This is a genomic window from Brevundimonas sp. GW821-FHT10E09, assembly GCF_058809375.1.
In genome coordinates, this window is the sequence record NZ_JBXASO010000002.1 from 220,022 (window position 1) to 277,692 (window position 57,671).

A 57,671-nucleotide genomic window follows, 5' to 3' on the forward strand; every position below is an offset into this window, starting at 1 on the left:
TCCGCCGCCAGAACCTGCAGGACATCGACCTGGCTGCGGAGGCCGCCTGGGTCGAGCGCGGCGAGATCGAGGATGTGGACGGGGTCGTCCCCATTCCCGGCGCCCTTGATTTCCTCAAACGCCTGCCGCCCGACCGCTGGGCCGTGGTCACCTCGGCCAGCGTGCCGCTGGCCCGCGCTCGCATGGGCGCCGCCGGGGTGGAGCCGCCCGCCGTCATGATCACCGCCGAACGGGTGGAGCGCGGCAAGCCGGACCCCTCGGGTTATCTGCTGGCGGCCCAAACCCTGGGCGTCGATATCAAGGACTGTCTGGTGTTCGAAGACGCCGAGGCCGGGATCAAGGCCGGCGAAGCCGCCGGCGCCGACGTCGTGGTCATCACCGCCGCCTGGACCCATCCGCTGGAGACGTCGCTGCCGACACTGGCGGACTACGCCCAGGCGCGGCTGGAGGTGGAGGCCGACGGGGCGCTTGGGTTCTCGATCGAGACCTGAGCATTCCGGGTCAGGTTCGGCCGCCCCTCTTTCCGTATCTCCAGCCGTGCCAGGGAGGTGCGGATGAGCCGAAGCGTCATCGACAACTATCATGCGCGGATGCGCCGGGTTCTGGTCTTCATCGACCAAAACCTGGAGGCGGATCTGAACGTGGAGCTGCTGAGCGACGCGTCCGCCTTTTCCAGACACCATTTCCAGCGGCAGTTCTCTTCGCTGTTCGGGATCAGCGTCGGTCGGTACGTCCAACTGAAGCGGATGAAGCGCGCCTCCTACCGGCTGGCCTTTCGTGACGGGGCCAGCGTGCTGGAGATCGCGCTCGACAGCGGGTTCGAGGGGCCGGAGGCGTTCAGCCGCGCCTTCCGACGTCATTTCGACCAGAGCCCGACCGAGTTCCGAAGAGCGCCCCGCTGGACGCCCTGGCTTGCGGCCCAGACGCCGCTCACCCAAGCCCGGAGCCAGACCATGACACCCACCACACCCACCGAAGCCGAGGTTCGCATTCTCGACTTCCCGGAAACCGCCGTCGGCCTGCTGACGCACAGCGGCGATCCCGCCCACATCGGCGACACGATCCGTCGTTTCATCGCCTGGCGGAAAGCGGCGGGCCTGCCGCCGAAGATCAGCGCCACCTTCAACATCTTCCATACGGAGCCCGAGGATGACGCCGCCGCGCCCCATCGCATCGATCTGTGCGCCGCCACCCCGCGCGCGATCCTGCCGAACGCGGCGGGCGTGGTCGCCGGCGTCATCCCCGCCGGACGCTGTGCGGTGCTGCGACAGGTCGGCGGCGGCGACGATCTGAGCGCCTCGGCCGCCTGGCTTTATGGGCAGTGGCTGCCGCGCAGCGGACACGAGCTTCGCGACTTCCCCCTGTTCGCCCAACGCGTCAGCTTCTTCCCCGACGTACCGGAGCATGAGGCCGTCACGGACATCTTCCTGCCGATCCAGTCGTAGGCCGCCGTTCTCCCTCTCCCCTGCAGGGGAGAGGGAGGTTTCGCGGGCGCGGTTGTCGTCCTATGTTCGCACCATGATCGACGATCTCTACAGCGCGCGCATCCTGATGCTGGCGGCGAACCTGCCCTATGCGGGGCGGCTGGCGGCGCCGGGCGGGACCGGTGAGCGGGTGGCCAAACTGTGCGGGTCGCGGGCGACGGTGGATGTGACGCTGGACGACCAGGGCCGGGTCGTCGACTTCGCCCAGGACGTCAAGGCCTGCGCCCTGGGCCAGGCGGCCGCCGGGGTGCTGGGCCAGGCCGTGATCGGGGCTGCGGCCGCAGAGATCGCCGAGGCGCGCGACGCCTTGTCGGCCATGCTGAAATCCGGCGGCGAAGGCCCCATCGGCCGGTTCGAGGATCTGCGGGTGCTGAGGCCCGTCGCCGACTATCCGGCGCGTCACGCCTCCACCCTGGTGGCGGTCGAGGCGACGCTGGAGGCCGTGAACCAGGCCCTGGCGGAACGAACTCGTCTCGCCGGCGCGGCCTGACGGGCTCTCAGCGGTTGATCCCCCTGCGATGACAGGGGATAAGCGCGGCGAACCCATCCAGCCCCCGGCGAAGGGACATATGTCTCTCTATGAACGCGGCGTCCGCGCGGCCCATCGGGGCTACAAGCTGACGCTGTCCCCCCTGATCGGCCAACAGTGCCGGTTTCTGCCGACCTGTTCGGACTATGGGCGCGACGCCCTGATCCAGCACGGACCGCTCAAGGGGGGATGGCTCACCGTGCGCCGCCTCTGTAAATGCCATCCCTTCGGCGGCTCGGGCTATGACCCGGTTCCGCCTGCAAAGACTGACGAAAAAGAACAACAGTCATGATCGATCTGAAATTCCCCGACGGCGCCGTGCGCCAATATCCGGCCGGTTCGACGGCGCGCGACGTGGCGACCTCGATCTCGCCGTCCCTGGCCAAGAAGGCGGTGCTGGCCGAGCTGAACGGCGAGCAGCGCGACATGGGTCGGGTGCTGGAGACGGGCGGCGACTTCCGCCTGATCATGCGCGACGATCCCGCCGCCCTCTATACGATCCGCCATGACACGGCCCACGTCCTGGCCGAAGCCGTCCAGACCCTGTTCCCCGGCACCCAGGTCACGATCGGCCCGGCCATCGAGGACGGCTTCTATTATGACTTCTTCCGCGACGAGCCCTTCTCGACCGACGACTTCGCCGCCATCGAAAAGGAGATGGGCCGGATCGTCGACCGCGACGCCAAGTTCGAGCGCGAGGTCTGGGACCGCGACGAGGCCATCGTCTTCTTCGAGGCGCGCGGCGAGAAGTTCAAGGCCGAGCTGATCAAGGACCTGCCCGAGAACGAGACCATCACCCTGTACAAGCAGGGCGACTGGATCGACCTGTGCCGGGGGCCGCACTTCCCCTCGACGCGCCATGTCGGCAAGGCGTTCAAACTGACCAAGCTGGCCGGGGCCTACTGGCGCGGCGATTCCAAGCGCGAACAGCTGCAGCGCATCTACGGCACCGCCTGGGCGACCAAAGAAGACCTGGACGCCTATCTGCAGCGGCTGGAAGAGGCCGAGAAGCGCGACCACCGCAAGGTCGGCAAGGCGATGGAGCTCTTCCACATGCAGGAAGAGGGCCGGGGCATGGTCTTCTGGCACCCCAAGGGCTGGATCCTGTGGCGCGTGCTGGAGGCCTATATGCGCCGCCGCCTGGACGCCGCCGGCTATGTCGAGGTCAAGACGCCCCAGGTGCTGGACCGCAAATTCTGGGAACAGAGCGGCCACTGGGACAAGTATCGCCCCAACATGTTCGTCTGCGAGACGGTCGAGGGCGAGACCCTGTCGCTCAAGCCGATGAACTGCCCCGGCCACGTGCAGATCTTCGACCAGGGCCAGCGCTCCTATCGCGAACTGCCGCTGCGCATGGCCGAGTTCGGCGCCTGCCACCGCTATGAGCCGTCGGGTTCGCTGCACGGTCTGATGAGGGTGCGGGGCTTCACCCAGGACGACGCCCACATCTTCTGCCGCGAGGACCAGATCGTCGAGGAGACGGCCGAGTTCATCAAACTGGCCCGCAGCGTCCACGCCGACCTGGGCATGGAGACCGCCTATATCAGCCTGGGCACCCGCCCGGAGAACCGCGCCGGTTCCGACGAGTTCTGGGACAAGGCCGAGGCCCTGATGGCCGAGGCCGCCCGCGCCGCCGGGACCGAGCCGGTCGTGACCGAGGGCGACGGCGCCTTCTACGCGCCCAAGCTGGACTTCATCGTCAAGGACGCCATCGGCCGGGAATGGACCTGCGGCACGATCCAGCTGGACTATGTCCTGCCCGAGCGGCTGGATGCGACCTACATCGCCGAGGACGGCCAGAAGCACCGGCCGGTCATGCTGCACCGCGCGATCCTGGGATCGTTCGAGCGGTTCATCGGCATCATGATCGAGAACTACGCCGGCGCCTTCCCCCTGTGGCTGGCGCCGGTCCAGGCGGTGGTGGCCACCATCACCTCGGACGCCGATGACTACGCCCGCGACGTCATGGCCCGGTTCAAGGCGGCGGGCCTGCGCACCGAGATCGACCTGCGCAACGAGAAGGTCGGCTACAAGGTCCGCGAACACTCGGTCGGCAAGCTGCCCGTCATCGCCGTGGTCGGCCGCCAGGAAGCCGAGCAGGGCCTGGTCGCCATCCGCCGCCTGGGCTCCCAGGCCCAGACGGTTGTGACGGTGGAGGAGGCGATCCGCCTCCTGACCGACGAAGCGACCCCGCCGGATCTGAAGCGCGTGGAATAGAAAAGATGAATATGGGGGGGGCAGAAGGCTCAGAAGCCGATCAAGTCAGCGCGGTTTTTCTTCACATTCCCAAAACCGCAGGCACCAGCTTTCGTGACGCCCTGTCCAGGGGTTTCGGAGACGGCGCCGTGAGTCCCGGCTTCCCCGCCTCACTTATGCCGCCGAGCGAAGTCCAGGCGCTTCGTCACCACAGGATCGTAGCCGGACATATAAGCATAACGGATGCTCGCCGGCATTTTCCGGGCGCGTCACTCTTCACGATCGTTCGTGACCCGATACAACGCTGTCTGTCCTGGTACTATTTCGCGCGGCGTATAACAGAAAACAACAGTCCGGACGTCGTCGCCGCCCGTGATCATGACGTAGAAGCCTTCTTTGCGTTGGATGACGCGATCCTCTTCCGCAATATATTCAACCGTCAAGTCCGACAGCTTGGCGACCACGTCTTCAACAAAGAGGTCGATCTCGACGCGTCTTTGATTCGGGCTCGGCGGACTGTCGAAGACTGCGTTTGGGTCGGCCGACAGGAGCATCTTGTATCGGACATGGAACGCCTTGGCGACGTGTTTCCGGAAATGGACGGCACGCTACTACACCCTCTGAACGTCACGCCGAATCGGCCTGCCCTCCCGGATATATCGCCCTCAGTGGTGAAGCGGATTGTCGAAAGCAATCGGTACGATCTTGAACTATACGCTCATGTCGAGGCTACGCTCAGATCGCCGCAAGTCCGCCAAGCACCTTGAAGATTTCAAATTTGTGCGAGTAATCTGAGGTTTCAGTTCGATGGGCGGTATGATGGAAGACAGAGATTCGACGGATCTGGATTTGGCGAGGACGAGACCAAAAGAAATCCTCTCTTCGCCCAGCGCGTTTGCTGTCAACGCTCGACGCCAACTGACGCATCATGCTGGGCGTGGGCCTATATTCGTAAATTCCAGCTTCAGGACATCCAGCACCTGGTTTTGGCAGAAGCTGCGATCCACGCCACACGTCATGGCCTACTACGAGATATTCCACGAGGCGCTGGCCTCACTTGGCAAGCGTGACGCCAGCGCACTATCCGCTTCGTCATGGACGTCTAGCCATCCTCATTCAGCGCCCTATTTTTTGGAGTATCTCCCCTTGCTCAAGGAAGGTGGCGGGCTCTCGGCCTTCGACGCGTCGATGGCGTATGATAAATTTATCCCGGCAGGAGGTCTGGAGGGCCAGCTCAGCTTAGAAGAGACCCTGCACATAGACAGCCTGCTTCGAGCGGCCCAAAATAACGGAAAACTACCCGTTCTAACTTGCACCAGAACACTTGGTCGCGCTTCAGCAATAAGCAAGGCGTACGGCGGAACCTCTATCCTTCTTACCAGAAATCTATTTCATCAATGGGCGTCCTATAGTGGACAAGCAGCAACGGGGAATCCATACTTCCTGAACTCTATAGACAGAACGATTAAATCGTCGAAACATGACCCATTTATCCGAAGCATAGATGAATGGTTCGAACCTCGGCAAAACCTACCTCACGACAAGAATCTTTTTATTTTATTCCTTGTGTTTCATATCCATCTTTACTCTAAGGCGTACGAGTGCGCCGATTTAGTTGTGGATCCCACAAAGCTATCAAACAATAGCGAATATAGATCTCATATAGAAGGCAGAATATCAAGTATAATTGATTACGACATCGATCTTTCTGACGCAGAACAAGTGTTTGACGCATCATTTGTCGATGTCGGATCTCATAAAGAATTTATTGACACAATAGATCAATTTGTAAAAATAATCAAAGGAAACTGCCTCTCAGAGATGTCGGTCGATTTTATCGACACAATGAAAAATGATGCCATTCAAGAGTGGGATCGGCATGAATTTTATACTGGAAGAGCCCGAGCCGTCCATCGAGCAGAGGTCAGACACATCAGAGAAGAACAAACTGCGATCTCCGATCAGTTGTCCAGACAGTCAGACGCTTGGGATAGCCAGAGGGTCAGTCTGGAAGTTGCAAACGGGGAGATAGCAGCTGAGGTTGCGCGAATTACACTTGAGTGGGAAAATCTAAATAGAGAATTTGCCGCCACTGCCGCCGACCGCGACAATCTGCAAGCACAGTTGTCTGAATGTTCGAAGAATTTGGATTCTGCGCGGGGCTCTCTCGAGGAGAGCGCCACCTTGCAACAGAGTATCGCCTCGGCGCTAGCCGATCGAGACGGGCTCGCCGCTCAAATTTCCGATCAGACCGCGACATGGGCCGACCAGCGGTCGGCACTTGAATCCGCCCTTGAAGCGGCTCTGGCAGAGGGGGTGCGCCTCACGCAGGAAAAAGACAGTCTTTTGGGTCTGGTTGAGCAACTCAAGAGTGAACGGGACTCTATGACGGAACTGCAAGAGCGCGGACTGCTCCACTCTGTTTGGGCGAAACTGGATGAAGCACTAAGGCATGGCAAGACCTAGGTCAGGTCATCAAGCCCGGTTCCGAACAGTGGAACGGTTCTCCGCCTGATCGCTTGTGATGGGGTGCGCCCCCGCGCCCCATCACAATTTGCGAGAGACGATCATGGCCGAGAAAACCCTCGACACCCTGTTCCACGACACGCTCAAGGACATCTATTACGCCGAGCGCAAGATCCTGAAGTCCCTGCCCAAGATGGCCCGCGCCGCTCAGTCGCCCGAGTTGAAGGCGGCCTTCGAGAAGCACAAGGACCAGACCGAAGGTCAGATCGAACGCCTGCAACAGGTGTTCGAGATCATCGGCAAGGCCCCCCGCGGCAAGACCTGCGACGCCATTGAAGGCATCCTGGCCGAGGGCGAGGAGATCATGGAAGAATACAAGGATAACCCCGCCCTCGACGCCGGCCTGCTGGCCGCCGCACAGGCGGTGGAACACTATGAGATCACCCGCTACGGCACCCTGAAGCGCTGGGCCCTGGTGCTGGGCATGAAGGACGCCGCCGCCCTGCTGGACGAAACCCTGCAGGAAGAGTCCCAGACCGACGAAGACCTGACCGGCATCGCCGACGCCGCAGTCAACAAGGACGCGATGAAGTCCGCCGCCTGATCCTGTCGGCCGGATAAAGGACGGAGGCGGCCGCGCGGTCGCCTCCGTTTTCGTGTGCGATCAGTCGCGCAGCAGTTCGTTGACCCCGGTCTTGGCCCGGGTCTGGGCGTCCACTCGCTTGACGATGACGGCGCAATACAGCGACGGGCCGCCCTTGGGATCCGGCAAGGTGCCCGGCACCACGACCGAATAGGCCGGAACCTCGCCCCGGAAGACCTCGCCCGTGGCGCGGTCGACGATCTTGGTCGAGCCCGACAGATAGACGCCCATGGCCAGGACCGCGCCTTCGCGCACGATCACGCCCTCGGCGACCTCGGCGCGGGCGCCGATGAAACAGCCGTCCTCGATGATGGTGGGATTGGCCTGGAGCGGCTCCAGCACCCCGCCGATCCCGGCGCCGCCCGACAGGTGCACGTTCTTGCCGATCTGGGCGCAGGAACCGACCGTGGCCCAGGCGTCGACCATGGCCCCCTCATCGACATAGGCGCCGATGTTCACGAAGGACGGCATCAACACGACATTCCTGGCGATATAGGCGCCCTGGCGGACGATGGCGCCGGGCACCGAGCGGAAACCGGCGGCCTGATAGTCGCCGGCGGCCCAGTCGCCGAACTTGTTGGGCACCTTGTCCCAATAGGGGCCGACGCCCGGGGCGTGGCTGGTCGGGCCGCGGTCGCCGGCGCGCATGATCTGGTTGTCGTTCAGGCGGAAGGACAGCAGTACGGCCTTCTTCAGCCACTGATGCGTGGTCCAGACCCCGTCCTCGCCGCGCGAGGCGACGCGCGCCTGGCCGGAGTCCAGCAGGGCCAGGGCGGTCTCGACCGCGTCGCGGACATCGCCATGGGTGGCGGCCGAGACGTCGGCGCGGTCTTCCCACGCGGCCTCGATGACGGATTCGAGATGCGACAGGTCGGTCATGCGGCGTCCTTGAAGGTCAGGGCGTTGAGGAAGTCGAGAAGATCGGGGGCGATCCGGTCAATATGGTCCCCCAGGGGCTTGCCGTGGCCGTCGCCGATCAGGACGGTCGCCATACCCAGGGCCTTGGCCGGCTCCAGGTTCTTGGGCGTATCCTCGAAGAAGGCGGCGCAACGGGGTTCGAAATCGAACCGCTCGATCATGCGACGAAAGGCCGATGGGGCGGGCTTGGGCGTCAGATCCCCGTCCTCGATGGCGAAGACGCCCTCGAAACAGTCGGCGATGCCGATCCGCTCCAGCACCCGATGCGCATAGTCCCGCGCGCCGTTGGTGAAGACGAAACAGCGCCCCGGCAGGGTCTTCAGACGCTCGGCCAAGCGCGGATTGGGCTCCACCCCGTCCAGCGGCACGTCGTGGACCACGTTCAGGAAGTCCTCGGGATCGATGGTGTAGTTGGCCATCAGCCCGGCCAGGGTGGTGCCGTGTTCATCCAGAAACTGGCGCTGCAGGATACGCGCCTCCTGGGGCGCCAGGCCGACCGCCTCGACCACATAGGCGTTGATCCGCGCCTGGACGAGGGACATCAGACCCTGCTCGCGCGGATACAGGGTGTCGTCCATGTCGAACACCCAGGCGTTGACGTGCGACAGGTCGATCAAGACGCCTTCACCAGGGTGCCGGCGCCGAATTCGGTGAACAGTTCCACCAGCATGGCGTGGGGCCGACGGCCGTCCAGAATGACAACGGCCTCGACCCCGGCGCGCACGGCCGCCATGGCGGTCTCCAGCTTGGGAATCATGCCGCCGTGGGCGACGCCGGTGTCGATCAGGCCTTGCGCCTCCTCCAGCGTCATCTGGCGAATGATCTCGCCGTCCGCGCCCTTGACCCCCGGCACGTCGGTCAGCAGCAGCATCCGCTTGGCGCCCAGCGACCCGGCCACGGCGCCCGCCACCGTATCGGCGTTGACGTTATAGGTCTGGCCGTCCTCGGCCACCCCGATCGGGGCGATGACCGGCACCCAGTCCTCGGTCTCCGACGCGATCAGGCCCTTGATCAGCTTGGGATCCACCTTGGTCGGTTCGCCGACATAGCCCAGGTCGACCTCGTGCTCGATCATGCTGTCGGGATCACGCTTGGTCCGGCGGGTCTTCTCGACCGTCAGCAGGCCGGCGTCCTTGCCCGACAGACCGACGCCGCGCACGTCCGCCTCCTTGCCGGCCATGGTGATCCAGTGGGCGATCTCCTTGTTCACGGCGCCGGACAGGACCATCTCGGCGACCTCCATCGTCGCCGGATCCGTCACCCGCAACCCGTCGACGAAGCTGGACCTGACCCCGGCCTTGTCCAGCATGGCGCTGATCTGCGGCCCGCCGCCGTGCACCACGACCGGGTTGACCCCCATCAGCTTCAGCAGCACCACATCGGCCGCGAACTGACGCGCCACGGCGTTCTCGCCCATGGCGTGGCCGCCGTATTTGATGACCACGGTCTCGCGGTCATAGACCTGAATATACGGCAGGGCCTCGGCGAGCGTCTTCGCCGTCTCCCAGCTGCGTTCCTCGGACTGGCGTTCTGTTTCGTTCATCACCGGGGCGAGATAGCGGGTGACGGGGGGGGTGTCACGCGGGAAGGGTCTGCTAGAGCTTCGGAATAAGCTGAATGCGCCGCTGGCTACTCAATCGCGGCCCATGTTAGGCCGATCAAGCACCACAAGCCTCCGCTTCGCGAGATGAGTCTGAATGTCCACAACGCCTCGCGAGAAATCGAATCGACCTTCGATCTGCGTCGATGGTTTCAACCTCGCAGCGTCGCAGGGTACCGGGATTGCGACCTACAGCCGAAACCTGCTTGAGGCCGCTAGCCGCCTTGGCTTTCGGACAGAGGCTCTTTTCGGTCCCACGCTCTCACCAGCGTCTGTAAAGCCATTCGGTGAGGTCGCGATCCTTGATCCAGAGCGGCCTGCAACACCGCTCCGGTTCATGCAGAAAGTCGAACGGGACGTTCGGACGCGCCTTAGCCCGCTTGGGCGAACCGCGCATCCCGTCGCCATTTCCCAAGATGTCATCTGGCCGGGAGGAGACGACGCCCGCCCTCGGGCGGACCGATTTTGGGCGAGCGACAAGCTGTACTTCCACGCGAGTCGGGCCTTCAAAAAGCACGGACGCGGCACACCCGTTATGTTCGAGACTCGCGACGCTCCGGCACCCGGCGTGATGCACTGGACGACCCTGCTGCCCTTGCGAGCCCGCAACGTGCCGAACATCTACACCATCCACGATCTCATACCGCTGCGCCTTCCGCATACGACCCTGCACAACAAGCCCGTGTTCATGGCCATGTGCCGGGAGGTCGTGCGCCACGCCGACCACATCGCCGTCGTCTCCGAGGCGACACGTCAGGATGTCATCCACATGCTGGACGTTCCGGAAGACAGGGTCACCAACACCTACCAGGCCGTCAGCCTGCCCAAGGCTTTGACCGAAAGGTCCGAGCGGGATGTGGCCATCGAACTGGAGGCGACGTTCCAACTCAGCTGGGGCGATTACTTCCTACATTTCGGCGCGGTCGAACCAAAAAAGAACCTCGGTCGCGTCGTGGAGGCCTATCTCGCGTCCGGCGTGAAAACGGCTCTCGTGATCGTCGGCGGTCGAGGGTGGCTGAGCGAACCCGAGACTGCGCTCCTAGGTCACGTCAAGGCCCTCGGCGGTCCCAGTTCGGATCGCATCCATGTCTATGAATATATGTCCTTCGCTACCTTGGTCAGTCTGATCCGAGGCGCAAGAGCCGTCCTCTTCCCGTCTCTCTATGAAGGGTTTGGGCTGCCGGTGTTGGAAGCGATGAGCCTGGGAACACCTGTACTCACGTCGAACCAGGGTTCGCTGCCGGAGGTGGCGGGAGACGCCGCCATGCAGGTCGATCCCTACGATGTCGATGCTCTGCGCCAAGCGATCCGCATCATCGACGCGGATGCCGACTGGCGCGGCGACGCTTCATCTCGCGGCAAGAGACAGGCGGCGCTCTTCAACGATGAGGCCTATGATGCAAGGCTGCGCGCGCTTTACGCCAAGGTCGGCGTTTCAGTCTGATTGGGCGCGCGGCTTTCGGTCTTGATCGCCCAATCCATCACCTCCTCCGCCGTAAGGTTTCGCATCCCGGCGAAGAGACGAATACCGCGTCCTTCCCATTGAGGATTACGGGTCGGGTCAAACCGAGCGCGATCACCCCAACGTGCGAGCAACCGCCCCATTTCTTCTGCGGCGCGCTGTCGTTTGGCTTCCGTGTTGGAATGGCCGCGGCTCAAAGACTCATGATGTCGCAGAACCAACTCAGGCGCATAAAGGATCGTCCACCCAACCTCTCCTGCACGGAGACAGAAATCGACGTCGTTGCAGGACACAGCGAAATTTTCGGCGTCGAAACCGCCGACCTGGTCGAAGACCGAGCGGCGCATGGCCATAAAGGCTCCTGTTACGGCCGTCGCCGGCCTGCGCCGCACCCACCGGTCAAGCGGCCCGCGCTCGTCCGGACCGGCCCGTAATCCTTCGTGCAAAGGTTCGCCGTTCAACGCCCCCATCACGATGCCCGCGTGCTGGACGCGGTCGTTCGGGTATAGAAGCCGCGCTCCAACAACCCCGACGCCCTCGATAGCCAGAAGTCTTCGAACCTCCAGATCCCAGTTCTCAGACAGCATTTCCATGTCGTTATTGGCGAAGACGACAATAGGATTTTCCCGCCCTTCGCAGGCGGTGTTGTTAAGGCTTGACCAGTTGAACGGTTCGTCGCACCGCAGAACTTCCACTCCTTTATTTCTCCAGTGCTCCAGCACATCCAAAGTGCTGATTTCCTGGCTTCCATTGTCGATGACGACGACGTCTAGTTTCGCGCCATTGGACGCCTGCCTGAACAGCGACGCCAACATGACGTCCAAAGCCGCGCCTTCCTCGCGCGTCGGAATAACCACGAGTATCCGGCCACCGACTTCCCGTTGGAGGGCCGACGAAGAACCGATATTCGTTTCTCTACCAGGCGTCTGGACACAGCCCAACACCAGAGGAACGTGCCTTACCGTTCCTCTGGAAAACGCTCTCCGCAACTGAGAAAACACGTCACGTTCGTGTATATTGCCCTCAAGACAACTGTAAAGAACCAAACTAGGCGGTGTAGGGTTGCTAAGAATATCTAGTAAATGGGGAGACGATTGAAGGATTGGGCGCATCACTGCATTCACGTCCTCCTCTTCATGATCGCAATATACAGCGCTCACTTCGTCGGTGAGCGCCCAAAGCAGCCAGCTAAGACAATCGGGCGTCAACACGGTTCCCGCTTTGATCAGAAAGACCGGCCCCCCAAAAGTATCCGGCGCACTTTCCGGAGGGGAGACCACGCGCGGGTCCGTCGAGGCGACATCCTCCAAGAGCCCCGCCCCCCCCGATATCGTCGCGCGCCAATCCGTCGATGTCAGTCCTCGCAGCGATGCGAGGGTCGCGTTCAAGCCGCGCTCTTCACCAGTTCGCGCATCAATTCGAATTTCGATCCGCCTTGCCGGACTGGCTGGGGCGAGGGGGCGTGTGATGACGCCCAATTCAGAAGGATTAGACGAGACCGGTTCTGCACCCGTCGCCTGCTTTCGAATAGCTTCAGCGTCAATAGTAAAGCCAGCTTCATCCAATATGTCCGCAAGCGTGAGTTGGATGCTAGCCTTTTCGGGACGAGCCGTCATAGCCTCCTGAAGGACCGCGATGGCGGAAGGATAATCGCCGGCCTCCCTCAGGGTGTTGGCAAGACGCACTCGCACTCCAAGATCGTTTGGGTGCTTAGCTAGATAACGCTCATAGTAACCGGCTGCAGCGCTCCAAAGATTGCGATGCCGAGCTTTGTCGCCTGCATCGGCGCCATCACGGCTTCGCGCCGCACGCAAACGGCGATCTGCCATCACCTTTAACAATCGTCGCAATCTGACAACCCGAACGGAAGATTTGGCCCCACGCACCAATACACTCCCTATCGCAGGAAATCTGGTCTAGATCATCCGGTATCGCAGGGCGACAAGCCTGCTTGAGTCTGGATTTCATGCCCGTTTCTTCACAACCTATCCTGCTGCGTCCACGTCAATTTGGCGACGCCCGCGGCTGGTTCATGGAGACCTATTCAGAAGCCTCGGCGCTGGCGGCAGGCATCGACGTGCGTTTCGTACAGGACAATCAGTCGTTCTCGGCGACGGAGGGCACGATCCGGGGCCTGCATTTTCAACGCCCGCCTCACGCCCAGGCTAAGCTGGTGCGCTGTTTGCGCGGTTCCATCATGGACTATGCCGTGGATGTGCGGCGAGGGTCACCGACCTATGGGCAATATGTGGCCGTCAAGCTGACCGCCGAGGGACGCGAGCAATTGTTCGTGCCCATTGGGTTTGCGCATGGCTTCGTGACGCTCGAGCCGGATGTCGAGATCGCTTACAAGGTGTCTGACGTCTATGCGCCCGACTGCGACGGGGGCATCGTCTGGAACGACCCCACGATCGGCATCGACTGGCCCTTGCCGGCTTCGGGCGCGGTTCTCTCCGACAAGGATGAGGCTCTGGTGAGCCTGGCCGAATTCGACAGTCCCTTCGACTACTATGGCCAGCCGCTCGCGTCGTTGACCGCGCTCTGACGGAGAGACATTCGATGCGTATTCTGGTCACCGGCGGCGCCGGTTTCATCGGCTCGGCCCTGGTGCGGCGGCTGATCGAGCATACGGACCATGAGGTCCTAGTCTACGACAAGCTGACCTATGCCGGCGTGCTCAGCTCGCTGGAGCCGGCGACGTCCAGCAACCGCTATTCCTTCGTCCAGGCCGACATCTGCGACGCCGAGGCCGTGTCCAAGGCTCTGCGGGAGTTCAAGCCGGACGTGGTCGCCCACCTGGCGGCCGAGAGCCATGTCGATCGCTCGATCGACGGGCCGGGCGCTTTCATCCAGACCAATATGGTCGGCACCTTCGTCATGCTGAACCAGGCGCTCGGTTACTGGCGCGAGCTGAACGAGGCCGCCAAATCGGCCTTCCGCTTCCACCACATCTCGACCGACGAGGTGTTCGGCTCGCTAGGCGAGGATGGCTTCTTCACCGAGACCACCCCCTATGACCCCCGCTCGCCCTATTCGGCGTCCAAGGCGGGATCGGACCATCTGGTGCGGGCCTGGGGGCACACCTACGGCTTGCCGGTGCTGGTGACCAACTGCTCCAACAACTACGGCCCCTATCATTTCCCCGAGAAGCTGATCCCGCTGATCATCATCCGGGCCCTGAACGGCGAGCCCCTGCCGGTCTATGGCGACGGGTCGAACGTGCGCGACTGGCTGTTCGTCGACGACCACGCCCGCGCGCTCCAGGCCGTGTTCGAGACCGGCACGCCCGGCGAGACCTATAATGTCGGCGGCAACGCCGAGCGCAAGAACATCGAGGTGGTCACCGCCATCTGTTCGATCCTGGACCGGCTGCGGCCCAAGGCCGAGGGCCAGTACGCCGACCAGATCACCTATGTGACCGACCGTCCGGGCCACGATCATCGCTACGCCATCGACGCCTCCAAGATCCGGTCCGACCTGGACTGGACCCCCTCGGTGACCTTCGAGGAAGGGATCGAGCGAACCGTGGTCTGGTACTTGGAGAACCAGTCCTGGTGGCAGGACATTCTAGACGCCCGCTATTCGACCCAGCGTCTGGGCGTGGCCAATGGCTGATCCGGTCCACATCCTGATCACGGGCGGGGCCGGTCAGGTGGGACTGGAGCTCCAGGCCGCCGCCTGGCCTGAAGGCGTCGTGTTTCACGCCCCGACGCGGGCCGAGCTGGACCTGTGCGACGCCGCCTCGGTCCGGGCCGCCTTCGCCGCCACGCCTTTCGCGGCCGTGATCAACTCCGGCGCCCACACGGCGGTGGACAAGGCCGAGACCGAGGTCGCCGCCGCCTTCGCCGCCAACGCCATGGGCCCGGCGGTCCTGGCCGATGCGACGCGCGAGGCCGGCATCCCGCTGATCCAGGTCTCGACCGACTATGTGTTCGACGGGTCCAAGGACGGTCTCTATGTCGAGACTGATCCGGTCGGACCGCTGGGCGTCTATGGCGCCTCCAAACTGGCGGGCGAACTGGCGGTGCGTGCCGGCAATCCCCGCTCGGTCGTGCTGAGGACGGCCTGGGTGCTGAGCGTGCACCGCGCCAACTTCCTCAAGACCATGCTGCGGCTCGCCGCCGACCGGCCGGCCCTGAGGGTGGTGGGCGACCAGCACGGCTGCCCGACCTCGGCGCGCGACATCGCCGCCGCCCTGAAGACCATCGCCCTGACAATGATCGCCGACGCGGAGGCTCCAACCGGCGTCTATCAGTTCGTCAACGCCGGCGAGACCACCTGGGCCGGACTGGCCAGCGAGATCTTCGCCCTCAGCGCCGCGACCGGCGGCCCGTCCGCCACGGTCGAGGCCATCCCCGCGTCCGACTACCCGACCCCGGCCAAGCGCCCGTCGAACTCGCGCCTGTCGACCGAGAAACTGACCCGAGACTTCGGGATCGCGCCCCGCCCCTGGCAGGCCGCCGTCGCCGAGATCGTCCACGAACTCCACGCCGAAAGGACCCTCCCATGAAGGGCATCATCCTGGCCGGAGGATCGGGCACCCGCCTGCATCCGATGACCCTGGTCACCTCGAAGCAGCTGATGCCGGTCTACGACAAGCCGATGATCTATTATCCGCTGTCGACCCTGATGCTGGCCGGGATCCGCGAGGTGCTGATCATCTCCACCCCGCGCGACGTGCCCAACTTCCAGGCGCTGCTGGGAGATGGCTCGCAGTGGGGCATGGAGATCCAATACGCGGTCCAGCCCAGCCCTGACGGCCTGGCTCAGGCCTACATCATCGGCGCGGACTTCGTCGGCGACAATCCGTCGGCCCTCATTTTGGGCGACAACATCTACTACGGCCACGGCATCACCGACCTGTTCACCAGCGCTATGAGCCGGCCCGAGGGGGCGACCGTCTTCGCCTATCACGTCAATGATCCCGAGCGGTACGGTGTGGTCGCCTTTGACCAGGACATGCGCGCCCTGTCGATCGAGGAGAAGCCGACGGCGCCCAAGTCCAACTGGGCCGTCACAGGTCTCTACTTCTACGACAAGGACGTGGTCGAGATCGCCCGCAACCTGAAGCCGTCGCCGCGCGGCGAGCTGGAGATCACCGACGTCAACCGCATCTATCTGGAGTGCGGCAAACTGTCGGTCGAGATCATGGGCCGGGGTTACGCCTGGCTGGACACCGGCACGCCCGATAGCCTGATCGAGGCCGCCGAGTTCGTCCGCGTCCTCGAAAAGCGTCAAGGCTTCAAGATCGCCTGCCCCGAAGAGGTCGCCTACCAGAAGGGCTTCATCGACGCCGCCAAGCTGGAAGAACTGGCCGAGAAGCTTGGCAAGAGCACGTATGGAGCATACTTGCGTCGCGTTCAACGACTGGGATAATTGTTCTTCCACCAGTCAAAAGTCGACCGGAGACCAGTTTCAAGGGTATAATTTGGCTTGAAATTCAAATAATTGGATAGAATTTCATTTTGCCCAAAAAGAACCGGAGGCTCACCCTGGGGTGTCGCACGCGCACCCAGTTGAACAAGATCAGCGCGCCCGGAGATTTGAGCAAGCTTTTCAATGATGTCCAAAACAGGAACGGCGTGACCGGACGAAATATTGACATCGCCCGAAACATCGCTCCACGCCAGATCGACCAAGGCTCGCGCCACGTCGTGGACGTGAAGGAAGTCTCGTTGCGACGAACCGTCCCCACAGGCCACGGCCACCCCCTGCGCCAAGCCGCCGGCCAGATCGGAAACCAACCTCCCCGGGGGTTCTTCGGGCCCGTACAGCCAGAATACGCGCGCCCAGGCCAGTTGGTGACCATTCTGAGCGGCCAAAGATGACAATAGCCTGTTGAGCGCGTCCTTGCTCGCACCATACAACGTGGCGGGCGATCTGAGCGACTGTTCGGCCAGACAACCGCTGCCGGTCCAGTCGTATTCCGCACACGATCCCGCAACGACCGCGCGGCCACCCCCGCCACGCCAAAAGGCACGGACCAGATCGGCGCTGGCGTAAACCCAGTCAAAATTATCCTCCGCACGCCAAAACTTTCCAGGAGTAGCATTCCAGGCGAGATGGATCAGCCTGTCCGGCATGACGCGGTCCATCAGGAAATCCGCGGCGCCTGGCTGCAGAAGGTCCGCTTCAATCCATCGGCCATCCCCGTTCGAGGGCATGGATCGCGACACGGCGACGACGTCACACCCCCGGGCCAACAATAGCCGATGGACGTTGCGGCCGATAAAGCCATTCGCCCCGGTAAGAAGCACTGTCATGGACGCCAATCCGGATAGGCGACGTCACGCTCGCTGATAACGAGCGTTTCGAGCGGCCAATCGATGCCAAACGCAGGATCGTTCCACCGCACACCCTTGCCTTTGCCGGGAATGAAACGCGGCGAAATCTGGTAAAGCACGTCGGTATCGTCGGCCAGGGTTTGGAAACCGTGCGCCACACCCTCGGGCAGATAGAGCGCCTCTCCATTCTGGGCGCTGAGTTCAAAGCCGACCCACTTGCCCAATGTCGGCGAATCCGGCCGCAAATCGACAGCGACGTCGAAAACCGCACCGGCGACGCATCGCACGATCTTGGTCTCCGCATACGGAGCATCCTGATAGTGCATGCCTCGTACGGTTCCACGTCGCGTATTGCGCGACAGGCTAGACTGCGGAAAGACACCAAGAAGACCGGCCCCCTCCAACGTCTCGTCGCAATGAAAACGAGCGAAAGAGCCGCGTGCGTCAGATATCGGCTCCGGCAGTATCCGAAACACGCCTCGCAAAGATGTCTGAGCGAGTCTCAATTAGAGGATCGCAACATTGGGAATGGGTGTAACGAATTTCCCCCCCCAGCTTCGGATCACCGACATCTGCTCCATGATCTCGCACTTCAGGTTCCAAGGCAGGATCAACAAGAAGTCGGGCTTTTCCTCGGAGATGGCATCGGGAGCCAGCACCGGAATACGGGTGCCAGGAAGCAATTTTCCCTGTTTATGAGGGCTTCGATCAACGGTAAATGCGATCAGGTCGCTCTTCACGCCGCAGAAGTTCAGCAATGTATTGCCCTTCGCAGGCGCCCCATAGGCCGCCACGGTCTTTCCGTCCCGATAGGCGCTCACAAGAAAGTCCAGCAGATCGCACTTCACTTCCGTGGGAACGCGGCTGAAATTCTCGTAGGTCCGAACATCCTCGAGCCCGGCGGCGCTTTCGGTCACCAGCATCGCCCGCGCCCGATCGCTCTGAGGACGGGCGCTGTCGTCGGCATGGCAGACGTATATCCGCAAGGATCCCCCATGCGTGTCCAATTCCTCGACGTCATAAACACGCATCGCGTGCGCTTCGAAGAGCCGGCTTACAAAATGGAACGATAGGTACGAATAGTGTTCATGATAAATCGTATCGAACTGCTTCTGCTCCATGAGCTTCAGCAAGTGCGGAAACTCGAAGTTCGCGACGCCTCCACGTTTTAAAAGAATGGGGTAACCCGAAACGAAGTCATTCAAATCCGGCACATGCGCCAATACGTTATTGGCGGCCATCAGATCGGCCTGAACCCCTCTCTCCCGCATCGCCAGGGCCGTCTCTTTGCCGAAGAAGGAGACTTCCGACTCGATGCCGTGGACTTCAAGCGCGACCTTTGCGGTGTTCGCCGTCGGCTCCACGCCGATTACGGGGACGCCCTCATCCTTGAACCACCGCAGCAAATAGCCGTCGTTGGATGCGACTTCCACGACGATGGAGCCGCCGTTGAGACCTTCGCGCGCGATGGCTTCGTCCGCGTATTTTTTCGCATGCCGAAGCCATGACTCCGAATAGGAAGAAAAATACGCATAGTCGTCTCTAAACAGTCGATCGGGAGAATCGAACCCTCCCAGCTGAACTAAAAAACACTCATTGCAGACGATTGCATGAAGAGGAAAGAACGGCTCCATGGATTCGGCCTGATCTACGGGCACAAAGTCATTGGAAACGGGAGACATCCCCAGATCAGCGAAAGTGGTCCCATTGGAACAGTTGCAGAAACGGCATTGGAATTTCATGACCACTACGCCAATCCTTCATAAACTTCGATCTGACGGAGCGTGATCTCGCGGGCGTCGCGACCACTCAGAACCGCCTTGTACCATTCAGCGGACCAAACGAGCGCATCGCCGATCCGAAGACGAGGCCCCCACTTCAACAGGGCCTTGGCCTTGCTCGCGTCTACACGCAGAAGGAAGGCCTCCTTCGCATATTTCCGGTCGTCCGCTTCCCAGCCGGCTCCATCGCCCCAGGCCGCAGAGAAGGTTTCGACAATCTTCTGAACCGGCCAAGCATCCTCATCGACGGGCCCCAGATTCCAGCCCTCGGCGAACGTCTCGCCCTTTTCGACCAAGGCCTGGGCAAGCATCAGATAGCCGCTGAGCGGCTCCAGTACATGCTGCCAGGGTCGCACCGCCAATGGATTCCGGATACGAACCGGCTGGCCTTTGGAAAACGCCCTCACACTGTCTGGGATCAAACGATCCGCAGACCAATCGCCGCCGCCGATGACGTTTCCAGCGCGTGCCGACGCCAGAAGCGCTCCGCCTGAGCGAGAAAAATAGGAACGTCGATAAGAGGCCGTAACCAGCTCTGCACACCCCTTGCTTGCGCTGTACGGATCGGATCCGCCCATCGGTTCATTTTCGCGATAAGCCCACAACTGCTCACGATTCTCGTAACATTTGTCGCTGGTGACATTGACCACGGCCTGGACGGTCTCGCAGGCGCGACAGGCGTCCAGGACGTTCGCCAGCCCGACCACATTGATCTCGAATGTCTCCGCCGGATTGCCGTAGGACGGATGAACCAACGCCTGAGCGGCCAGATGCAGAACGATTTCAGGCTTGGCGACGGCGAACGCTCGCTCCAGTCCTGCGACATCACGGATATCCGTAAAATCCAGACACGCGCCAGGACGGCCGATCCCATCCCAAAGCCCCGGTTCCGTCGGCGCCAAGGACACGCCAAAGACCTGCGCCCCTAAACGCTCCAACCATAGCGCGAGCCAAGCGCCCTTGAAGCCCGTATGCCCGGTCAGGAGGACGCGACGACCAGCCCAGAAAGAAAAGGGGCTCACCACGTCCGCCATGGCGCATTCCCCTGGTTCCAGAGGTCTTCGAGATATCGCTTATCCCGCACCGTATCCATCGGCTGCCAGAAACCCTCATGCCGGAAAGCTGAAAGCTGGCCGTCCCTGGCCAGACCTTCAAGCGGCTCACGCTCCCAGGTCGTCGCGTCGCCGTCGATCCGCTCCAGCACAGAGGGGGAAAGCACGAAGAAGCCGCCGTTGATCCAACTGCCGTCGCCGTTAGGCTTTTCGGTGAACGCATCCACGCCGCCGTCGCGCAGTTCAAGAGCGCCGAACCGTCCGGGCGGACGCACCGCAGTCAGCGTCGCAGCCCGGCCCTCCTTACGATGGAAATCGATCAGGGCTCCAATGTCTATGCTGCCGACCCCATCTCCATAGGTCATGCAGAAATGTTCATCGCCGACATATTTCGCGACACGCCTTAAGCGACCGCCAGTCATGGTTTCAAGGCCGGTATCGACAAGTGTGATACGCCAAGGCTCAGCGCCGCTGTCATGATACTTGATCGAATTATCGCGAACGTCGATCGTCACATCCGTCTGGTGAAGAAAGTAATTCGCGAAGTATTCTTTTATATAATACCCCTTATAGCCCAGACAAATGATGAAATCATTTATTCCGGCCGAGGAATAAATTTTCATTATGTGCCACAAAATTGGCCGCCCACCAATCTCGACCATAGGCTTCGGCCGAACGTCAGTCTCCTCCGAAAGACGTGTCCCCAGACCCCCGGCAAGTATTACGGCTTTCAAGGCAATTTTCCTTGCTGTGATTTTCGCTGGAACGGCAACGACGGCTAACGCTACCCCACCAATGCTGTCAACCGCATATCAAAAGGTTGCGGAGGCGGAGAAGATGAGCGATAGCCCTTAACCTGCGACTTCCATGAGAATGACATGGGCCAGACGGCGAAATCAATGAACTCTGAGATTTTTCAACGGTGTTTTTCGCCAAGCTCCTTCGCCCTCCCAGAGAGCGCGGATGAATGGTCGTGGGCCAGAGCCCCCCTGGTCTCATGGCTGGCGTCCCGCCTAAAGCCGCGAGAAGCGCTGGACTTTGGACTCGGTATCGACGCCGACGCGGGAGATTTCATTTCTGCAGTAAGAGCCGGCGAGTCGAATTGTGAGATTTCGACCGTCGGCCTCCGAACATCCGCGCGCATCGCCGACGATCTAATGACTCGTAGAGGCGCTCGATTGATGGTCTTGCGGAATCCGGACGAAGCCGCCCGTGGATTTGAAGACAACTCGATAGATTTGGTTCGCCTCCGCACCGGGGTTGGGCTCGAGGCGTTCATGTCGACCTGGGCGACGAAGCTCACGCCCGAAGCGATTATCTTGACATCCGATCGATCGCTGCTTCCCGCCGGCATGGCAGCGATCGACCTGTCTGGCGATGATGGTCTTGTCGCACTTTCAGGATCGACGGAAGCTCTCGCCCCCTTCATCGAAGCGATGGCAGATTCGGCGATCGGGCCGAAAGTGCTCGCCGCCTACGACCGACTGGGACGAAACTGCATCGGTGGTTTTGTCGCAGCCACTGACGCGTTGCTCTACCAAGACGACGAGACTCTGCTTAAAAATTCACCATTGTTCGACCCGGGCTATTATCTCCAGTCAAACCCGGACATCGCCGCCGCCAGAGTCGACCCTCTCTCGCACTATCTGTCCAACGGCGGCGTGGAGGGTCGCGCCCCCCACCCCCTCTTCGACGCCCATTATTATCTGTCAAAGAACCCGGAGGTCGCGCACCGGAAAGACAACCCCCTGGTCCATTACCTGCGTTTTGGTCACCGGCGAGGCGCTCGCCCCAATCCGGTCTTCGATCCTGCGTGGTATCGCCGACAGCACCCCGAGATTGGACAGGAAGATCCCCTTACTTCTTACGTAGAACAAGGAAGCTCCGCTCGCTTCTGGCCAAGCGCAACGTTCGATCCACGGCTGTATGTTTCCCGCAATAAACATCTCGCGGCCTCGAACGCCGACCCCCTGGCTCACTATCTCCAGACTCTGAAGGCAGGGCACGAAATCCCTCTGACTGCAGAGGCGGCACGCCCTAGGACGGTCATTCTCGTGCATGTCGCCGACCTGCAGGACTGGGAACGCGTCGCGGAACATCTCGACCAGTGCCTCTTCGACGAATTGCTCGTGACCTATCCGGCGGGCGACAAATCCGTCGTCGCCTCGATCCGTGAGGAACAGCCCACAGCGCGCCTGATTCCCGCCACGAACGAGACGGAAGGCTTCTTCGCCGCGTTGCCGATCTTGGCCGAGTACGAGGGTTGGGTTTGCCGGTTCAACGCCATCCAACCGCCATCGCATGGAGCGCTTCGCACCTATCTTATGGGCAGGGCGTTACTCGGCCAGCGGAACGTGTCCGCCCAAACTCTGCACAACCTAGCGCTTGACGACACGATCGGACTTGCGGGGCCCAAAACCTTCTACCTGAGTGCGAGCGCAACGAGCGACGGCCTTTTCCGACAGCTTCAAGATGGAATGGAGATCTGTAGCGGCAGACCTCTGCCCGGAGAATGGGGCTACTTTAGCGGCGGTTCTTTCTGGTTCCGTCCCTCGGTCGTCAAATCCTGGCTGACACCTCACGCTTTCGACTTCTTCACTCACGCTTCCGAAAACGGGTTTGACAGCGAAGGGCTTCTCGAACGCCTGATCGGCGCAAGCGCGGAGGCGCTGCAGGCTCGCGTCGCTCTAATCGATCCTTTTGCAACGACGGCGACCAACCGAGTCGAAGTCGGCAACGCAATCGACCAGAGACAATTTCACGACCTGGAGAGCTACCTCGTAACACTGCAGCAGCAATTGGCCGCTTCAACTCCCGGCCTGGCGAACCCCGAAACGCCGCGGTGGACGCGCCCCGCCAAAGCGCGCCTGGGCGTAAACTTCGTCGCACCAGTGGAGATCGTGAACGGCTTGGGCGTGAGCGCCAGAGGCTACCATGACGCCCTGCTCGCCACCGGCCTGCCCATAAACGTCCATCCTTGGACGCGGGGCTTCGAACACGTAAACAAGATTAAGGGGAATTTCGCGTCCGGCGCCGTCCAGCCAATCACGATCACCCACCTAAACCTGGACATCCTCCATGATGCAAAGCTTCTGGATGCGCCACCGCTCTGCGACATCGCGACCCACGACACGTTCAATATCGCCCTGCCCTACTGGGAGCTCTTGTCAGTCAAGCCGGAGTGGAAACCGGTCATCGATAGATTCGACGAGATATGGGTTGCGAGCGAATTCATGGCTCGATCGATACGGGCTGTTTCCAAGACACCGGTAAGGGTTATTCGTCCAGCGATAGGCGCACCTGAAACATCGAAAATTGAAAGAAGTCATTTCGGTATACCCGAAAAGGATTTCTCCTTTTTCTATAATGCTGATGCCAGCAGCGTCTTTCTTCGGAAAAATCCGGAGTGCCTTGTTCGCGCCTATATCGACGCGTTCAGCGAAGCAGATGGCGCATCGCTGACGTTGAAACTAAACTATGCATCAGCAAATGATCAAAACGTCGCCCGCATCACATCGCTGATCGGGCACCGGAACGATATTCGGATCATCAACGAGATTCTGCCGCTCGATGAACTCCACGGGCTTATTCAGTCGATTGACTGCTACGTTTCTCCGCACCGTTCGGAGGGACTGGGCCTGACGGTGATTGAGGCGATGTTCGCGAAAAAACCAGTGATTGCGACAGCGTTTGGGGGCGTCGAGGACTTCATCGCTGAAGGCTCCGCCTACGCCATTCCTCATAGGATGATTGAAGTTGGCGAAGGTGCAGCGCCTTATCCACCAGGCTATCTCTGGGCGGATCCGGTCATGGAGGAACTGTCCAAACTGCTGCGGCACGTGAAGTCCAATCCAGAGAAAGCTCGCAAGATCGGCGAGGCCGGATTTGAGATGGTCCATAAGCTGTTCTCGATACAGGTCGCCTCCGCAGAAACAGAAAATGCACTTCGAGCGATCTGGAAGAATGCTCCCACGCAAACTCGTGAAGTTGATCGTGCGACCACGGTACATGATCGTCGGAAGGTTAAAGGGGCCTGAGGCGCGCCATGAACGAAAAGCAACACCCTACCGCACGGGCCTATGACGCTCTCCGACGACATGGTGTCAAACGCGCACTCGCGGTTCTGACACGTCCGCTGCGCCTTCCCGCGACGGAAAGCGCCCTGAAGCCGACACCCGCGCTAACATACCCGCCTCTTCACAAGGGCGATCTGCCCACGATCAGCATTCTCATGCCGGTCTACAACTCCCCCCCGGACGTTCTTGTCGCCGCGATCCAATCCGTACTCCGCCAGGATTACCCTCACTGGGAGCTCTGCATCGCGGACGATTGTTCGCCGTCCAGAGCCACACAACGCGTCTTGGAACGCTACAGGGGCTTCGACCCGCGCATCAAAATCGTTCGCTCCCCTCAAAACCTGCATATCGCCGGGGCCACAAACCTTGCGGCGGAATACGCCACAGGGAATTTCGTCGGTTTCCTGGACCATGACGACGAACTCGTGCCCCACGCTCTCACCGAGATGGCTCAGGCTATTATGGCCACCCCGGATGTAGATTTGCTGTATTCCGATGAAGATAAATTGGATTTTTCCGGCCAGCGCACCGATCCTTACCTGAAACCTGACTGGTCGCCCGAGCATCTGACGTCGGTCGCCTACATTCTGCACTTCATGCTAGTGAGAAAATCTCTGTTTCTGGAGCTCGGCGGACTACGTGCAGAACGTTCCGGCGCTCAGGACTACGATCTCTCCTTGCGCGCCGGCGCCCTCGCCAGAAAGATCGTCCACGTTCCCAAGGTGCTTTATCATTGGCGTATGATTCCCGGTTCGGCGTCGGCCGAGGTTGAGGCGAAACCGGAAGCATTGATAAACGCTGCAAAAGCCATCGAAGATTTCGTGCGTCTTGAGAACAAGGATGCACGCGTCGTACCGGGCCTGTTCACTGGAAGCCATCGTGTACTATGGCCGGTCTCTCAGGAACGCCCTGTAACTCTGCTGATGCTGACGGACAGCCGGTCCAAATTCGTCCCTGGGCGCGGCCACATCCTTATGGTCGAACATGCCATCCAGAGCATAGTGAGCAAATCGACCTTCAAAAACTACAAGATTATTGTTGTCGATAATGGACGAATGGACCAAGACGCCAAATCCAGAATGGAAACACTGGGCGTCAAGGTTGTGAGTTACACATTCACCCCCCCCTTCAACTACGCCACCAAACTCAATTTTGGATTTAATATCGTAGAAACTGAAGACGTCATAATTCTAAACGACGACATTGAAGTCATTTCGGAAGACTGGATAGAAGCCTTACTCGCCCACTCTCGCCGTGAAGACGTTGGAGGCGTCGGGGCAAAACTTCTGTATACAGACGGCAAGATCCAGCATGCCGGCGTCGTTACGGGCGTGAATGGCGCTACGACTCACATCTTCCAGGGCTGGCCTGACGATCAGATTGGCTACTGTGGATATACTCACGTTGTCAGAAACTATAGTGCAGTCACAGGAGCGGTACTGGCAACACGCATGTCGATCGTCAAAGCGATGGGCGGTTTCGATACCAGGCTAGCTATCGACTACAATGATATCGATTTCTGCCTCCGTGTCGGAGAGACTGGGCGTCGTATCGTCTTCACCCCTTACGCCCGACTGTATCATTTCGAAGGCGCGTCCCTGAAACGCTCCGCTGTCAGCGAGGCAGACCAGACGGCCTTCATGGCGCGTTGGGCCAGACAGTTGCCGACCGACCCCTTCTACAACCCGACCCTACCGAAGGACCGCACGGACTGCGCCGTCTATGCCTGGTAGGTCGAGTTGGGAAAGCTGCACGAAGATCTGATTGAGCAGCAACCGGGGCCCGCTCTAATCCGCTTCTTCGATATGACCTCATAGCGCCTGCGCGCATCACGGAGATATGCCCTTATGGCTGACCTGCCGGCTCCGTCTCTTGGATGCGAGTACTGCGCGTCCCTACACGCTCCGCTGAATTTGACAGGCGGTCACGCCTCAACCTGGAGGTCTCCCTGGATATCGGAGAGCAACACCCCAGCTTCCATTCCCGCCGGCCAATCCTGTCTATCCGGTGGCGGTTGAGGCGCCCCCTTCCTGATCCCTCGTTTTGAGTGAGAGTCCGTTTCATCAAGGAGACGGACGTGAAGAAGAACGGCTTCGTCGAACGCTTCAACGGCAGGCTCCGCGACGAGTGCTTGAACGAGGAGGTCTTCGCCATCCTGGCCGAGGCCCGCGCCGTCATCGAGCGCTGGCGCATCGACTACAACCACGTCAAGCCGCACTCGGCGCACGGGGGGATTGACCCCGGAGGCGGCGCGGCTGAACCCCGCGGCCGTTCGGCTGCGCAACTTGATCAGCTCCGGCCGCTCGGCCGTTCCCGTCGGCGAAGCAGATCGGCTATCAACTCCTTAGGCTCTCACAATGATCGAGGGACCAGAGGAGGGCGCCTCATCGAGACCCGCCTGAAATACGACGCGAGCACAATCACCTCCGCGTCGGCTGCGGATGTGGCGCTTTCAACCGCCAGAAAGCGTGATGCGGAGAGATGGGCGCGACTGCCCTTCGTCTGGACTATGCAAAAGGCCCGTGCGAACCTTCGCGGAAGCTCGTCGTCTAAATTTGGCATCGGCGATGACATTCACCAAGCTGATGCCGCCTCCATGATCCAAAACGACATCAGGTCTAATGGTATCGCCAGTCACAACGAGCCGACTCCTCGCAGGAACGGCCTATCGACTCTGAATCGCGCTGCAAGCTTCAGCCCATTCGTAAGACATCGGCTCGCTTGTCCTGGAGCAGGTCGGTGATCGTCTGAGCGAACGAGATTCTTGGGGTCCACCCCGTGGCCCCGCGAAGTCTGGTGGAATCGACGGCGGCGATCGGCACGTCCGAAGGACGCATTCGACTTTGATCCTCCCGGACTGCAAACCTTGCTGACGACGCATCAATCAAGGCATCGACTATGTCACTGATCGGTCTGGATATGCCGGATGAGAGATTGAAGAGGCTTATCTCCTCCTTCAGGTCGCCCGTCAGCAAGGCGAAATAGGCGTCGGCAACATCCCGGACGTCCAGAAAATCGCGCTTTGCAGACAGGTTTCCGACCAGAAGCGCCCCTTCCTGATCGGCCGCCTCCAGCCTTGCGACCTGTGCGGCGAATGCGGGAGCCACAAAACGCTCGTCCTGACCAGGGCCCGTATGATTGGTCGGACGGACGATCACCGTCTGGCAGACTCCGGCCAAAACGTCTCCGACGAGGTACTCAGCGGCCAGCTTGGATCGGGCGTAGACGGTCTGTGGTGCGGGCCGCGTTGTTTCATCGACAACGCCATCGTTGAAGGCCGCACCATAGACCTCGGCTGTGCTGGCGAAGACAAACCGGCTCACCTCGGCGAGGGCGGCGGCCTCAGCCAGGTTGAGGGATCCCGTGACATTCGCACGGGCAGCTACCGCAGCATCGCGCGCGGCTTCCGCTGGCGCGCTGATTCCCGCCAGATGGAGGATATGAGTGGGACGATAGTCTCGCATCACGCTGACGACCGTATCAAGATCAGTCAGATCCACGGCGTAGTCCGCCGCCGAGGCGCCGGACAATGAAGTGGTGCGAACGGAACCGGACCAACGCTCACCCGCCCGCGCCGCGACGTGGCTAGCGACAAAACCATTGCCGCCGGTAATGAGCAGCCGTGTGTTCACGTTGCTGGAGCGAGACGTCGCAAGTCGGCCTCGACCATCTCTACGATCATTTCCTCGAGCGAAACCTCGGGAACCCACCCCAGTTGGCGCTTCGCCTTCGACGGATCCCCCAGAAGCAAATCCACCTCGGCGGGTCGGAACAAGACGGGATCGATGACGAGATGATCTTCAACGGCCAGTTCGAGGTGAGAGAAGGCGATCTCGACCATCGCACGAACCGTTGTCGTCCGGCCGGTCGCGACGACGTAGTCATCCGCCTCGTCCTGCTGCAGCATGAGCCACATGGCCTGCACATAGTCGCGCGCGTGCCCCCAATCTCGTTGGGCGTCGATATTCCCAAGATGTAACTTGTCGAGCAAGCCGAGCTTGATGCGAGCGGCGGCATCCGTAACCTTTCGCGTCACGAATTCCTTGCCTCGGAGTGGAGATTCATGATTGAATAGTATGCCGCTACTGCAGTGAAGGCCAAAGCTTTCACGATAATTTACAGTCATCCAGTGGCCGAATAACTTGGCTACGGCATAGGGAGACCTAGGATAAAAGGGCGTATTTTCAGATTGAATTGGCTCTTGGATAAGGCCGTACATTTCTGAAGAAGAAGCCTGATAGAAGCGAGCATTTGGACTAGCGATGCGCATCGCTTCCAGGATGTTGACCACTCCAAGGCCGGTGACTTGGGAAGTGAGGCTAGGTTGTTGCCAAGAAGAATTTACAAAGGACTGTGCCGCAAGATTATAAATCTCGTCAGGCTGGATCTCCTGCATAGTCCGTATAAGACCGCCAGGATCCAGCAGATTGCCGTCGATTAGATTAACTTGATCAGCGACGCCCAACCATTTCAGGCGGTGATCCGCCACGCCTGCATGGCTGGACCTCCGGACAATACCGAACACCTCATAACCCTTACTGAGAAGAAGCTGAGACAGATAAGCCCCATCCTGCCCTGTTATGCCCGATACAAGAGCTCTCCGCTTCATTTGGTCTACGTCCTTACGCTCTGCATGGATTCAAGCTTGATTACGACAACACCGTCCAGCCGCATCCTACCCTGAAAAACCGGGTAAGACAGGAGAAGCTGTCCTGTTGTAGTCGATGCTCGCTCCAAATAGTGATCTATACTGAATGAGTATCGGCCGGATTTTTCCCCCCGGAAAACGCCTGCCGTTCGATCGCCAACGCCGCCCCATTCCCACCGCAATGGGAGCGCCGTTCCTTCGATTTCCAAAGAAAAGAGAATCTCCGCTCGCCATGCGCCTGCCGGCATATCAAAGGGCGACAAACCGAAAACCAGCCGCCCGCGTCCTGTGAGATCAATCCAGTCGTGTGACGGCAACTTGCCATCGCCGGCTACCCACATCTCAACCGGTATGAAGAATTTTGCTCCCACCGGAATAGGCAATGATCGGTAGATATTGAGAACCTTCGCGCCTTCGCCGGCAAACGAAGCTCTCGTAATTTCGGCGCCCCGCTTTACCTCACCGAGATACGGAACGTCGATTACGTCACACTCGGCATTCAGCACGGTCGCAGGCAATGCGGAAACCTGCGCTGCGGCGGCTAACCGATGCGAGGCCTCCCACAGATTCTGCAGCTCGGTCTGCGCCTGTCCCCTGATGTCCGTCAGATAGGACAGAACAGACTCTGGCGACGCATGCAATATGCACCAATGGTCCGGCTCCAGCAGCCGAGCGGCGTTGAGATCGAAGGAAACGATTAAAGTGTTGGCATCAGCTCGAACCGCAGACGTCGGCCCGCACGCGTCGAGAAAGTCCCACTCCGCAGCCAGGGCGGCAGACCTCAAGGCTTCCATCCAGACGTCGTTCCACGCTCCTGGAAGATAAAGCAGGCAAACCTTAATCTGAGAACTCATGTTGCCCTGAGCCAAGTATAGACATCTACCGCGACATTGATATCGTCGAACAATTTCGCTCTACCGCCCTCGATGATTAGAGCCTGGTCACAATGCGATGCGATAAGACCAGTATCATGCGACGCCATGATGAACGACCTGCCGGCGCGCCTTTGAAACAATTCTCTCTGGCATTTCTCTTGAAACCGTGAATCGCCGACGGCGACAAGTTCGTCGATCAAATAGCAGTCAAACTCAATCGCGAGCGATAGACCGAAGGCCAAACGGGCTCTCATGCCTGAAGAATAGTGTTTGACCGGAATTTTAAGCGAACTTCCCAATTCGGCAAAGTCATCGACGAGCGCCAGCATCTCACTGTAATCTCGACTATAAATGCGGCTTAGGAACCTGATATTATCAATTCCGCTCAAGCTGCCCTGAAAGCCGCCGCCAAAGCCGATCGGCCACGACGAAGTCATGCTCCATGCGATGGCGCCGGTCGTCGCCGGCACCACCCCACCCAACATCTTGATCAAGGTCGACTTGCCCTGCCCGTTCCGCCCGAGCAGCGCAAGGCGCCCCCCCCGAGCGAGATCGAACGACAGGTCCCTGAATACGGGTTCGCTCCGATTCAGATAGGTCTTAGAAAGATTTTCGACCATTAGCCCACAAGCAGGTTTCTCGGACGTCATCAATCCTGCCTGTGTTCGCGAACTCCGGCCCAGATCATCCACGCCACGCCGTAAAGCAGCATCGCACCGCCGAACACTTTCAACAGCGCGGCCAATCGCCCAGGGCGAGAAGCCTTGTCCGGCGCATTAGGGGCCACGATCCGCTCCAAGTAGAGTTTCTGCCTCTGCGCATCCTGTTGTGCAGAAACCAGTCTGGCGGTCGCCTGGCTGTATTCGCGATCGGCCAGTTCTCGGGTCAGCACCAGATCCTCATACCGCCCGACGCGAGGCGCCAGGGAAGACTCGGGGCCTGCGATCTTGGCGCGCTCTTCCGACACCTGACGCTCATAGGCGCGGATTCGCTCGTCAAGCGCCGCCAGTTGCGGGCTTTGGGGCGCCTGGGCCGCAATCTGACTGCGCTCCGCCATCAAATTCGCCAGAGCGGCGCGCAGGCTTCCAATCAGTTCCGAGGATTCGGTCGCAGCAAGTTTAGGGTCGACGAATCGCGCTTCGTTTCTAAAGGCCGTGATACTCCGTTGCGCCTGATCCAGACGTTCACGCGCAAGCTGCTTGTTCGCCGCAGCGTCGCGCACGGCGTCTTCAACGGCCCGAGCATTCAGTCGATTGACCAACCGTTCGCCGCCGTCAAGAAGCGCAACGTTCAGCCGCTTGGCGTCTTCGGCGTTGAAGGCTTCGACGCGAAGCGTGCTGATTCCGGACGCTGAATCATATCCGACAAACACAAAACGCTGCAGAGCCTTGTAGAGCCCCTCACGCGAACGCTCCTCGAAGGGCCCCGGGTAACGCGCGATGAAATCGGCGCCAGGCCGCGCCAGAATGCTGGGAAGGTTGACGCTGGCGTTCAGCCCGTCGACCGCGTCCCGAGACGTAATATACTTATGGACCGCAAAGGCATCGGTCTGGGCGCTGGCGAGCCCAACACCCTGCAAGGCAATCCCGAGCGATGAAGGCTGCTCCCGACTGGCCTCACGAACTATAAATTGGGATTCTGACACATACCGGGGACTTGCGATCAGCAGAAAATAGACCCCAGCGATCAGAGTCGGAACCACAACCATCAGCAAGAAGCCGACGGGTAGACGCTTCACCCAAGGCTCAGGCTCCTTGGCCACATCCGTCGAAGCCAAAGGCCCAAGGTAGGTCAATCTAGAAGAACTCATCGAGCACATCTTTCATAGGTGCAGATCGACAACGAAACTCGATCACTCAACATCGATGCGGTCTTGCGACGCAGCGATCAAAGCCATCCCGAACACATTCAACACGGCCCCCCACACCAAGGGATAGACCACACTGAAATACGTCGGCACGAACTCGCCGAACACGCCAGCCCTCAACATTTCGATCCCATGGGGAAAAGGGATCAGCAGGTAGGCGTCCCTATAATGCGCCGGCAACCAGCCCACCATGAAGAATGCCCCGGAAATGGGGACCATGATGTACATCAGTACAGGCACGAGCCGCTCCATGATTTCGAAGCGCAGAGCCAGCCCCGCGAACAGCAGGGACATGCCCATGCCAAGCCATGCCGTCGTCAACCACCCCCCATAGAGCAGCAGCCAATCCGCAGGAAGCTTAACTTGCCCCAAAACATACAGAGCAGCATACACGATAACAAACGCTGCTGTGGTTCCGACGAATTCGAGAACATTTCTCGAAATATACAAATGCAGGGGAGCGACTTGCCGATGATGCAGCAAGCCTACATTAGCTTGCAACGCCATGAGGCAATAACTGATCTGATGCCTAAGCAAAAGGACGGACATATACCCTGTCATGACAAAAGGCCCCAAACGGACCCCATGCTCGTATTCAGGTTTGATTATGCTCCACATAATCAAAACGCCGCCACAAAAAAGCAACGGCTCCCCGACTAGCCATAAGAAACCAAACCCTTCTCTTCCGAAGCGAGTGATCATTTCTCGCATCATCAGAGCATGCACTATTCGCGCATGGCGATTCACAGACTGGACTGCGGTCAATATCAGAAATCCGTTTGTGCACTGTGCATAACGAAAGCCACAGCCAAACGCGCCTTGCGCGGGAGCCGTACCATAGCCGCCGCCCGTAGAAGCGCAAGCAGAGGAAGATCTACAAATTCAGCAGAGCCGGATCCCCGCCCTGGGCGGCGATGTTCACGCTGATCGCCTTTTCCGCCGCATAGCGGATCAGGCTGTTCGGCCCGCCCGCCTTCGGCCCCGTGCCAGACAGCCCTTCGCCGCCGAAAGGTTGCACGCCGACCACCGCGCCGGTGATCGAGCGGTTGACGTAGACGTTGCCGGCGGGGACCAGATCGATCACCTCGGCGGCGAAGGCTTCGATACGGCTGTGGACGCCCAGGGTCAGGCCGTAGCCGCGCGCGGCGAGCTTGCCGGCGACCGACTTCAGGTCGGAGGGGGCGTAGCGATAGATGTGCAGGATGGGGCCGAAGACCTCGCGTTCCAGGAAGTCGGGCGTGGGGATCTCGGCGAGGGTCGGGGCGAACAGGTCGCCCTTTTCCGCGCCCAGCGGCAGGTCGGCGCGGGCGATGATCCTGGCTTCCTTGGACAGGCGTTCGACGTGGGCTTCCAGGGCGCGGCGCGATTCCGGATCGATGACGGGGCCGATGTCGGTCTTGGGATCGGCGGGGTCGCCGACGGTCTGGACGGCCAGCGCGCCCTTCAGCCCCTCGATCAGGGCGTCGGCCGAGTCCTGGGGCACATAGAGAACGCGCAGGGCCGAGCAGCGCTGGCCGGCCGAGCCGAAGGCCGACTGGATCACGTCGTCGATGACCTGTTCCTTCAGCGCCGTGGTGTCGATGAACATGCCGTTCAGGCCGCCGGTCTCGGCGATGAAGGGGATGATGGCGCCGGGGCGGGCGGCGATGGCGCGGTTGATCGCGGCGGCCGTGTCGGTGCCGCCTGTGAAGGCGACGCCGTCGACGCCCGGATGCGCGACCAGGGCCGCGCCGACGGTCTCGCCGCGCCCGGGAACCAGGGCCAGCAGGGCCGGGTTCAGCCCGGCCTTGTGATACAGGCGCACGGCCTCGGCGGCGATCAGCGGCGTCTGTTCGGCGGGCTTGGCCAGGACCGCGTCGCCGGCGGCCAGGGCGGCGGCGATCTGGCCGGTGAAGATGGCCAGGGGGAAGTTCCACGGCGAGATGCAGGCGAAGACGCCGCGCCCGTGCAGGAACAGCTGGTTGGTCTCGCCCGTCGGGCCCTTCAGGGTCTGGGGGGCGGTGAAGTCGCGCTCGGCCAGCAGGGCGTAATAGCGGCAGAAGTCGGCGGCCTCGCGCACCTCGGCGACGCCGTCGTTCAGGGTCTTGCCCGCCTCGCGGCTGAGCAGGGCGACCAGGCGGTCCAGATCGGCCTCCAGCGCATCGGCCATGGCGCGCAAGGTCACGGCGCGTTTGGCCCCGCCCTGACGGTCCCATTGAACCTGGGCGTCGGCGGCGGCCGCGACGGCGGCGTCGATGTCGGTCGCCTCGGCTTCCGAGACATGGCCGAGCGTCTGCGACCGGTCGAACGGATTGGTCACGGCCTGGGCGTCGATCCCGGCGCGCAGCTTGCCGCCGATGATTGGACCGGAGGTCAGCGTCTCGCGATCGACAAGCTCCAGCGCCCTGGCGTGGGCCTCGCGGTCGGCGGCCTGGGAATAATCGCGGCCGAGGGAGTTCTGACGATCGCCGTACATGTCTTTCGGAACCGGAATCTTGGGGTGACGGTCGGGCGCCTGCTCGACCAGGGAGATGGGATCGGCCGCGACGGCCGAAGCGGGCACGCGCTCGTCCAGCAGGGCGTGGACGAAGGAGGAGTTGGCGCCGTTTTCCAGCAGGCGCCGAACCAGATAGGGCAGCAGTTCCTCGTGCCCGCCGACAGGGGCGTAGGCGCGGACGATGACGGTCTCATCCGACCACGCCTCGTGCGCCGCGTCGTAGAGCGCCTCGCCCATGCCGTGCAGGCGCTGGTGCTCGACGGCCACGCCCCGGTCGCGCGCCATGCGCCGCACGGCGGCCAGGGTGTGGGCGTTGTGGCTGGCGAACTGGGAATAGATGGCCGGCGCCGCCTTGATCATGGCCTTGGCGCAGACGAGATAGTTCAGGTCGGTCGCCGCCTTGGTCGTATAGACGGGGTAGTCGGTGCGGCCGAACACCTGGGCGCGCTTGATCTCGGTGTCCCAATAGGCGCCCTTGACCAGGCGCACCATCAGACGGCGGCCCGAGCGACGGGCCAGGTCGGCGACCCGTTCGATCGTCTCCAGCCCGCGCTTCTGATAGGCCTGAACCGCCAGGCCCAGGCCGGTCCAGCCGCCCAGGCTGGGTTCGTGCGCCAGCCGGTCCAGCAGTTTCAGCGACAGTGCCAGACGGTCCGCCTCCTCGGCGTCCATCGTATAGTTGATGTCGTATCTGGCCGCGATCTGGGCCAGGCGCAGGATGCGGGGATACAGGGTCGCCCAGACGTCGTCCTCATGCGTCGCCTCATAGCGGGGCGACAGGGCCGACAGTTTCACCGAAACGCCGTGACCGTGTTCCGGCCCCTGGCCCTTGGACGTCTTGCCGACCGCCTCGATGGCGTCGGCGTAGATCTTCTCGTAGCGGTCGGCGTCGGCGACGGTGCGGGCGCCCTCGCCCAGCATGTCGAAGCTGCACAGCCAGCCTTCCTTGTTCGACCGCTTCAGCGCGCCCTGGATCGTGCGGCCGACGACGAACTGCTCGCCCATGATCTTGACCGCAGTAGCCACGGCCTGGCGGATGACCGGCTCGCCCAGACGACCCGCGATCCGCTTCAGGAAGCCGGGCAGGTCGCTGCGCGCCTCGTCGTCCACGTCCACCAGTTTGCCGGTCAGCATCAGACCCCAGGTCGAGGCGTTGACGAACAGGCTGTCGGACTGGCCCAGATGACTGGCCCAGTCGGCCGAGCCGATCTTCTCGGCGATCAGCCGGTCGCGCGTCTCCTCGTCCGGCACGCGCAGCAGGGCCTCGGCCAGACACATCAGGGCCAGACCCTCGCGGGTGCCCAGCGAGAACTGCTGCAGGAAGCTTTCGACCACCCCCTGTTTCTTCTGGCTGCGGCGGGCGTGTTCGACCAGGGCCGTGGCTTCGGCGACCACGGCGACGCGCTCGGCGGCGTCCAGCGGCGTTCTCGCCAGGTTGGCGGCCACGGCCTCGCGCTCGTCGCGGAACTTGTGCGCGTCCAGACCGTCCCAGGCGGCCAGGCTCGAAGGCTTGAAGGCGGGGGTGGTCATGGGCGGGAAATCCTGTGGATTTCCGCCGTATAGGCCGGAGTTCATTGAAGGTGCTTCGTATGATACGAGGCCATCCCGAAGATCGTTCGGCGCAGGAGCCCGATTTCCGATGATCGATATAGACCCCGTCGACCGCCGCATCCTGCGTGTGCTCCAGACCGACGGCCGGCTTTCCAACGCCGAACTGGCGCGGCGCTGCAACCTGTCGCCCGCCGCCTGTTTCGAACGGGTCCGGCGCCTGCGCGAAAAGAAGATCATCACCGGCTACGCCGCCATGATCGACCCCGCCAAGGTCGGCCGCGACCTGCTGATCTTCGTCGAGGTCCTGCTGGACCGCACCACCGGCGACGTCTTCGAAGCCTTCGCCGCCGCCGTCCGCAGCCAGCCGGAAGTGCTGGAATGCCATATGGTCGCCGGCGGCTTCGACTATCTGATCAAGGCCCGTGTCGGCGACATGGACGCTTATCGCGCCTTCCTCGGCGACGTCCTGGTGCGGATGCCGGGGGTGCGCGAGACCCGGACCTATGCGGTGCTGGAGGAGGTGAAGTCGACGACGGTGCTGCCGTTGTAGCCTGGCGAGCATGCGCCACCCCCGTGACTCAGCCCTCGCCTATCGCAACTTCGGGTCGGCAAAGAAGGTGACGACGCGGCGCGCCCCCCCTAATAGGGGGCTCCCTGACAGTCCACGGCGTTGATCATGACGACAATCTACCCGGTTATCATGTGCGGCGGCTCAGGAACGCGCCTGTGGCCTGCGTCGCGACCGTCCCGCCCCAAGCAGTTCATTCCGCTCGCTGGAAATCGTTCGCTGTTTCAGGAGACGGTCGCTCGCGTGATCGACCTGACAGACGGCTCCGGCGAGCTGGTCGTGGTCGGCGGCGTCTCGCACAGAAAGACGATCCTGGAGCAATTGGAGCAGATCGGGGCCAGCGCCGTCATCCTGCTCGAACCTGAAGGGCGTGACTCGGCCGCCGCCATGGCCGCCGCCGCGCTCTGGACCCGTCGCCGCGCGCCCGACGCCGTCAATCTGTTCGTGGCGTCGGACCACCACATTCCTGACGACGAAGCGTTTCGCCGGTCGGTGAAAGAGGCTGTCTCTGCGGCGGTGGACGGGCGTATCGTCACCCTGGGCGTGGTTCCGACAGAGCCCTCGTCTGCCTATGGCTATATCGCCCCCTCCGGCCCAACCCTGTCGGAGGTCTCCGCCTTCGTCGAGAAGCCGGATCAAGCGACCGCTCGACGGTATATTTCCGAAGGCTATCTCTGGAACAGCGGCAATTTCATCGTCCGCGCCGATGTGCTCGTTCGCGAGATCCTGGATAGGGCCCCCGCCGTTGGAGAAGCGGTCCGTACCGCACTGGATCAGGCCGAGATCGACGGGCCCTTTGTCCTGCTTGGGTCGAGCTTCATCTCGGCTCCCAAGATTTCCATCGACTATGCCGTCATGGAAAAGACAAACCGCGCCTCGGTTCTGCCGGTTCGTTTCGAATGGTCGGATCTCGGCGCCTGGGATTCGGTCCATGCATCGGGCGAAGGCAGCGTCGGCTTGCATATCCTGGAAGACTCGGAAGGCTGCCTGGTTCGAGCCTGCGACGGGGTGATGGTCGCGGCCATCGGCCTCAAGGACATCGGCATCATCGTTGAACGCGACGCAGTGTTGGTGACCGACCTCCGCAAGAGCCAAAACGTGAAAAAGGTGGTGGAGCGGTTGCGCAAGCTGTCGCCCCAGCATCTCGACTTCCCCCGCGCCAATGCTCCGGAAACCCTCGACGCTGGCGCTGCACGGCTGACGACCTGGCTCCGGCAGGCTGCTCTTCCCGTCTGGTCCAGCCTGGGTCAGGATTCGACGGGCGGCTTCGAAGAGGTGGTCGCCCTGGACGGACGCCACGTCGCCACATCACGGCGGGCCCGGGTCCAGGCGCGCCAGCTGCAGGTCTATGCCGAAGCGGGGCGCCAAGGCTGGCGAGGTCCCTGGAAGGCGGTGGTCGCCACCGGCCTGGATCGTCTGCGGGCCGTCTATCTTCGACCTGACGGCCAGATGCGAACCCTGCTGGCGGCGGACGGTTCTCCCCTCGACGAAACCGCGACGGTCTATGACCAGGCCTTCCTGATCTTCGCCCTAGCCTGTGTCGCCGATGCGACCCACGCTCCGCAGCTCGAGGTCGAAGCCGCAGCGGTGCGCGACCTTCTGCTGGAACGCGCGGACAGCCAGGGGGGACTGACGGAACACGGCGGCCATCCCTATCAGTCCAACGCCCACATGCATCTTCTGGAAGCGGCGCTGGCCTGGGAAGAGACCGGCGGAGACCAGGCCTGGGCCGCGCTCGCCGACCGCATCGTCACCCTGGCGCGCGCCCGCTTCATCGACCCGGACACCGGTTGCTTGCGTGAATTTTTCCAGCAGGATTGGACCCCCGCTTCGGGCGACGATGGGCGGCTGGTGGAACCGGGACACCAGTTCGAATGGGCCTGGCTGATGGCGCGGTACGGCCGAAAACGCGCAGACCCGGCCGTCCTCGCCGACGCCTGGCGGCTCTATGAAGCGGGCCTCAAGGGCGTCGACCTCAAACGCGGCATCGCCATCGACGCCATGAACATCGACGGCGGCGTAAGAAGCCCGCGCGCGCGCCTTTGGCCCCAGACAGAATGGTTGAAGGCCTCCCTCATCCTGGCCTCGCTCAGCGACGACGGCCGGCGCGCTCTTTGCCTCGAACAGGCCGCCAGAGCCCAGAGGGCGCTATGGCGCTATCTGACGCCGCAGGGCCTCTGGCATGACAAGATGCTGGAGGGGGGCAAATTCATCGACGAGCCCGCACCGGCCAGCTCCTTTTACCACATCATGGCCGCCTATGTTCAGACGAGAGAGACCCTGAGCACGCTGGAGCCGGACCGGATTCCGACCCTTCGCCTCTCATAGGGGTTTCCCTTACTCAAACACCCACGACCGTCTCGCCTTCGTCATCCGAACCGTCTAGAAGTTCCGCCCTTACTCAACGGCTCAGGGTCCGCCCGCCTCCATGCGCATCGTTCTGGCCACCGACGCCTGGGAACCTCAGGTCAACGGCGTCGTCCGCACCCTGACCCGCACCGTCGCGGAATGCCGCGGCATGGGTCACGAGGTCGAGGTCATCGAACCCAGCCTGTTCAAGACCATCCCCTGCCCCACCTATCCGGAAATCCGGCTGGCTCTGGGCGCGGAGGAAGAAATCCGCGAGATGCTGCGGGCGTTCGAACCCGAGGCCGTGCATATCGCCACCGAGGGTCCGATCGGCATCGCCACGCGCCGCATCTGCGTGGAGTGGAAACTGCCGTTCACGACCAGCTACCACACCAAATTCCCCGAATATGTCTCGGCCCGGTTCCCGATCCCGGTCCAGGTCGGCTACGCCTATATGAAATGGTTCCACAAGCCGTCGGGCCGGCTGATGGTGGCGACCCCGACCCTGCGCGACGAACTGGTCGAGCATGGGTTCAAGAACGTCTCCCCCTGGTCGCGTGGCGTGGACACCGAGATGTTCCACCCCGATCTGGAGCGCATCTACGACCAGATGGGGGGGAAAGACTGGCCCCGGCCCTTCTTCCTGAACGTCGGCCGGGTTGCGGTAGAAAAGAACATCGAGGCCTTCCTCGAACTGGACCTGCCGGGCACCAAGATCATCGTCGGGGACGGCCCGGCCCGCGCGGAGCTTCAGGAAAAATATCCCGAGGCCAAGTTCCTGGGCGCACGGTTCGGCGACGAACTGGCTCGCTGTTTCCGCGACGCCGACGTCTTCGTCTTCCCCAGCTGGACCGACACCTTCGGCCTGGTGATCCTGGAGGCCATGGCCGCCGGAACCCCCGTCGCCGCCTATCCGGCCCATGGCCCCATCGACATCATCCCCGGCTCGAACGCCGGCGCGATCGACGAGGACCTGAAGACCGCCTGCCTGAAATGCCTCGACCTCGACCGCAAGGTCGTCCGCGCCTATGCGGAGAAGTTCAGCTGGCGCGCCTCGGCGGATCAGTTCGTCGAGAACCTGCAGCCCTACCCCGAACCGGAACGCGGCCGTTTCTGGCGCCGCCTGCGCCGCATCGCCCGCATCCGCAAGCGCGCGGCCGCCTGACGATGTCGTTCGGGTCGGCTCCAAACCGCCGACCAGCGCAACGCCCCTGAACCAGACGTTCCCTACACCGAGGCCCCATGCTCAAGCCCCGCCAAGACCTGAAGCCGAACACGGCCGCCTATGAGACTGAGGCCTTGGTCAAGCCGACCGGGTTTCGGGAATACGACGCCCGCTGGATTCTGGAAAAGGAGATCAATCTCCTCGGCATCCAGGCTCTGGGCCTGGGTCTGGCCACCTATGTGCATGAGATCGGCGTCGCGCCCAGGATCGTCACCGGCCATGATTTCCGCGGCTACAGCCTCAGCGTCAAACAGGCCCTGATCCTGGGCCTGCTGGAAGGCGGGATGGAGGTGCTGGACGTCGGCCTGGCTCTCTCGCCCATGGCCTATTTCGGTCAGTTCGAACTGGACGCGCCCTGCGTGGCCATGGTCACGGCCAGCCATAACGAGAACGGCTGGACCGGCGTGAAGATGGGAGCGAACAAGCCCCTGACCTTCGGCCCCGAGGAGATGGGCCGGCTGAAACAGATCGTGCTGAACGGGGAGGGCGTGGCTCGGCCGGGCGGCAAACTGGTGCGGGTCGAGGGGTTCCGCGAGACCTATGTCGCCGACGTCGCCTCCAAGGTGCAGATCAAGCGCCCGCTGAAGGTCGTCTGCGCCTGCGGCAACGGCACAGCCGGCGCCTTCGCTCCCGACGCCCTGCGGCGCATGGGGGTCGAGGTGATCGAGATGGACACCGACCTCGACTACACCTTCCCCAAATACAATCCGAACCCGGAAGACCACGCCATGCTGGTGCAAATGGCCCAGCGGGTGCGCGAGACGGGCGCCGACCTGGCCCTGGGCTTCGACGGCGACGGCGACCGTTGCGGCGTGGTGGACGATACGGGCGAGGAGATCTTCGCCGACAAGATCGGCCTGATGCTGGCCCGCGACCTGTCCAAGGTCTATCCGGACAGCACCTTCGTGGTCGATGTGAAATCGACCGGCCTCTACAAGACCGACGAGATCCTCAAGGCCAACGGCGCCGAGGTGGTCTATTGGAAGACCGGCCACTCCTACATCAAGCGCAAGACCGCCGAACTGGGCGCCCTGGCCGGGTTCGAGAAGTCGGGCCACTTCTTCATGGCCGGAGACCTGGGCCACGGCTACGACGACGGCCTGGTGGCCGCCGGCGCGGTCCTGGCCATGCTGGACCGGAATCCGGGCAAGAAGCTCAGTGAACTGAAAGCCGCCCTGCCCGACGCCTGGACCAGCCTGACCATGTCGCCCCATTGCGACGACGAGCTGAAGTACGGGGTGCTGGAGCGGATCGTGAAGGAATATTCCGACCTTGCGGCCTCCGGCGGCGAAATCCTGGGTCGCAAGATCCTGGAGGCCATCACCGTGAACGGCGTCCGGGTGCACCTGGAGGATGGTTCCTGGGTCCTGGTCCGCGCCTCTTCGAACAAGCCCGAACTGGTCGTGGTGGTCGAGAGCATGCGATCCGAGGACGACATGCGCGACCTGTTCCGCAAGGAGATCAAGCCCCGCCTCGCCGCCTATCCCGAAATCGGCGCCTTCAACCAGGAAATCTGACGCCAGCCGGCCGATTTCAACCGTGGCGAGCACAAGCATGACTCTGTTTCTGAAGCGCCTACGCAGCCGTACTCGAAAGCTGCTAGGCATAGGCAAGCGGCCAAAGAGGCATCGCGACCTGAAAGCTCGCTTTACCCACGTCTATCGCGGCAAGACCTGGAAATCGTCGGAGTCCGCGTCGGGTCCCGGGTCAACACGGGATTCAGGCTCCGTTCGGCAAGCGCTTATCGCCCTGGCACAGGTCGTCAGCGTCTATGACATTCAATCCGTCGCCGACCTGCCTTGTGGCGATCTCAACTGGATGCCGACGTTCCTCAAGCAAAATCCAAAGATCGACTATATCGGGTACGATATCGTCGACGCCCTGATCGCCGCCAATCGACGGGCCTTTCCCGGCTATGCCTTCCGCGTCCTCGACATCACGCGCGAAATTCCGGCCCGCGCCGACCTCATTTTCTCCAAGGACCTTGTGAACCATCTGCTGGAGCGAGATGTGTGGAGCGCGGTCGCGAACATGGTCCGCTCCGGCGCGGACTATGTAATGATCACCTCCAATAGCGATCCGGTTCCAAACATCGAACTTCCGGAAAATGTGGCGGGATCGTCCAGACCTCTAAATCTCCAGATCTCCCCTTACGACTTTCCCACCCCGCTTTACGACGACGGCTATCTCGTCATGTGGCGCAGCCAGGATCTGGCCTTTGTCCTTGATCGCGCAGCGTGATCTGAACCAATCGGCCTGACGACCGCTTCCTGCAGACCTGCTGCTGGAGGCCCGATTGCCGCATTTCTATTTCCACACCGAAAACGGCGATTGTATTCGCGATGATCAGGGCGAGGATCTGCCCGATGTCGAAGCCGCCCGCGAAGAGGCGGTCACCGTCCTTGGGGAGATTCTGCGCTATCGCGGCGCGGCTTTTTGGGAAACGGCGTCGTTTAGCGTGATCGTGACCGATGCTGAGGGCCGCACGGTAGTCAGCGTCACCGCCAGGGCCTCGGACGCGGCGCCGGAAGGTTGGACCTTGCAGGAGACCGGTGAATGACCACCGTCTCGCCCCCCTCCAGGATCACCACCCTGGTCGAGAAACTCTCGCTGCGCGATCAGGTCGCGCCGGATGAGATCGAGGCCCTGAAGGATGTGCTCGATCCGCCGCGCGAGATTCGCAGCGGCGCGGACATCGTCAGGGAGCATTCCCATCCCCTGCACAGCACGCTTCTGATCTCCGGCTTCTCGGCCCGCTACAGCAGTCTGGCGGACGGCGCGCGCCAGATCACGGAGCTCAATGTGCCGGGCGATTTCATCGACCTGCACAGTCTGCTGATGAAACAGATGGACCACGGGGTCGTGGCCCTGACCGACTGCGTCGTCGCCTCCGCCCCCCACGCCAAGCTGATCCGCCTGACCGAGCGCCATCCGCACCTGACGCGGCTTCTATGGCTGGACACCATCATCGACGCCGCCATCCATCGCCAGTGGTTGGTGGCCATGGGGCGTCGCAGCGGCCTGGGTCACCTGGCCCATCTGGTGTGCGAACTCTATCTGCGTCTTCAGGCGGTCGGTCAAACGACGGGAAAGACGGGCGGAAAGGCCGATGGAATGCGTTTCGACCTGCCCCTCACCCAGGCGACCCTGGGCGACGCCCTGGGCCTTTCAACCGTTCACGTCAGCCGTCTCGTCACCGAGCTGCGCGGCGAGGGGGTGGTCAACTGGAGCGGCCGACAGGTGGAGATCCTGGACTGGCGCCGGCTGGCCGAGATCGCGGAATTCGACGCCACCTATCTGCGCCTTCAGAACGAGCCGGTGTAACGGCTTAACCCATGTTATCGCGCGCGGCTCCGCTTCGCGATTGATCGGCCCATGCTCCGACCGAATCTCGCGCGCGCACTCCTCTCCCAACTGGCGATCCAAGGGATGGAACCGGGCGAAGACCCCGTCTTTCCTGGCGCCCGCAGCCAGTCACTGCAGGCGGGTCGATCGCTTGTGACCCTGGTTCTGGAAGGCGTGGCGGCGCGGCAGGGAGCGAGGGATCCCGTCTGCCTCGGCCTCGTCGGTCCCGGCGACCTGCTGAACTTCGACGCCGCATTGGGAACGGGACCGGACGAGAGCGCTCTGTGGCTGACGCGCGGTCGCCAGGTCGTGATTTCAGCCGACAGCCTCATCGAGGTGATCGATCGCGACACCCTGATCGAGACCGCCCTGGTGGATATGCGCCGTCGGATGGAAACAGCCCGGGCCGAGGTGACGCGTCACGCGCATGGCCGAGTGACGGAACGCCTGGCCAGCCTCCTGCTCGACATCCACGCTCTCGGCGGCGCGACCGAGGTCACATTGCGCCAGAGCGACATCGCCGATCTTCTGGCCGTACGCCGGGCCGGAATTTCCACCGCGGCAGGCGAGCTTCGGGCGACCGGGGCGATCCGGGTGCGACGGGCGGCCATACTGCTGTCCGACATGGCCGCCCTGCAAAGGGCGGCGGGCTCAGTCGGCGAACAGGCCCCTCACTCCACCGTGACGGACTTGGCCAGGTTGCGGGGCTGATCGACGTCGGTGCCTTTCTGGACGGCGGTGTAATAGGCCAACAGCTGGACCGGCACGGCGTAGACCAGGGGCGCGATCAGGGGGTGGCAGTCCGGGGCGTGGATGCGGCGGATGCCGGCGCCGTGCAGATCCGGAGCCCTTTCCGGCGTGATCATGATGACCGGGCCGCCGCGGGCGGCGACCTCCTGCAGGTTCGAGGCGGTCTTTTCGAACACATCGTCCAGCGGGGCCAGGGCGATGGTCGGGGTCTCCTCGTCGATCAGGGCGATGGGACCGTGCTTCAGCTCGCCGGCGGCGTAACCTTCGGCGTGGATATAGCTGATCTCCTTCAGCTTCAGCGCCCCTTCCATGGCGAGGGGGAACATGGCCCCCCGGCCAAGGAACAGGACGTCGTCGGCCTTGGCCAGGTCCTGGACCACGGCGCGGATGCTGTCGCCCATGCGCAGGGCGTCGGCGATCAGGCGCGGGCTTTCGAACAGGGCCTTGACCAGTTCGCCCTCGGTCGCGGCGTCGATCCGGCCGCGCGCCACCCCGGCCGACACGGCCAGGGCCAGCAGGGCCGCGACCTGGGCGGTGAAGGCCTTGGTCGAGGCGACGCCGATCTCGGGCCCGGCGTGGGTCGGCCACAGCACCTCGGCCTCGCGCGCCATGGACGAGGAATGGACATTGACCACCGCCGCCGTCTTCAGCCCCTGGGCCTTGCACCAGGTCAGGCTGGCCAGGGTGTCGGCCGTCTCGCCCGACTGGCTGACGGCGACCGCCAGGGTCCTTGGCGACACCGCCGGCGAGCGATAGCGGAACTCGGACGCGATCTCGACGTCGCACGGCAGGCCCGCCAGCTTCTCGAAGGCGTAACGGGCGATCTGGCCGGCGTAGAAGGCCGTGCCGCAGGCCACGATCTGGATCCGGTCGAGGGCGGCGAAGTCCACGGCCTGAGGCTTGGCCGCGCCCGTCACCAGGTCCAGATATTCCGACAGGGTGTGCTGGACGCTGTCGGGCTGTTCATGGATCTCCTTTTCCATGAAGTGGCGATACTCGCCCTTCTCGACCATCGCCGAAGAGGCCGAGACCTGGACCACCGCCCGTTCGACCGGAGAGCCGGTCACATCGAACATCTGGGCGCCGCTGCGGGTCACGGCGACATAGTCGCCCTCTTCCAGATAACTGATCTTCTGGGTGAAGGGGCCGACGGCCAGGGCGTCCGAGCCCAGATACATCTCGTCCTCGCCCCAGCCGACGACCAGGGGGCTGCCACGACGGGCGCCCAGGATCAGATCGTCCTGGCCGTCGATCAGCACGGCCAAGGCATAGGCGCCGGTCAGCCGGTCCAGCGTGGCCTTGAAGGCCTCCAGCGGCGGGCGGCCCGTGTTCAGCTCCGCGTCCAGCAGATGGGCGATGACCTCGGTGTCGGTCTGGCTTTCAAAGACATGGCCCTCGGCGGCCAGTTCGGCCTTCAGCTCGGCGAAATTCTCGATGATGCCGTTGTGGACCAGGGTGACGCGCCCGGCCTTGTGCGGGTGGGCGTTGGCCGTGGTCGGGGCGCCGTGGGTGGCCCAGCGGGTGTGGCCGATGCCGACCGAGGCCGTCAGCGGCTGTTCGGCCAGGACGGCTTCCAGATTGCGGATCTTGCCCTGGGCGCGGCGGCGTTCGACCGCGCCGTCCACCATGGCGGCGACCCCGGCCGAGTCATAACCGCGGTATTCCAGCCGTTTCAGACTGTCGATCAGCCGGGGAACGACAGGTCCATTGCCGGTGACGCCGATGATGCCGCACATGCGCAGGAACTCCGAGGAAGAGGGAAACAGAAGGGCGCCGCTTTGCACAGACGGCGATCCGGGGCTAAGCCACGCACCAGCCCCCACCGGCCGTCTATGCAATCTTAGGACGGACCGCACCTAAAAAGGGGTTTCGGAAGGTTTCCTGTTCGGAAGCCGCCAGACGAAGGACCAGCCCGTGGGCGACAGGAAATATTTCGGCACCGACGGCATTCGCGGGCGCGCCAACACCTATCCGATGACGGCCGAGGTCGCGCTGCGCGTCGGCCTGGCGGCCGGCAAACTGTTCCGCACCGGGGATGACCGCCGTCATCTGGTGGTGATCGGCAAGGACACCCGCCTGTCCGGCTATACGATCGAGCCGGCCCTGGTCGCCGGTTTCGCCTCGGTGGGGATGGACGTGCGCACCTTCGGTCCCGTGCCGACGCCGGGGGTGGCCATGCTGACCCGGTCGATGCGCGCCGACCTGGGGGTGATGATCTCGGCCTCGCACAACGACTACGCCGACAACGGGATCAAGCTGTTCGGCCCGGACGGCTACAAGCTGTCGGATGAGATCGAGCTGAAGATCGAGGCCCTGATGGACGACGGCCTGGACCAGGGGCTGGCGCCGTCGAACAGGCTGGGCCGGGTCAAGCGGATCGACGACGCCCAGGCCCGCTATATCGAGATCGCCAAACAGGCCTTCCCGAAACGCCTGACGCTGCAAGGCCTGAGGATCGCCGTCGATTGCGCCAATGGCGCCGGCTACAAGGTCGCGCCCACCACCCTGTTCGAACTGGGCGCCGAGGTCTTCCCCGTCGGCGTGACCCCGAACGGAACCAATATCAACGCCGAATGCGGCTCGACCCACCCGGCGACCCTGGTCGAGGCGGTCAAACGCTACCGGGCCGACATCGGCATCGCCCTGGACGGGGATGCGGACCGGCTGATCATCTGCGACGAAAAGGGCCAGGTGGTGGACGGGGACCAGATCATGGCCCTCGTCGGGCTGGACTGGGCGAAACGCGGCCTGCTGACCGGCGGCGGCGTGGTGGCCACCGTCATGTCCAACCTGGGGCTGGAGCGCCGGCTGAAGGCCGAGGGCCTGACGCTGGAGCGGACCAAGGTCGGCGACCGCTATGTGATGGAGCGGATGCGCGAAGGCGGGTTCAACATCGGCGGCGAACAGTCGGGCCATATCATCCTGCACGACCACGCCACCACCGGCGACGGCCTGATGGCGGCGCTGCAGGTGCTGGCCGTTCTGGTGGACTCCGGCAAGCCGATGAGCGAACTGGCCCGCCAGTTCGACCCGGTGCCGCAGCGTCTGGAGAATGTCCGTTACACCGCCGGCAAGCCGCTGGAGAGCGACACGGTCAAGACCGCCATCGCCGAGGCCGAGGCGACCCTGAACGGCCAGGGGCGGCTGCTGGTCCGCCCCTCGGGCACGGAAAAGCTGATCCGCGTCATGGCGGAAGGCGACGACGCCGCCCTGGTCAAACGGGTGGTGTCCGAGGTTTCGGCGGCGGTGAAGGCGGCGGGATGATCTTCACCTCCCCGCGCGCGAAGGCGCGTGGGGAGGACAGGTCGCTCAGCGACCAGGAGGGGGCGACTCCGACGGCGGTGATGACCGGCTCAGCTTCAGACACCGAGTCGCCCCCCGCCTGACGCTCGCTGACGCGATCGCCTGTCCTCCCCGTTCGCCTCCGCGAACGGGGAGGTGAGTTGGGATCGAGCCTGTCTGCAATTTCACTTGCGGCCTGCGGCTCTCGGGGCTCCATTGCGGCGACATCTTCGCAGGGGCCTTCCATGATCGACCGTCGCCGCCTTCTTCTGTCCGCCGCAGCCGGGGCTGGCCTGGCCGCCGCAGGGGGGCAGGTCTTTGCCGGAACCGCCCCGGCCGGCGACGCCGCCGCAGCCAAGGCCGCCCTGGCCGGCTTCATGGACCAGACCTTCGAACAGACCCTGGACCTGAGCCCCGAGGCCGTCACCGCCTTCGGCCTGGACAAGGGCCCGCGCGCCGCCGCCAAGTCCCAGCTGACCGCGCCGACCCTGGAGAACGAGGAGAAGTTCCGCGCCTTCACCAAGGCCCAGCGCGCCGCGTTGAGCGCCATGGACCGCACGTCCATGGACGCCCAGGACGGCATCTATTACGACACCATCGCCGACAATCTGGACGGGGTGATCGCCACCTTCGCCATCCCCTATGGCCAGGGCGGCTGGCCCAACCCCTATCGGGTCAGCCAGCAGGGCGGCGCCTATCAGTCGACGCCGGACTTCCTGGCCAACCAGCACACGATCGAGACCGCCGCCGACGCCGACGCCTATGTGGCCCGCGTCCACGCCTTCGCCGACGTGCTGAGCGCCGAGACGGACCGGCTGCGTGAGGAGTACGCCCTGGGCGTCATTCCGCCGGACTTCATCCTGGCCAAGGCCATCGCCCAGCAGGACGGCATATTGGCCACGAACGCCGCCGCCTCGCCCCTGGTCGCCTCGGTGGCGGATCGGGCGAGGGCCAAGGGACTGACCGGCGACTGGGGCGCCCAGGTCGAGGCCTTGCTGAACCAGAAGGTCTATCCCGCCTTGTCGGCCCAGAACGCCCTGCTGAAGGCCGCCCTGCCGCGCGCCGGGCACGAGGCCTCGGTCCGTCGCCTGCCGCAGGGCCAGCAATACTACGCCAACAGCCTGCGCTTCATCACCACCACCCGGCTGACGGCGGACGAGATCCACCGCACCGGCCGCGCCCAGATGGCCGAGCTGACCGCCCGCGCCGACACCCTGCTGCAGGCCCAGGGTCTGACCCAGGGGACGGTGGCGGAGCGGATCCGCGCCCTGGGTCAGGATCCGAAATACGTCTATCCCAACACCGACGCGGGCAAGGCCGAGCTGATCGAAAAGCTGAACGAGCAGATGGCCGACATGCAGGCCCGTCTGCCCGGCGCCTTCGGTCGCCTGCCCAAGGCCTCGGTCCAGATCAAGCGCGTCCCGCCCGAGATCGAGGCCGGCGCTCCGATGGGCTATTACAACTCGCCCAGCCTGGATGGGACCCGGCCGGGCATCTACTGGATCAATCTGAAGGACACGGCGGAATGGCCGTCCTGGACCCTGCCGACCCTGACCTATCATGAGGCGACGCCGGGCCACCATTTGCAGATCAGCCTGCAACAGGAGAGCGCGGCCGCGCCCAAGCTGATGAATCTGCTGGGCTTCTCCAGCTATGTCGAGGGCTGGGGCCTGTACGCCGAACAGCTGGCCGACGAACTGGGCGCCTATGAGAATGATCCGGTCGGCCAGATCGGCTATGTCCAGTCGCTGATGTTCCGCGCCGCCCGTCTGGTGGTGGACACCGGCATCCATTCCAAGGGCTGGAGCCGCGAACAGGGCATCCAGTACATGATGGAGGCCTATGGCGACCAGGAAGGCGCGGCCGTGTCCGAGGTCGAACGCTATTGCGGCTGGCCGGGCCAGGCCTGCGCCTACAAGGTCGGCCACAACGAATGGGTCCGCCTGCGCGAGAAGGCCAGGACCAGCCTGGGCGACCGGTTCGACCTGAAGGGTTTCCACGACACGGCCCTGGCCACCGGCGGCGTGCCCCTGTCGGTGCTGGAGCGGATCGTGGACAGCTGGGTGGCGACCCAGGCTTAGTCTAGTCGGGGCCTAGTCGGCGACCGTCAGGCCGTCGATCCGGCGCAGGCGGTTGTGGATGTCGGTGGCGGCGACGGCGGCCTCGGCCGTGGCGACGGCGATCTGGTTGAGGCCGCGCACCACGTCGCCGGCGGCGTAGAGACCCGGCACGCTGGTGGCCTGGTGCAGATCGACCTCCAGCCGGCCGTCGGAGGCCAGCCGGGCCTTGAGGCCCTGCGCCAGTTCGGCGTTGGGCGACGTGCCCAGGGCCGAATAGACGAGATCGAAGGTCCGGCTCTGGCCGCCATAGCTCAGGGCGGTCACCCGGTCCTGTTCGATATCGATGGCCTCAAGCGGGGCCAGAACCAGTTCGACGCCCAGCCGGTCCAGTTCGTCGCGACGGGTCAGGGCGTCGGCCGGGCCGATGTGGATCAGGGTCACCCGGTCCGAATAGGTGCGCATGAAGGCGGCCTCGCGCGCGCCCTTGTCGCTGTCGCCGATGACGGCGACCGCCTTGCCGGTCGCCTCATAGCCGTCGCAGATGGGGCAGATGCGGACCAGCGCCTTCTGCACCGCGCGCTCCACGCCCGGCAAGTCGGGGTGATGATCGACGACGCCCGTGGCCAGCAGGATGGCGCGGGCGCGGATGGATCTCCCCTCGACCTGGGCTATGAAGTCTTCGCCGTCATGGACCAGGCTCTCGACCCGACCCGGCCTGATGACGGCGCCGTATTCCTCGGCCTGTTCGCGCATCCGCTTCAGAATATCGGCGCCCGTGATGCCGGCCGGAAAGCCCGGCATATTGTGGCTGAGCGGGATCCAGCAGGCGCGCGGCGCGCCGGCGTCCATCACCATGGTCCGCCGACGAAACCGCCCGAGATAGGTCGCCGCCGTCAGACCGGCCGGACCCGCGCCGATGATCAGGACCTCCGGGTCGTTCACCGCGTGCGCCAGGCGACGGGCCACAAGTCGGACGGCACGCCCGCGCATTCCCCCATCGTGCTCTCCTGCGTCAGGACGAAGCGGTCGCCAGTCCAGGCCCAGGTCTGAGCCGAGCCGCAGTCGCCGATGCCGCGCCCCTTGGCGAAGGCCGACAGTGTGCGGGTCTTGGGATCATACGCCCCGTTGACGGTGGAGTTGTCGGGCATGACCGGGTCGGCGCCGGGTCCGGCCGTTCCGGCAAGGATCGCCGGACGCGGGTCGCGACCATCCGGCCCCGTCAGATACCAGTTGTGGGTGACATTATAGGCCCCCGCACCGCAGGGCACGCCCCACAGCTCGGTGCGGGCGTCCAGCCGGGCGGACATCACCATGTCGCTGACCGCCGGCATGGCCGATTCCTTCAGGCAGGTGCCGACCTCGGTGCGGGCGCGAAGGGCGGCGGGCACGCGCTGGTTCACGTCGCCGAAGCCCGCCTGATCCACTGCCGGCGCGGGCATGACCGTCGGCAGGGGCGGAGCGACGGGGACGGTGGAGGCAGGACGGTCGCCACGACGGATCAGGGCGGTGGGCGTGTTGAGGCGGCCCTGTTTCTCATCGATCCAGAGCAGGGCGGCGGCCGCCCCGTTCAGCGACACCGCCTGGGTAGAGGCGCCGCGAACGACCATGGACTTGCCCTGGGCCATGGCGTCGATGACAGGACGGGCGTCGGTGCGGATCAGGCCGACCGGGGCCTGGCTGTCGCCGTCGTCGTTGAGGGTCGCCGCAAAGGTGCGGCCGTCGATCGCCAGGCCGATCTGGCGCGAGGCGGGCGCGTCCCCGTCGGGCCAATAGCCGAAGTTGACCTCGGGCCTGGCGTCAGGGCCGGGCTGGAGGGCGATGCGGACCCAGCCCGCGGCGAATTCGGGCGCGAAGCCGAAGGCCCAGCAGGTCCCGTCATTGCCGCATGTGGCGCGCCAGTCCTTGAACTGGCGGGTCTCGCTGCGGGTCTGCAGCACGGGCGCCGGGGCGGCGGCAGGCGGCGTCGAAGAGGCCGGGGCCTGGGGCGAACCCGCCTTCTGAGCGGCGTCCTTGTCGCCGCAGGCCGCGACGGCGAGCGCAGACGCCGCCAGCGCCGAAAGGGCGACGCCCCGCAACAGATCGATGGTCCTCATGCCTTGTTCAGCTCCGAAGGTTTGTGCGCCGCGCGGGCGTCGGTCTTTGCGCTCTCGACGACATACTCCGGATTATCGGACGACGCCGCCGCCTTGTGCCCCTTGATGTGGGTTTCGGCGGTGATCGTCCTGCCCCCTTGCCGACGGATGCGCCCTGGCTGTGATCCCACCTTACGCGGTCGCCGGTCCTGAAGGTCTTGGCTGGCATGGGTGAACTCCTTGCGGCGTCGCTTGCTGTTCAGCGATCGGCCTTCGCATCAGTTCCACATCGATCACCGGCGGCGCCTCGCAGAAGGTGATGATCCACCGCTCGACGAGTTCGCGCTCTTCATCCGTCATTCCGTCGTCCGCCGCTGTGACCGGTCAGGCCCTTGGGGTCTAACAAGCCGAAACCCGTGACGCGGGTTCAACCTCGCCGTCAGGTTTTTTCCGAGCAGGGTTAACGGACGGCGGGGTTTGCGCGGACGCCCAGCCCCGCTATATCCCCGCCACGATATCATTCCCCAAAGTTCAGAGGCGGACCTCACGCATGGCCAAGATCAAGGTCGAAAACCCCATCGTCGACATCGACGGCGACGAAATGACCCGCATCATCTGGCAGATGATCAAGGACAAGCTGGTCTTCCCGTTCCTGGATCTCGATCTGGACTATTACGACCTGAGCATGGAGCACCGCGACGCCACCGACGACCAGGTGACGATCGACGCCGCCCACGCCATCCAGAAGCACGGCGTCGGCGTGAAGTGCGCCACCATCACCCCGGACGAGGCGCGGGTGAAGGAGTTCGGCCTGAAGAAGATGTGGAAGTCGCCGAACGGCACCATCCGCAACATCCTGGGCGGCGTGGTCTTCCGCGAGCCGATCATCTGCTCGAACGTGCCGCGCCTGGTGCCCGGCTGGACCCAGCCCATCGTCGTCGGCCGCCACGCCTTCGGCGACCAGTACAAGGCCACCGACTTCCTGATGCCCGGACCCGGCACCCTGACGATCAAGTTCGTCGGTGACGACGGCGAAGTGATCGAGCACGAGGTCTACAAGGCCCCCGGCGCCGGCGTGGCCATGGCCATGTACAATCAGGACGAGTCGATCCGCGAGTTCGCCCGCGCCTCGCTGTCCTACGGCCTCCAACGCGGCTACCCGGTCTATCTGTCGACCAAGAACACCATCCTGAAAGCCTATGACGGCCGCTTCAAGGATCTGTTCCAGGAAGTGTTCGACGCCGAATTCGCCGAGGACTTCAAGGCCAAGGGCCTGACCTACGAACACCGTCTGATCGACGACATGGTCGCGGCCGCGATCAAGTGGTCGGGCGGCTTCGTCTGGGCGTGCAAGAACTATGACGGCGACGTCCAGTCGGACGTGGTCGCCCAGGGCTTCGGCTCGCTGGGCCTGATGACCTCGGTGCTGATGACGCCGGACGGCAAGGTGCTGGAGACGGAAGCCGCCCACGGCACCGTGACCCGCCACTATCGCCAGCACCAGAAGGGCGAGGCCACCTCGACCAACTCGATCGCATCGATCTTCGCCTGGACCCGCGGCTTCAAGCACCGCGCCAAGCTGGACGGCAATGCGGCCCTGGACGTCTTCGCCGACACCCTGGAAAAGGTTGTGGTGCAGACGGTCGAGGCGGGCGACATGACCAAGGACCTGGCGCTGCTGGTCGGCGACCAACAGGGCTGGCTGACCACCGAGGGCTTCCTCGACAAGGTCGCCGAGAACCTGAAGACCGCCCTGCCCGACGTCGGCTGAGCCCGTCCTCAAGCAGCGCGAAGCGCGGTAGGACAGACAAAGTCCTCAAGCAGCGCGAAGCGCGGTAGGACCACCAAAAGAGAGCCCCGCCGGAACGATCCGGCGGGGCTTTTCATTGCGTCGTCGCGGAGGCCGTGCATGATCGGTTCCAGCGTGGGGGAGGCTTCGTGAAACGACTGTTCGGCAATCTTCTGATCCTGGCGGTCGTGGCCGCGGCCGTGGCCTTTTTCGCCGCGCCGGCCGTTGGCTTCTTCGCCATCCGGTCTGCGGCCGAGGCGGGAGACGTGCAGGGCCTGGCGCGCCTGATCGATTTCACGGCCGTGCGCCAGTCGCTGCGGCCGCAGCTGACCGGAAAGGCCCTGGCCCTGGCGCCCGCGCCCTCCTTCCTGGAAGACCCCATCGGGGCCGTGCAGCGCCAGATGGAGCGGAACCCGGTGCTGAACGGGCCGGACGTGGACGCCTATCTGACCCCGGCCGCCCTGGCGGCCCTGACGCGCGGCGAGGGCCGGTACGCCAGCCAACGGTCCAGCATGACCGCGACCGCCGTTGCGAACGATGCGCCCCAACCCTGGCCCAAGCCGATCTTCTGGGGCGTGAACCGGGCGCGGATGGCGGTGGCGGACCAGGGCGGATCGCGCACCATCTTCACCTTCGAGCGCCGGGGGCCGTTTGAGTGGATCCTGGTCCAGATCGGCCTGCCGGACGGCGCGGCGCCGGCCGTGGCCGCGCCCGTCACTCCCGTTCCCGTTCCCGTTCCCGGCAAGACGGCCGCCGCCCCGCGCTGAGGCAACCGGCCGGCCGGAGTCCGCGTTGACTGAGGATGGAGTTCCTATGCTGAAGAAGATCGTCGTCGGGCTTTTGGCCGCCGTGGCCGCAGGCCTGCTGATCGCCTGTTTCGTCTCGCCCTTCGTGGCCGCCCAGGGCCTGATCCGGGCGGCGCGCACCGGGGATGCGGCGGGACTGGAACGCCGCGTCGATTTTCCCGCCTTCCGCGCCAGTCTGAAGAGCGAGTTGAACGCCCGGGCCGCCCTGGAGATCCGCCACCGGGCGGGGGACGACACGGGTCTGGCCGCCCTGGGCATGCTGCTGGCGCCGTCGCTGGTGGACGGGGCCGTCGATAATTTCGTCACCCCCCAGGCCGTGGCCGCCATGGTGCGGTCGGGCGAAAAGCCCCGGCCGGAGCGGCCCGTGCCCGCAACGGACACCCCGGCCGCGCCCAAGGCCGAAATCCACCAGTCCTGGGCCTATCGCGGGTTCGACCGTTTCGCCGTCACCCTGACGCGCGATGATCGGCCCGACGACGCCCTGGTGCTGATCCTGGAGCGCCGCGGGATCTTCGATTGGAAACTGGCCGGCGTGGACCTGACGCCGGATCCGATGGGTTGAGGCAGGCTGAACTTTGAAGACTGTCTGACGCCGCCACCTTTTTCCTTTCGTCATCCTCCGGCAAGCCGCGTCTTCGCGGCGCAGACCGGGGGACCCAGCGGCGCCGAAGGCGATGTCTCCGCCGCACGATATCGAGACACGCAATCCGCGACAGGTTCGCGCTATCGCGCGCCGCTGGGTCCCCCGATCTCGCTACGCTCGTCGGAGGATGACGAAAGTCGAGGTCAGCCCGCCAGGGCCGCCCGCACCGCCGCCAGACCGGCCTCGGCCTTGGATCCATCCGGGGCGCCGCCCTGGGCGAAGTCGGGTTTGCCGCCGGCGCCCTGGCCGCCCATGGCGATGACGGCGGCGCGGGCCAGGTCGGCGGCGTTGACGCGGTCGGCCCCGGTCCCGGCAAGGTCCGAGGTGACGGCGACGGTGACGGCGGCCTTGCCTTCGGTCACGCCGATCAGGGCGACGACGCCGGTTCCGACCTGTTTGCGGAAGTCCTCGGCCACGCCGCGCAGACCCTTGCCGTCCACGCCGTCCAGGACACGGGCCATCAGCTTGATCCCGCCGATCTCTTCGGGCGCAGACGCCGCGCCGGACCCGCCGCCCAGAGCCAGTTGCTTCTTCAACTCGGCGACCTGTTTCTCCAGCGTCTTGACCGAACCCTGCAGGGCCTCGACCCGGCCGGGGACGTCCTGGGTCTGGATCTTGAAGTCGCGGGCCAGGCCGCGCGTCACCTTGGCCTGGGCTTCCAGATAGAGGCGGGCCGCCTCGCCGGTCAGGGCCTCGATGCGGCGGACGCCGGCGGCGACGCCGGTCTCCTGAACGATCTTGAACAGGCCGATGTCGCCGGTGCGGGCCACATGGGTGCCGCCGCACAGTTCGACTGAATAGGGAGCGTTATCGCTGACCAGCGAACGGCCGAGCGTCAGAACCCGGACCTCGTCGCCGTATTTCTCGCCGAACAGGGCGATGGCGCCGGCCTCGATGGCCTCCTGCGGGGCCATCAGTTTCGTCTCCGCCGGGACGTTCTGGCGGATGACGGCGTTGACCTCGGCCTCGATGGCCGCCAGTTCGTCCTCGGTCACGGGGGCGCCGTGGCTGAAGTCGAAACGGGCGCGCTCGGAATCGACCAGCTGACCCTTCTGGGCGACCGCCGGGCCGAGCACATTCTTCAGGGCCGTGTGCAGCAGGTGGGCGGCCGAGTGGTTGGCGCGGGTGGTGGTGCGCTTGTCGGCGTCCACCAGCTGGGCGACGCGGGCGCCGATCTGAAGCGTCCCGGCCGTGATCTGGGCCGACAGGACATGCAGGTCGCCGGCGTGTTTCTTGACGTCCAGCACCTCGGCTTCCCCGCCGGGCCATTCCAGCGTGCCTTGATCCCCGGTCTGGCCGCCGCTCTCGGCGTAGAAGGGGGTGTTGTCGAACAGGATCTCGACGATCTCGCCGGCCTCGGCCGTCTCGACCGGAGCGCCGCCGTTCATGATGGCCAGGACCTCGCCCGAACCCTCGATATTGTCGTAGCCGGTGAAGACGGTCGGACCCACGCGGTCGCGGATCGCCAGCCATTCATTGGTGTTGGCGGTCTGGCCTGAGCCCTTCCAGTGTTCGCGCGAACGCTGGCGCTGTTCGGCCATGGCGGATTCGAAACCGTCGACATTGACCGAGAAGCCGCGACGGCGGGCCTCGTCCTGGGTCAGGTCCAGCGGGAAGCCGTAGGTGTCGGACAGGGTGAAGGCGGTCTGGCCGTCCAGCATGTCGCCCGGCTTGAAGTCCTGAACCGCCGTGTCGAACAGGGCCATGCCCCGGCCCAGGGTGGTGCGGAAACGGACCTCTTCCTGTTTCAGCGTGTCCTCGATGAAGGGCTGGGCGCGGGCCAGTTCCGGATAGGCGTCGCCCATCTGGGCCACCAGGGTCGGAACCAGACGGTGCATCAGGGGATCGGCGGCGCCCAGCAGGTGGGCGTGGCGCATGGCGCGGCGCATGATCCGGCGCAGCACATAGCCCCGGCCCTCGTTCGACGGGGTGACGCCGTCGGCGATCAGGAAGGAGGAGGAGCGCAGGTGGTCGGCGATGACCCGGTGGCTGGCGGCGCGCTCGCCGTCCGACTTGGTCGAGGTGGCGTCTTCCGAAGCGGCGATCAGGGTCTTGAACAGGTCGGTCTCGAACACCGAATGCACGCCCTGGAGCACGGTGGTCATCCGCTCCAGCCCCATGCCGGTGTCCACGCTGGGCTTGGGAAGGGTGCGAACGATCTGGTCGTTCTCCTTCTCGAACTGCATGAAGACGTTGTTCCAGATCTCGACGTAGCGATCACCGTCCTCGTCCGGCGAGCCGGGAGGGCCGCCGGGGATCTTGTCGCCGTGGTCCCAGAAGATCTCGGTGCAGGGACCGCAGGGGCCGCTGTCGCCCATGGCCCAGAAGTTGTCGCTGCCGGCGATGCGGATGATCTTGTCGTCGCCGAAGCCGGTGACCTTCTTCCAGATCGCGGCGGCCTCGTCGTCGTCGATATAGACGGTGACCAGCAGGCGTTTGGCGTCGAGGCCGAACTCTTGCGTGACCAGTTTCCACGCCCGGTCGATGGCGTGTTCCTTGAAATAGTCGCCGAAGGAGAAATTCCCCAGCATCTCGAAGAAGGTCAGGTGGCGGGCGGTGTAGCCGACATTGTCCAGGTCATTGTGCTTGCCCCCGGCGCGGACGCATTTCTGCGAGCTGGTGGCGCGCGGATAGGGCGGCTTGGACGCGCCGGTGAAATAGTCCTTGAACGGCACCATGCCGGCATTGACGAACAGCAGCGACGGATCGTTCTGCGGCACCAGCGGCGCTGAGTGCACCTTCTCGTGGCCATCGGCCGCGAAGAAGTTCAGATAGGTGGCGCGGATCTCGTTCAGGCTGGGCATTTGGGCGTGTCTTCGGCTCGGTCGTCGCAAGGAACCGGCGTCATATAGGGTTTTGTCGGGGAACGCATCA

Annotated in this window: 50 protein-coding genes and 2 pseudogenes (1 of these 52 cut by a window edge); 29 read left to right on the forward strand and 23 right to left on the reverse strand. The window is 63.4% G+C overall.

The genetic code is table 11. The features are described from left to right. The 6 genes and pseudogenes from AC1RSI_RS03085 to AC1RSI_RS03110 form a co-directional block, all read left to right on the forward strand. Window positions 1-491, forward strand: partial view of an HAD-IA family hydrolase gene (locus tag AC1RSI_RS03085; RefSeq protein ID WP_492322617.1) — the 3' portion only. It extends 175 nt beyond the left edge of the window; the window shows 491 of its 666 coding nt (coding positions 176-666); its start codon lies beyond the left edge, outside the window; the stop codon is at window positions 489-491. Window positions 492-554: 63 nt separating this feature from the next. Next, window positions 555-1,445, forward strand: coding sequence for an AraC family transcriptional regulator (locus tag AC1RSI_RS03090; RefSeq protein WP_492322618.1), 891 nt, complete (start codon window positions 555-557; stop codon window positions 1,443-1,445). A gap of 73 nt (window positions 1,446-1,518) precedes the next feature. Then, window positions 1,519-1,974, forward strand: a complete 456-nt coding sequence (locus AC1RSI_RS03095) for an iron-sulfur cluster assembly scaffold protein (protein WP_492322619.1) — start codon at window positions 1,519-1,521, stop codon at window positions 1,972-1,974. A gap of 79 nt (window positions 1,975-2,053) precedes the next feature. After that, window positions 2,054-2,305 (forward strand): membrane protein insertion efficiency factor YidD, encoded by a 252-nt coding sequence (gene yidD, locus AC1RSI_RS03100; protein WP_008261575.1) that lies wholly within the window; start codon window positions 2,054-2,056, stop codon window positions 2,303-2,305. Beyond that, a complete protein-coding gene (thrS, locus tag AC1RSI_RS03105; RefSeq protein WP_492322620.1) occupies window positions 2,302-4,230 on the forward strand; it encodes a threonine--tRNA ligase in 1,929 nt (642 codons plus the stop codon). The genes yidD and thrS overlap by 4 nt, the downstream gene beginning before the upstream one ends. An 11-nt stretch (window positions 4,231-4,241) precedes the next feature. Next, window positions 4,242-4,475, forward strand: a pseudogene (locus AC1RSI_RS03110) (hypothetical protein); the annotation flags it as partial. Between the two features lie 3 nt (window positions 4,476-4,478). Here the strand turns inward: AC1RSI_RS03110 and AC1RSI_RS03115 are convergent. After that, window positions 4,479-4,763 carry a hypothetical protein gene (locus tag AC1RSI_RS03115; protein WP_492322657.1) on the reverse strand — a complete coding sequence of 95 codons (285 nt, stop codon included), beginning with the start codon at window positions 4,761-4,763 and terminating at the stop codon, window positions 4,479-4,481. A gap of 463 nt (window positions 4,764-5,226) precedes the next feature. On the opposite strand from AC1RSI_RS03115, the gene AC1RSI_RS03120 reads away from it, so the two are divergent. Both AC1RSI_RS03120 and AC1RSI_RS03125 read left to right on the forward strand, forming a co-directional pair. Beyond that, entirely contained in the window at window positions 5,227-6,675 is a 1,449-nt protein-coding gene (locus AC1RSI_RS03120; protein WP_492322621.1) for a hypothetical protein, read from the forward strand. A gap of 103 nt (window positions 6,676-6,778) precedes the next feature. Beyond that, window positions 6,779-7,279: a YciE/YciF ferroxidase family protein gene (locus tag AC1RSI_RS03125; RefSeq protein ID WP_008261550.1), complete on the forward strand. Its 501-nt coding sequence runs from the start codon at window positions 6,779-6,781 to the stop codon at window positions 7,277-7,279. A gap of 60 nt (window positions 7,280-7,339) precedes the next feature. Here the strand turns inward: AC1RSI_RS03125 and dapD are convergent, their stop codons facing one another. Genes dapD through argB form a run of 3 tightly spaced genes read right to left on the reverse strand, consistent with a single transcriptional unit; the run spans window position 7,340 to window position 9,779 of the window. Continuing rightward, on the reverse strand, window positions 7,340-8,197 hold the full coding sequence (gene dapD / locus AC1RSI_RS03130; protein WP_492322622.1) for a 2,3,4,5-tetrahydropyridine-2,6-dicarboxylate N-succinyltransferase: 858 nt from the start codon (window positions 8,195-8,197) through the stop codon (window positions 7,340-7,342). Continuing rightward, window positions 8,194-8,853, reverse strand: coding sequence for a pyrimidine 5'-nucleotidase (locus tag AC1RSI_RS03135; protein WP_492322554.1), 660 nt, complete (start codon window positions 8,851-8,853; stop codon window positions 8,194-8,196). The genes dapD and AC1RSI_RS03135 overlap by 4 nt, the downstream gene beginning before the upstream one ends. Continuing rightward, on the reverse strand, window positions 8,850-9,779 hold the full coding sequence (gene argB / locus AC1RSI_RS03140) for an acetylglutamate kinase (RefSeq protein ID WP_492322623.1): 930 nt from the start codon (window positions 9,777-9,779) through the stop codon (window positions 8,850-8,852). Before argB ends, AC1RSI_RS03135 begins: the two co-directional genes overlap by 4 nt. 154 nt (window positions 9,780-9,933) lie before the next feature. Between argB and AC1RSI_RS03145 the strand changes: the two genes are divergently transcribed. Then, complete coding sequence (locus AC1RSI_RS03145) at window positions 9,934-11,280, forward strand: glycosyltransferase family 4 protein (RefSeq protein WP_492322624.1); 1,347 nt, start codon at window positions 9,934-9,936, stop codon at window positions 11,278-11,280. Here AC1RSI_RS03145 and AC1RSI_RS03150 read toward each other — a convergent pair. Further along, window positions 11,253-12,983: a glycosyltransferase gene (locus tag AC1RSI_RS03150; RefSeq protein ID WP_492322625.1), complete on the reverse strand. Its 1,731-nt coding sequence runs from the start codon at window positions 12,981-12,983 to the stop codon at window positions 11,253-11,255. The genes AC1RSI_RS03145 and AC1RSI_RS03150 overlap by 28 nt on opposite strands. A 266-nt stretch (window positions 12,984-13,249) precedes the next feature. Here AC1RSI_RS03150 and rfbC (AC1RSI_RS03155) point away from each other — a divergent pair, with 266 nt between their 5' ends. The 4 genes from rfbC (AC1RSI_RS03155) to rfbA are packed head-to-tail and all read left to right on the forward strand — an operon-like array spanning window position 13,250 to window position 16,674. Further along, window positions 13,250-13,843 carry a dTDP-4-dehydrorhamnose 3,5-epimerase gene (gene rfbC, locus AC1RSI_RS03155; protein ID WP_492322626.1) on the forward strand — a complete coding sequence of 198 codons (594 nt, stop codon included), beginning with the start codon at window positions 13,250-13,252 and terminating at the stop codon, window positions 13,841-13,843. 14 nt (window positions 13,844-13,857) lie between these two features. After that, a complete protein-coding gene (gene rfbB / locus AC1RSI_RS03160; RefSeq protein ID WP_492322627.1) occupies window positions 13,858-14,913 on the forward strand; it encodes a dTDP-glucose 4,6-dehydratase in 1,056 nt (351 codons plus the stop codon). Next, complete coding sequence (gene rfbD / locus AC1RSI_RS03165; protein WP_492322628.1) at window positions 14,906-15,808, forward strand: dTDP-4-dehydrorhamnose reductase; 903 nt, start codon at window positions 14,906-14,908, stop codon at window positions 15,806-15,808. Before rfbB ends, rfbD begins: the two co-directional genes overlap by 8 nt. After that, entirely contained in the window at window positions 15,805-16,674 is an 870-nt protein-coding gene (rfbA, locus tag AC1RSI_RS03170) for a glucose-1-phosphate thymidylyltransferase RfbA (protein WP_492322629.1), read from the forward strand. The genes rfbD and rfbA overlap by 4 nt, the downstream gene beginning before the upstream one ends. Here rfbA and AC1RSI_RS03175 read toward each other — a convergent pair. The 5 genes from AC1RSI_RS03175 to rfbF are packed head-to-tail and all read right to left on the reverse strand — an operon-like array spanning window position 16,659 to window position 21,149. Beyond that, on the reverse strand, window positions 16,659-17,561 hold the full coding sequence (locus tag AC1RSI_RS03175; protein WP_492322630.1) for an NAD-dependent epimerase/dehydratase family protein: 903 nt from the start codon (window positions 17,559-17,561) through the stop codon (window positions 16,659-16,661). The genes rfbA and AC1RSI_RS03175 overlap by 16 nt on opposite strands. Further along, window positions 17,558-18,088, reverse strand: coding sequence for a dTDP-4-dehydrorhamnose 3,5-epimerase (rfbC, locus tag AC1RSI_RS03180; RefSeq protein ID WP_492322631.1), 531 nt, complete (start codon window positions 18,086-18,088; stop codon window positions 17,558-17,560). The genes AC1RSI_RS03175 and rfbC (AC1RSI_RS03180) overlap by 4 nt, the downstream gene beginning before the upstream one ends. Continuing rightward, complete coding sequence (locus tag AC1RSI_RS03185) at window positions 18,089-19,324, reverse strand: methyltransferase domain-containing protein (protein ID WP_492322654.1); 1,236 nt, start codon at window positions 19,322-19,324, stop codon at window positions 18,089-18,091. Window positions 19,325-19,329: 5 nt separating this feature from the next. Next, window positions 19,330-20,397 carry a CDP-glucose 4,6-dehydratase gene (gene rfbG, locus AC1RSI_RS03190; RefSeq protein ID WP_492322632.1) on the reverse strand — a complete coding sequence of 356 codons (1,068 nt, stop codon included), beginning with the start codon at window positions 20,395-20,397 and terminating at the stop codon, window positions 19,330-19,332. Further along, the gene (gene rfbF / locus AC1RSI_RS03195; protein ID WP_492322633.1) at window positions 20,382-21,149 is read right to left on the reverse strand and encodes a glucose-1-phosphate cytidylyltransferase; all 768 of its coding nucleotides are present in this window, start codon (window positions 21,147-21,149) and stop codon (window positions 20,382-20,384) included. Before rfbF ends, rfbG begins: the two co-directional genes overlap by 16 nt. A 144-nt stretch (window positions 21,150-21,293) precedes the next feature. On the opposite strand from rfbF, the gene AC1RSI_RS03200 reads away from it, so the two are divergent. The 3 genes and pseudogenes from AC1RSI_RS03200 to AC1RSI_RS03210 form a co-directional block, all read left to right on the forward strand. Further along, window positions 21,294-24,452 (forward strand): glycosyltransferase family 4 protein, encoded by a 3,159-nt coding sequence (locus tag AC1RSI_RS03200; protein ID WP_492322634.1) that lies wholly within the window; start codon window positions 21,294-21,296, stop codon window positions 24,450-24,452. 8 nt (window positions 24,453-24,460) lie between these two features. Then, complete coding sequence (locus AC1RSI_RS03205; RefSeq protein ID WP_492322635.1) at window positions 24,461-26,224, forward strand: glycosyltransferase family 2 protein; 1,764 nt, start codon at window positions 24,461-24,463, stop codon at window positions 26,222-26,224. Window positions 26,225-26,538: 314 nt separating this feature from the next. After that, a pseudogene (locus AC1RSI_RS03210) lies at window positions 26,539-26,733 on the forward strand (integrase core domain-containing protein); the annotation flags it as partial. Window positions 26,734-27,184: 451 nt separating this feature from the next. On the opposite strand, the gene AC1RSI_RS03215 reads toward AC1RSI_RS03210, so the two are convergent. The 7 genes from AC1RSI_RS03215 to putA all read right to left on the reverse strand — a co-directional run bounded on the left by AC1RSI_RS03215 (window position 27,185) and on the right by putA (window position 35,887). Next, the gene (locus AC1RSI_RS03215) at window positions 27,185-28,123 is read right to left on the reverse strand and encodes an NAD-dependent epimerase/dehydratase family protein (protein WP_492322636.1); all 939 of its coding nucleotides are present in this window, start codon (window positions 28,121-28,123) and stop codon (window positions 27,185-27,187) included. After that, window positions 28,120-29,100: a GDP-mannose 4,6-dehydratase gene (gene gmd / locus AC1RSI_RS03220; RefSeq protein WP_492322637.1), complete on the reverse strand. Its 981-nt coding sequence runs from the start codon at window positions 29,098-29,100 to the stop codon at window positions 28,120-28,122. The genes AC1RSI_RS03215 and gmd overlap by 4 nt, the downstream gene beginning before the upstream one ends. 5 nt (window positions 29,101-29,105) lie before the next feature. Beyond that, a complete protein-coding gene (locus AC1RSI_RS03225) occupies window positions 29,106-30,008 on the reverse strand; it encodes a hypothetical protein (protein ID WP_492322638.1) in 903 nt (300 codons plus the stop codon). After that, window positions 29,990-30,664 carry an ABC transporter ATP-binding protein gene (locus AC1RSI_RS03230; protein WP_492322639.1) on the reverse strand — a complete coding sequence of 225 codons (675 nt, stop codon included), beginning with the start codon at window positions 30,662-30,664 and terminating at the stop codon, window positions 29,990-29,992. Before AC1RSI_RS03230 ends, AC1RSI_RS03225 begins: the two co-directional genes overlap by 19 nt. After that, entirely contained in the window at window positions 30,664-31,752 is a 1,089-nt protein-coding gene (locus AC1RSI_RS03235; RefSeq protein ID WP_492322640.1) for a KpsE/RkpR family capsule polysaccharide export protein, read from the reverse strand. Before AC1RSI_RS03235 ends, AC1RSI_RS03230 begins: the two co-directional genes overlap by 1 nt. A gap of 114 nt (window positions 31,753-31,866) precedes the next feature. After that, complete coding sequence (locus AC1RSI_RS03240; protein ID WP_492322655.1) at window positions 31,867-32,628, reverse strand: ABC transporter permease; 762 nt, start codon at window positions 32,626-32,628, stop codon at window positions 31,867-31,869. 127 nt (window positions 32,629-32,755) lie between these two features. Next, window positions 32,756-35,887, reverse strand: coding sequence for a bifunctional proline dehydrogenase/L-glutamate gamma-semialdehyde dehydrogenase PutA (putA, locus tag AC1RSI_RS03245; protein WP_492322641.1), 3,132 nt, complete (start codon window positions 35,885-35,887; stop codon window positions 32,756-32,758). A 109-nt stretch (window positions 35,888-35,996) separates the two neighbouring features. Here putA and AC1RSI_RS03250 point away from each other — a divergent pair, with 109 nt between their 5' ends. The 8 genes from AC1RSI_RS03250 (at window position 35,997) to AC1RSI_RS03285 (ending at window position 44,106) form a co-directional block, all read left to right on the forward strand. Then, complete coding sequence (locus tag AC1RSI_RS03250; protein ID WP_008263363.1) at window positions 35,997-36,458, forward strand: Lrp/AsnC ligand binding domain-containing protein; 462 nt, start codon at window positions 35,997-35,999, stop codon at window positions 36,456-36,458. Between the two features lie 150 nt (window positions 36,459-36,608). Beyond that, window positions 36,609-38,804, forward strand: coding sequence for an AGE family epimerase/isomerase (locus tag AC1RSI_RS03255; protein WP_492322656.1), 2,196 nt, complete (start codon window positions 36,609-36,611; stop codon window positions 38,802-38,804). Window positions 38,805-38,904: 100 nt separating this feature from the next. Beyond that, entirely contained in the window at window positions 38,905-39,990 is a 1,086-nt protein-coding gene (locus tag AC1RSI_RS03260) for a glycosyltransferase family 4 protein (RefSeq protein ID WP_492322642.1), read from the forward strand. Between the two features lie 77 nt (window positions 39,991-40,067). Further along, entirely contained in the window at window positions 40,068-41,567 is a 1,500-nt protein-coding gene (locus AC1RSI_RS03265; protein ID WP_492322643.1) for a phosphomannomutase/phosphoglucomutase, read from the forward strand. Window positions 41,568-41,604: 37 nt separating this feature from the next. Continuing rightward, window positions 41,605-42,291 (forward strand): class I SAM-dependent methyltransferase, encoded by a 687-nt coding sequence (locus AC1RSI_RS03270; protein WP_492322644.1) that lies wholly within the window; start codon window positions 41,605-41,607, stop codon window positions 42,289-42,291. 55 nt (window positions 42,292-42,346) lie between these two features. Beyond that, on the forward strand, window positions 42,347-42,610 hold the full coding sequence (locus AC1RSI_RS03275; RefSeq protein WP_492322645.1) for a DUF6894 family protein: 264 nt from the start codon (window positions 42,347-42,349) through the stop codon (window positions 42,608-42,610). Then, the gene (locus tag AC1RSI_RS03280) at window positions 42,607-43,374 is read left to right on the forward strand and encodes a Crp/Fnr family transcriptional regulator (RefSeq protein ID WP_052004733.1); all 768 of its coding nucleotides are present in this window, start codon (window positions 42,607-42,609) and stop codon (window positions 43,372-43,374) included. Before AC1RSI_RS03275 ends, AC1RSI_RS03280 begins: the two co-directional genes overlap by 4 nt. 174 nt (window positions 43,375-43,548) lie before the next feature. Next, a complete protein-coding gene (locus AC1RSI_RS03285; RefSeq protein WP_492793330.1) occupies window positions 43,549-44,106 on the forward strand; it encodes a Crp/Fnr family transcriptional regulator in 558 nt (185 codons plus the stop codon). Here the strand turns inward: AC1RSI_RS03285 and glmS are convergent. Continuing rightward, the gene (gene glmS / locus AC1RSI_RS03290; RefSeq protein WP_492322646.1) at window positions 44,067-45,881 is read right to left on the reverse strand and encodes a glutamine--fructose-6-phosphate transaminase (isomerizing); all 1,815 of its coding nucleotides are present in this window, start codon (window positions 45,879-45,881) and stop codon (window positions 44,067-44,069) included. The genes AC1RSI_RS03285 and glmS overlap by 40 nt on opposite strands. A gap of 178 nt (window positions 45,882-46,059) precedes the next feature. Between glmS and glmM the strand changes: the two genes are divergently transcribed. Both glmM and AC1RSI_RS03300 read left to right on the forward strand, forming a co-directional pair. After that, a complete protein-coding gene (gene glmM / locus AC1RSI_RS03295; protein ID WP_291756579.1) occupies window positions 46,060-47,409 on the forward strand; it encodes a phosphoglucosamine mutase in 1,350 nt (449 codons plus the stop codon). Between the two features lie 263 nt (window positions 47,410-47,672). Further along, complete coding sequence (locus AC1RSI_RS03300; protein WP_492322647.1) at window positions 47,673-49,508, forward strand: DUF885 domain-containing protein; 1,836 nt, start codon at window positions 47,673-47,675, stop codon at window positions 49,506-49,508. 12 nt (window positions 49,509-49,520) lie between these two features. Here AC1RSI_RS03300 and AC1RSI_RS03305 read toward each other — a convergent pair whose 3' ends face one another. From AC1RSI_RS03305 to AC1RSI_RS03320, 4 genes are read right to left on the reverse strand one after another with little or no spacing between them, the layout of a single operon-like run. Then, complete coding sequence (locus AC1RSI_RS03305) at window positions 49,521-50,429, reverse strand: NAD(P)/FAD-dependent oxidoreductase (RefSeq protein WP_444584617.1); 909 nt, start codon at window positions 50,427-50,429, stop codon at window positions 49,521-49,523. Further along, entirely contained in the window at window positions 50,426-51,580 is a 1,155-nt protein-coding gene (locus tag AC1RSI_RS03310) for a DUF1176 domain-containing protein (RefSeq protein ID WP_426025845.1), read from the reverse strand. The genes AC1RSI_RS03305 and AC1RSI_RS03310 overlap by 4 nt, the downstream gene beginning before the upstream one ends. Continuing rightward, on the reverse strand, window positions 51,577-51,750 hold the full coding sequence (locus AC1RSI_RS03315) for a hypervirulence associated TUDOR domain-containing protein (protein ID WP_426025844.1): 174 nt from the start codon (window positions 51,748-51,750) through the stop codon (window positions 51,577-51,579). Before AC1RSI_RS03315 ends, AC1RSI_RS03310 begins: the two co-directional genes overlap by 4 nt. A gap of 1 nt (window position 51,751) precedes the next feature. Further along, window positions 51,752-51,919 carry a hypothetical protein gene (locus AC1RSI_RS03320; protein ID WP_492322648.1) on the reverse strand — a complete coding sequence of 56 codons (168 nt, stop codon included), beginning with the start codon at window positions 51,917-51,919 and terminating at the stop codon, window positions 51,752-51,754. Between the two features lie 190 nt (window positions 51,920-52,109). On the opposite strand from AC1RSI_RS03320, the gene AC1RSI_RS03325 reads away from it, so the two are divergent. From AC1RSI_RS03325 to AC1RSI_RS03335, 3 genes are all read left to right on the forward strand, one after another. Beyond that, window positions 52,110-53,330 (forward strand): NADP-dependent isocitrate dehydrogenase, encoded by a 1,221-nt coding sequence (locus tag AC1RSI_RS03325; protein ID WP_183197362.1) that lies wholly within the window; start codon window positions 52,110-52,112, stop codon window positions 53,328-53,330. A gap of 167 nt (window positions 53,331-53,497) precedes the next feature. Further along, window positions 53,498-54,115, forward strand: a complete 618-nt coding sequence (locus tag AC1RSI_RS03330; RefSeq protein WP_492322649.1) for a DUF2939 domain-containing protein — start codon at window positions 53,498-53,500, stop codon at window positions 54,113-54,115. Between the two features lie 46 nt (window positions 54,116-54,161). Then, the gene (locus tag AC1RSI_RS03335) at window positions 54,162-54,716 is read left to right on the forward strand and encodes a DUF2939 domain-containing protein (RefSeq protein WP_492322650.1); all 555 of its coding nucleotides are present in this window, start codon (window positions 54,162-54,164) and stop codon (window positions 54,714-54,716) included. A gap of 224 nt (window positions 54,717-54,940) precedes the next feature. On the opposite strand, the gene alaS is transcribed toward AC1RSI_RS03335, so the two are convergent. Next, window positions 54,941-57,601 (reverse strand): alanine--tRNA ligase, encoded by a 2,661-nt coding sequence (gene alaS, locus AC1RSI_RS03340; RefSeq protein WP_492322651.1) that lies wholly within the window; start codon window positions 57,599-57,601, stop codon window positions 54,941-54,943. Between the last annotated feature and the right edge of the window lie 70 nt (window positions 57,602-57,671).

Excerpts from the sequence above, each read along its gene's own strand:
- glmS (WP_492322646.1), bottom strand. The coding sequence starts at position 45,881 with ATGTGCGGCATCATCGGCGTCACCGGCAATGGACCTGTCGTTCCCCGG.
- rfbA (WP_492322629.1), top strand. The coding sequence starts at position 15,805 with ATGAAGGGCATCATCCTGGCCGGAGGATCGGGCACCCGCCTGCATCCG.
- AC1RSI_RS03270 (WP_492322644.1), top strand. The coding sequence starts at position 41,605 with ATGACTCTGTTTCTGAAGCGCCTACGCAGCCGTACTCGAAAGCTGCTA.
- AC1RSI_RS03260 (WP_492322642.1), top strand. The coding sequence starts at position 38,905 with ATGCGCATCGTTCTGGCCACCGACGCCTGGGAACCTCAGGTCAACGGC.
- dapD (WP_492322622.1), bottom strand. The coding sequence starts at position 8,197 with ATGACCGACCTGTCGCATCTCGAATCCGTCATCGAGGCCGCGTGGGAA.
- AC1RSI_RS03115 (WP_492322657.1), bottom strand. The coding sequence starts at position 4,763 with ATGCTCCTGTCGGCCGACCCAAACGCAGTCTTCGACAGTCCGCCGAGC.
- AC1RSI_RS03325 (WP_183197362.1), top strand. The coding sequence starts at position 52,110 with ATGGCCAAGATCAAGGTCGAAAACCCCATCGTCGACATCGACGGCGAC.
- AC1RSI_RS03090 (WP_492322618.1), top strand. The coding sequence starts at position 555 with ATGAGCCGAAGCGTCATCGACAACTATCATGCGCGGATGCGCCGGGTT.
- AC1RSI_RS03175 (WP_492322630.1), bottom strand. The coding sequence starts at position 17,561 with ATGACAGTGCTTCTTACCGGGGCGAATGGCTTTATCGGCCGCAACGTC.
- AC1RSI_RS03205 (WP_492322635.1), top strand. The coding sequence starts at position 24,461 with ATGAACGAAAAGCAACACCCTACCGCACGGGCCTATGACGCTCTCCGA.
- AC1RSI_RS03265 (WP_492322643.1), top strand. The coding sequence starts at position 40,068 with ATGCTCAAGCCCCGCCAAGACCTGAAGCCGAACACGGCCGCCTATGAG.
- rfbB (WP_492322627.1), top strand. The coding sequence starts at position 13,858 with ATGCGTATTCTGGTCACCGGCGGCGCCGGTTTCATCGGCTCGGCCCTG.
- rfbD (WP_492322628.1), top strand. The coding sequence starts at position 14,906 with ATGGCTGATCCGGTCCACATCCTGATCACGGGCGGGGCCGGTCAGGTG.
- AC1RSI_RS03320 (WP_492322648.1), bottom strand. The coding sequence starts at position 51,919 with ATGACGGATGAAGAGCGCGAACTCGTCGAGCGGTGGATCATCACCTTC.
- AC1RSI_RS03125 (WP_008261550.1), top strand. The coding sequence starts at position 6,779 with ATGGCCGAGAAAACCCTCGACACCCTGTTCCACGACACGCTCAAGGAC.
- AC1RSI_RS03185 (WP_492322654.1), bottom strand. The coding sequence starts at position 19,324 with ATGAAATTCCAATGCCGTTTCTGCAACTGTTCCAATGGGACCACTTTC.
- alaS (WP_492322651.1), bottom strand. The coding sequence starts at position 57,601 with ATGCCCAGCCTGAACGAGATCCGCGCCACCTATCTGAACTTCTTCGCG.
- AC1RSI_RS03300 (WP_492322647.1), top strand. The coding sequence starts at position 47,673 with ATGATCGACCGTCGCCGCCTTCTTCTGTCCGCCGCAGCCGGGGCTGGC.
- AC1RSI_RS03200 (WP_492322634.1), top strand. The coding sequence starts at position 21,294 with ATGGGCCAGACGGCGAAATCAATGAACTCTGAGATTTTTCAACGGTGT.
- AC1RSI_RS03145 (WP_492322624.1), top strand. The coding sequence starts at position 9,934 with ATGTCCACAACGCCTCGCGAGAAATCGAATCGACCTTCGATCTGCGTC.
- AC1RSI_RS03250 (WP_008263363.1), top strand. The coding sequence starts at position 35,997 with ATGATCGATATAGACCCCGTCGACCGCCGCATCCTGCGTGTGCTCCAG.
- thrS (WP_492322620.1), top strand. The coding sequence starts at position 2,302 with ATGATCGATCTGAAATTCCCCGACGGCGCCGTGCGCCAATATCCGGCC.
- argB (WP_492322623.1), bottom strand. The coding sequence starts at position 9,779 with ATGAACGAAACAGAACGCCAGTCCGAGGAACGCAGCTGGGAGACGGCG.
- AC1RSI_RS03095 (WP_492322619.1), top strand. The coding sequence starts at position 1,519 with ATGATCGACGATCTCTACAGCGCGCGCATCCTGATGCTGGCGGCGAAC.
- AC1RSI_RS03120 (WP_492322621.1), top strand. The coding sequence starts at position 5,227 with ATGGCCTACTACGAGATATTCCACGAGGCGCTGGCCTCACTTGGCAAG.
- AC1RSI_RS03230 (WP_492322639.1), bottom strand. The coding sequence starts at position 30,664 with ATGACGTCCGAGAAACCTGCTTGTGGGCTAATGGTCGAAAATCTTTCT.
- AC1RSI_RS03310 (WP_426025845.1), bottom strand. The coding sequence starts at position 51,580 with ATGAGGACCATCGATCTGTTGCGGGGCGTCGCCCTTTCGGCGCTGGCG.
- rfbG (WP_492322632.1), bottom strand. The coding sequence starts at position 20,397 with ATGGCGGACGTGGTGAGCCCCTTTTCTTTCTGGGCTGGTCGTCGCGTC.
- AC1RSI_RS03280 (WP_052004733.1), top strand. The coding sequence starts at position 42,607 with ATGACCACCGTCTCGCCCCCCTCCAGGATCACCACCCTGGTCGAGAAA.
- putA (WP_492322641.1), bottom strand. The coding sequence starts at position 35,887 with ATGACCACCCCCGCCTTCAAGCCTTCGAGCCTGGCCGCCTGGGACGGT.
- gmd (WP_492322637.1), bottom strand. The coding sequence starts at position 29,100 with ATGAAGCGGAGAGCTCTTGTATCGGGCATAACAGGGCAGGATGGGGCT.
- AC1RSI_RS03335 (WP_492322650.1), top strand. The coding sequence starts at position 54,162 with ATGCTGAAGAAGATCGTCGTCGGGCTTTTGGCCGCCGTGGCCGCAGGC.
- yidD (WP_008261575.1), top strand. The coding sequence starts at position 2,054 with ATGTCTCTCTATGAACGCGGCGTCCGCGCGGCCCATCGGGGCTACAAG.
- AC1RSI_RS03255 (WP_492322656.1), top strand. The coding sequence starts at position 36,609 with ATGTGCGGCGGCTCAGGAACGCGCCTGTGGCCTGCGTCGCGACCGTCC.